Annotated in this window: 32 protein-coding genes and 12 pseudogenes; 24 read left to right on the top strand and 20 right to left on the bottom strand. The window is 59.4% G+C overall.

Annotation, left to right across the window (positions count from 1 at the left end; translation table 11 throughout):
* The 5 genes and pseudogenes from CLV89_RS23010 to CLV89_RS20275 form a co-directional block, all read right to left on the bottom strand.
* Window positions 1–132 (bottom strand): annotated as a pseudogene (locus CLV89_RS23010) (IS3 family transposase); the annotation flags it as partial.
* Entirely contained in the window at window positions 77–511 is a 435-nt protein-coding gene (locus CLV89_RS23255) for a transposase (RefSeq protein WP_106165436.1), read from the bottom strand. The pseudogene CLV89_RS23010 and the gene CLV89_RS23255, both read right to left, overlap by 56 nt.
* A gap of 8 nt (window positions 512–519) precedes the next feature.
* Window positions 520–1,794 (bottom strand): Vi polysaccharide biosynthesis UDP-N-acetylglucosamine C-6 dehydrogenase TviB, encoded by a 1,275-nt coding sequence (tviB, locus tag CLV89_RS20285; protein ID WP_106165435.1) that lies wholly within the window; start codon window positions 1,792–1,794, stop codon window positions 520–522.
* Window positions 1,795–1,955: 161 nt separating this feature from the next.
* Window positions 1,956–2,255, bottom strand: a pseudogene (locus tag CLV89_RS20280) (IS5/IS1182 family transposase); the annotation flags it as partial.
* 449 nt (window positions 2,256–2,704) lie between these two features.
* Window positions 2,705–3,582, bottom strand: a pseudogene (locus tag CLV89_RS20275) (IS110 family RNA-guided transposase).
* Between the two features lie 336 nt (window positions 3,583–3,918).
* Here CLV89_RS20275 and rfbC point away from each other — a divergent pair.
* The 9 genes and pseudogenes from rfbC to CLV89_RS20230 all read left to right on the top strand — a co-directional run bounded on the left by rfbC (window position 3,919) and on the right by CLV89_RS20230 (window position 11,585).
* Window positions 3,919–4,467, top strand: coding sequence for a dTDP-4-dehydrorhamnose 3,5-epimerase (gene rfbC / locus CLV89_RS20270; protein WP_106165434.1), 549 nt, complete (start codon window positions 3,919–3,921; stop codon window positions 4,465–4,467).
* 8 nt (window positions 4,468–4,475) lie between these two features.
* A complete protein-coding gene (locus CLV89_RS20265; protein WP_106165433.1) occupies window positions 4,476–5,669 on the top strand; it encodes an acyltransferase family protein in 1,194 nt (397 codons plus the stop codon).
* Window positions 5,666–6,718, top strand: coding sequence for a dTDP-glucose 4,6-dehydratase (gene rfbB / locus CLV89_RS20260; protein WP_106165432.1), 1,053 nt, complete (start codon window positions 5,666–5,668; stop codon window positions 6,716–6,718). Before CLV89_RS20265 ends, rfbB begins: the two co-directional genes overlap by 4 nt.
* 66 nt (window positions 6,719–6,784) lie before the next feature.
* Window positions 6,785–7,630: a dTDP-4-dehydrorhamnose reductase gene (gene rfbD, locus CLV89_RS20255; RefSeq protein WP_106165431.1), complete on the top strand. Its 846-nt coding sequence runs from the start codon at window positions 6,785–6,787 to the stop codon at window positions 7,628–7,630.
* Window positions 7,627–8,499 carry a glucose-1-phosphate thymidylyltransferase RfbA gene (gene rfbA, locus CLV89_RS20250; protein ID WP_106165430.1) on the top strand — a complete coding sequence of 291 codons (873 nt, stop codon included), beginning with the start codon at window positions 7,627–7,629 and terminating at the stop codon, window positions 8,497–8,499. The genes rfbD and rfbA overlap by 4 nt, the downstream gene beginning before the upstream one ends.
* Before the next feature lie 548 nt (window positions 8,500–9,047).
* A complete protein-coding gene (locus CLV89_RS20245; RefSeq protein WP_106165429.1) occupies window positions 9,048–9,917 on the top strand; it encodes an NAD-dependent epimerase/dehydratase family protein in 870 nt (289 codons plus the stop codon).
* The gene (locus tag CLV89_RS20240) at window positions 9,914–10,528 is read left to right on the top strand and encodes a sugar transferase (protein WP_106165428.1); all 615 of its coding nucleotides are present in this window, start codon (window positions 9,914–9,916) and stop codon (window positions 10,526–10,528) included. Before CLV89_RS20245 ends, CLV89_RS20240 begins: the two co-directional genes overlap by 4 nt.
* Window positions 10,529–10,680: 152 nt before the next feature.
* Window positions 10,681–10,851: pseudogene (locus CLV89_RS23005) on the top strand (helix-turn-helix domain-containing protein); the annotation flags it as partial.
* A pseudogene (locus CLV89_RS20230) lies at window positions 10,841–11,585 on the top strand (IS110 family transposase). The pseudogenes CLV89_RS23005 and CLV89_RS20230, both read left to right, overlap by 11 nt.
* A 394-nt stretch (window positions 11,586–11,979) precedes the next feature.
* Here the strand turns inward: CLV89_RS20230 and CLV89_RS20225 are convergent.
* The 3 genes from CLV89_RS20225 to CLV89_RS23165 form a co-directional block, all read right to left on the bottom strand.
* Window positions 11,980–12,633, bottom strand: coding sequence for an ABC transporter ATP-binding protein (locus tag CLV89_RS20225; protein ID WP_106165427.1), 654 nt, complete (start codon window positions 12,631–12,633; stop codon window positions 11,980–11,982).
* A 10-nt stretch (window positions 12,634–12,643) separates the two neighbouring features.
* Complete coding sequence (locus CLV89_RS20220; RefSeq protein ID WP_243395098.1) at window positions 12,644–13,804, bottom strand: KpsE/RkpR family capsule polysaccharide export protein; 1,161 nt, start codon at window positions 13,802–13,804, stop codon at window positions 12,644–12,646.
* 233 nt (window positions 13,805–14,037) lie between these two features.
* Entirely contained in the window at window positions 14,038–14,166 is a 129-nt protein-coding gene (locus CLV89_RS23165; RefSeq protein WP_279327915.1) for a hypothetical protein, read from the bottom strand.
* A 37-nt stretch (window positions 14,167–14,203) separates the two neighbouring features.
* Here CLV89_RS23165 and CLV89_RS20215 point away from each other — a divergent pair, with 37 nt between their 5' ends.
* Window positions 14,204–15,028, top strand: coding sequence for an ABC transporter permease (locus CLV89_RS20215; protein ID WP_106165426.1), 825 nt, complete (start codon window positions 14,204–14,206; stop codon window positions 15,026–15,028).
* Between the two features lie 256 nt (window positions 15,029–15,284).
* Window positions 15,285–16,397 (top strand): polysaccharide biosynthesis/export family protein, encoded by a 1,113-nt coding sequence (locus tag CLV89_RS20210; RefSeq protein ID WP_106165425.1) that lies wholly within the window; start codon window positions 15,285–15,287, stop codon window positions 16,395–16,397.
* Here the strand turns inward: CLV89_RS20210 and CLV89_RS22680 are convergent.
* From CLV89_RS22680 to CLV89_RS20175, 8 genes are all read right to left on the bottom strand, one after another.
* Window positions 16,394–16,600, bottom strand: a complete 207-nt coding sequence (locus CLV89_RS22680; protein ID WP_106165424.1) for a hypothetical protein — start codon at window positions 16,598–16,600, stop codon at window positions 16,394–16,396. The two genes, CLV89_RS20210 and CLV89_RS22680, sit on opposite strands and share 4 nt — an antisense overlap.
* A 67-nt stretch (window positions 16,601–16,667) precedes the next feature.
* Complete coding sequence (locus CLV89_RS22355; RefSeq protein WP_243395097.1) at window positions 16,668–16,916, bottom strand: DUF2793 domain-containing protein; 249 nt, start codon at window positions 16,914–16,916, stop codon at window positions 16,668–16,670.
* 214 nt (window positions 16,917–17,130) lie between these two features.
* On the bottom strand, window positions 17,131–17,412 hold the full coding sequence (locus tag CLV89_RS22465) for a hypothetical protein (protein WP_133166763.1): 282 nt from the start codon (window positions 17,410–17,412) through the stop codon (window positions 17,131–17,133).
* Window positions 17,413–17,564: 152 nt separating this feature from the next.
* The gene (locus CLV89_RS20195) at window positions 17,565–18,260 is read right to left on the bottom strand and encodes a YjbF family lipoprotein (protein WP_106165423.1); all 696 of its coding nucleotides are present in this window, start codon (window positions 18,258–18,260) and stop codon (window positions 17,565–17,567) included.
* The gene (locus CLV89_RS20190; protein WP_106165437.1) at window positions 18,257–20,395 is read right to left on the bottom strand and encodes a YjbH domain-containing protein; all 2,139 of its coding nucleotides are present in this window, start codon (window positions 20,393–20,395) and stop codon (window positions 18,257–18,259) included. Before CLV89_RS20190 ends, CLV89_RS20195 begins: the two co-directional genes overlap by 4 nt.
* A 193-nt stretch (window positions 20,396–20,588) precedes the next feature.
* Entirely contained in the window at window positions 20,589–22,481 is a 1,893-nt protein-coding gene (locus CLV89_RS20185; RefSeq protein WP_106165422.1) for a polysaccharide biosynthesis protein, read from the bottom strand.
* Window positions 22,482–22,993: 512 nt separating this feature from the next.
* Complete coding sequence (locus CLV89_RS20180; protein WP_106165421.1) at window positions 22,994–24,106, bottom strand: ParB/RepB/Spo0J family partition protein; 1,113 nt, start codon at window positions 24,104–24,106, stop codon at window positions 22,994–22,996.
* Between the two features lie 74 nt (window positions 24,107–24,180).
* Entirely contained in the window at window positions 24,181–25,590 is a 1,410-nt protein-coding gene (locus CLV89_RS20175; protein WP_106165420.1) for an AAA family ATPase, read from the bottom strand.
* A 493-nt stretch (window positions 25,591–26,083) separates the two neighbouring features.
* Here CLV89_RS20175 and CLV89_RS20170 point away from each other — a divergent pair, with 493 nt between their 5' ends.
* The 4 genes from CLV89_RS20170 to CLV89_RS22460 all read left to right on the top strand — a co-directional run bounded on the left by CLV89_RS20170 (window position 26,084) and on the right by CLV89_RS22460 (window position 29,568).
* Window positions 26,084–27,088 carry a replication initiator protein A gene (locus CLV89_RS20170; RefSeq protein WP_106165419.1) on the top strand — a complete coding sequence of 335 codons (1,005 nt, stop codon included), beginning with the start codon at window positions 26,084–26,086 and terminating at the stop codon, window positions 27,086–27,088.
* Window positions 27,089–27,326: 238 nt separating this feature from the next.
* Window positions 27,327–27,488 (top strand): hypothetical protein, encoded by a 162-nt coding sequence (locus CLV89_RS22675; protein ID WP_165798167.1) that lies wholly within the window; start codon window positions 27,327–27,329, stop codon window positions 27,486–27,488.
* 497 nt (window positions 27,489–27,985) lie between these two features.
* A complete protein-coding gene (locus tag CLV89_RS20165; RefSeq protein ID WP_106165418.1) occupies window positions 27,986–29,239 on the top strand; it encodes a glycosyltransferase family 4 protein in 1,254 nt (417 codons plus the stop codon).
* Between the two features lie 143 nt (window positions 29,240–29,382).
* Window positions 29,383–29,568, top strand: a complete 186-nt coding sequence (locus tag CLV89_RS22460; RefSeq protein WP_133166762.1) for a hypothetical protein — start codon at window positions 29,383–29,385, stop codon at window positions 29,566–29,568.
* Between the two features lie 393 nt (window positions 29,569–29,961).
* On the opposite strand, the pseudogene CLV89_RS20160 reads toward CLV89_RS22460, so the two are convergent.
* Window positions 29,962–30,066: pseudogene (locus tag CLV89_RS20160) on the bottom strand (IS481 family transposase); the annotation flags it as partial.
* A 551-nt stretch (window positions 30,067–30,617) separates the two neighbouring features.
* On the opposite strand from CLV89_RS20160, the gene CLV89_RS20155 reads away from it, so the two are divergent.
* From CLV89_RS20155 to tnpC (CLV89_RS20135), 5 genes and pseudogenes are all read left to right on the top strand, one after another.
* Window positions 30,618–31,652 carry an NAD-dependent epimerase/dehydratase family protein gene (locus CLV89_RS20155; RefSeq protein WP_106165417.1) on the top strand — a complete coding sequence of 345 codons (1,035 nt, stop codon included), beginning with the start codon at window positions 30,618–30,620 and terminating at the stop codon, window positions 31,650–31,652.
* A gap of 166 nt (window positions 31,653–31,818) precedes the next feature.
* Window positions 31,819–32,790: a KpsF/GutQ family sugar-phosphate isomerase gene (locus CLV89_RS20150; RefSeq protein WP_106165416.1), complete on the top strand. Its 972-nt coding sequence runs from the start codon at window positions 31,819–31,821 to the stop codon at window positions 32,788–32,790.
* A 258-nt stretch (window positions 32,791–33,048) separates the two neighbouring features.
* Window positions 33,049–33,204: pseudogene (locus CLV89_RS23000) on the top strand (IS66-like element accessory protein TnpA); the annotation flags it as partial.
* A gap of 264 nt (window positions 33,205–33,468) precedes the next feature.
* The gene (tnpB, locus tag CLV89_RS20140) at window positions 33,469–33,822 is read left to right on the top strand and encodes an IS66 family insertion sequence element accessory protein TnpB (RefSeq protein ID WP_106165415.1); all 354 of its coding nucleotides are present in this window, start codon (window positions 33,469–33,471) and stop codon (window positions 33,820–33,822) included.
* A 50-nt stretch (window positions 33,823–33,872) separates the two neighbouring features.
* Window positions 33,873–34,784: pseudogene (gene tnpC, locus CLV89_RS20135) on the top strand (IS66 family transposase); the annotation flags it as partial.
* Window positions 34,785–35,048: 264 nt separating this feature from the next.
* Here the strand turns inward: tnpC (CLV89_RS20135) and CLV89_RS20130 are convergent.
* Window positions 35,049–36,071, bottom strand: coding sequence for an IS110 family RNA-guided transposase (locus CLV89_RS20130; protein WP_106165413.1), 1,023 nt, complete (start codon window positions 36,069–36,071; stop codon window positions 35,049–35,051).
* Window positions 36,072–36,148: 77 nt separating this feature from the next.
* Between CLV89_RS20130 and tnpC (CLV89_RS20125) the strand changes: the two are divergent.
* The 3 genes and pseudogenes from tnpC (CLV89_RS20125) to CLV89_RS20115 all read left to right on the top strand — a co-directional run.
* Window positions 36,149–36,769, top strand: a pseudogene (tnpC, locus tag CLV89_RS20125) (IS66 family transposase); the annotation flags it as partial.
* Complete coding sequence (locus CLV89_RS20120; RefSeq protein ID WP_106165412.1) at window positions 36,766–37,035, top strand: hypothetical protein; 270 nt, start codon at window positions 36,766–36,768, stop codon at window positions 37,033–37,035. The pseudogene tnpC (CLV89_RS20125) and the gene CLV89_RS20120, both read left to right, overlap by 4 nt.
* Window positions 37,036–37,338: 303 nt before the next feature.
* Window positions 37,339–38,340, top strand: a pseudogene (locus CLV89_RS20115) (IS481 family transposase).
* Here CLV89_RS20115 and CLV89_RS20110 read toward each other — a convergent pair.
* Window positions 38,338–38,571, bottom strand: a pseudogene (locus tag CLV89_RS20110) (transposase); the annotation flags it as partial. The pseudogenes CLV89_RS20115 and CLV89_RS20110 overlap by 3 nt on opposite strands.
* Window positions 38,572–39,368: 797 nt before the next feature.
* Here CLV89_RS20110 and CLV89_RS20105 point away from each other — a divergent pair.
* Window positions 39,369–39,998: a recombinase family protein gene (locus CLV89_RS20105; RefSeq protein WP_106165411.1), complete on the top strand. Its 630-nt coding sequence runs from the start codon at window positions 39,369–39,371 to the stop codon at window positions 39,996–39,998.
* A 664-nt stretch (window positions 39,999–40,662) separates the two neighbouring features.
* Here CLV89_RS20105 and CLV89_RS20095 read toward each other — a convergent pair.
* Window positions 40,663–41,183, bottom strand: a pseudogene (locus CLV89_RS20095) (integrase core domain-containing protein); the annotation flags it as partial.

Raw genomic sequence — 41,183 nt, 5'->3', positions numbered from 1 at the left:
CCGGTAGTAAGTCTGAACCGTCAAACCGATTTGCCGAACGGCTTCCTGAACCGAGCTCCCTTGCCCTTGCAGCACCTCAACCTGTCGCAGCTTCAGCACGATGTCCTCGGGCTTCTCTCGTTTGCCTGCCATCTCGTCGTCCTCCTGAAAACGGGATATTCCTATCCCAAAAGGTGGACCACTTCGGTGGGGGCACTCCAACACCAATATCTTTGTTCTCCTTTGACAGGTGCTCGGATCTTCTGAGATATGGCTGCCCTTCTTTGGGTGGATGCCGGTAGGACAAGCCCGCTTTCACCAGCATCGTACGGGCAAGGGCGTTCCCGGCTTTTGTCAGGCGCCCGCGTCGCGTGGTTGTACCGTTGGAGTGCTCGCTTGGGAACAAACCGAGCCACGCCATCAGCTGACACGGATTTTCAAAGCGGGTGGTATCACCGATTTTCGCAACCACAGCCGCTGCGACAATCGTGTTCACGCCGCGTAATGCACGAAGGGGTGTTTTCAGTGACATTCAATACCTCAGAGCCTGAAATCGCTTTCATTGCCCGCAAAGACGCTCTTGATGTCGCAGAACACGTGGCTGTCGGTGCCATAGGCCCGCAAATGTTTTACCCCGTCTGTCCGATAGGAGTCATGGGCTACAAGCAGAACAACCCCGTCATATTTCCCTTTCTCGGGCATCGCAACCAGATCAATGTCGTATGCCGCGCGCGCCTCGGCGGCGTTAGCCCAAGGATCATGCACATCCACCTCGACCCCGTATTCCCGTAGTTCTCGGACCACATCGATGGCACGGGTGTTGCGCAAATCAGGGCAGTTCTCTTTGAAGGTCAGCCCCAGAGCTAGCACCCGGGCGCCATTCACCTGAATCCTGCGCTGCAGCATCTTCTTGACCATCTGGCCCGCCACATAGGCACCCATGCCGTCATTGATCCGTCGCCCCGCCAAGATCACTTGGCTGTGGTAACCAATCGCCTCAGCCTTATAAGTCAGGTAATAGGGGTCGACGCCGATACAGTGCCCCCCGACTAGGCCGGGGCGGAACGGCAGGAAGTTCCATTTTGTTCCTGCCGCCTGCAGCACCGCCTCAGTGTCGATTCCCATCCGGTTGAAAATGATGGACAACTCGTTGACCAAGGCAATGTTGAGGTCACGCTGTGTGTTCTCGATAACTTTTGCGGCTTCTGCCACCCGGATGCTTTCCGCCTTATAGGTGCCCGCTTCAATAATACTGGCATAAAGCGCATCTACCGTCTCCGCGGTTTCCGGGGTAGAGCCTGCAGTAACCTTACGGATGGCCGTCAGCCGGTGCTGCTTATCACCTGGATTGATCCGCTCAGGACTGTAGCCGCAGAAGAAATCCTGGTTGAAACGCAGCCCCGAAACTCGCTCCAGAACCGGCACGCAGTCCTCTTCGGTGGCACCGGGGTAGACAGTGCTTTCGTAAATAACTATGTCACCGGCCTTCAAAACCTTGCCAACAGTCTCCGATGCCTTGATCAGCGGCGTCAGATCCGGGCGCTTGTGACTGTCGATCGGGGTCGGCACCGTGACGATGTAAATCCGCGCTGCACGTAACGCCTCAAGATCACAACTGTAGGTCATAAACTCGGCTTTGGCCAGTTCAGCAGCGTCCAGCTCGCGGGTGTGATCATGCCCCCCTCGCAGCTCGGCGATCCGTTCCTCGTTGGTGTCAAAGCCGATGACAGGCCGCACTTTGCCGAATTCGACCGCCAGCGGCAGGCCAACATAGCCCAACCCGATGACCGCAACCTGAGTGTCGTGAAATTCCATAACACTTACCTTTCGTAGTAATCTCTGAAACAGTCCACAAACTGCACAATCCCGTGATTGTATATCCGTCTGCGGCAAACCCGTATCCGCCCAAGTTAAAGGCACATAGTTTTGTTGCACAAATCGGGTGTAGGACGTTCTTCCCCTTACCCCAGCCGGATTTAGGCTACGGTCTCGGTGACTGATATACCAAGCGCAGTATAGCGATTGAGCGCGGCGATACGAATTTGGACTTCCGCAACCTGCCTGTCGAAGTCCCGTGCCATGAGCGATTGACCCACTAGTTTCAGGCAGTGCATTTTGGTTTCGATGCGTCTTCGTCGGTGGTATCAGCCCCTGCGTCTCTACGCAGTGTGGCCCAGATATCATTGTGTGCTGACCGCGTCGTTCCGGGCTATGGCTCTGGCGCTGATCGGTTTCCAGGGTTTGGCCTTTTTGCATGGTCGGATCATCGCGTGAGCGTTTCAGGACCAAACCAAATAGACAGTGAGCCACGAGGCTTCAAACTGTCATTGTATGACGGCCAGTTTGTAGTCTTCTATCTTGTAGGGTACCCACTGCTCATAATTCCCAGCTATCATGCTGAGTTCATGAAGTGAATCCCTCACAGGATTTGTGCATGTGTGGATGTATACGGACCCCGCCTGATTGCAACGGTCTGTTTGACTCTGGATCGAAGGTCGCGATTGCTGATGTATATCCGGCTTCTTAGGGCGGCCTGATAGATCATCGCCGCGAGCCCCGATAGATTTCCGCTTGCTTCTCCCTCATCGCCCCTCAGGCATTGGTGCTGACCGTGCTGATCCACACATCAGGTCCAAGAAGCAACGGGCGTGACCCTTCTCCATCTCCTGGCAGATGTTGCAATGTTCCTTTCAGCCCTCCTTGGCTTGATCTTTCGTAATTTGTCTCAGACGGTATGTCGCGGGCGGTATTCTTGGTCAGTCGAAAGAAGCGACCAAACGATCAGCGCGTTCTTGTTTGCCATGGCGACGGTCGCGAGCCGGGCCGGTTTTCTCTGCAACAACATCGTCAGCCAGGGATCGGCACGCTCGGGATGATTGGTGACCTGCCGCACACGCGATGTCATGCCGACGACGATAAGCTGGCGCAAATACCGATCGCCCATCTTCATGATCTTTCCCAGCCGCTCCTTGCCACCGCTGGAGTGGTTGCGCGATGTCAGACCAAGCCACGCGGCAAAATCGCGACCGCGCTTGAAGGTGGTCAGGTCTGGGGCAAACGTCTCGATCGCAAGCGCCGTGACAGGACCCACGCCCGGCATCGTTGGTGCGCGGCGCACCAAGTCCGCTTTCTTGGCCGCAGATCTCATCTTCGCGTCAAGCTCTGCAACACGCGCATTCATTCCCTCGATCTGCTCGAGATACATCCGGCCAAGTTCACGAACCTCAATGTGCAGCGCCGTGTCATTAACTGCGAGTGCGTCGATAAGCTGCTTAAGATGGGCAGCCCCCCGCGCCGCAATCAGTCCGTGTTCGGCAAGGTGGCCCCGCAAAGCGTTGATCATCTGAGTGCGCTGACCAACAAACATCTGCCGGGTGCGAAACAGCATGGCGCGGGCCTGCTGATCTTCAGTCTTCACTGCCACAAAGCGCATGGTCGGACGCATCGCAGCCTCTACGATGGCTTCTGCATCGGCCATATCGTTTTTCTGGCGTTTGACGAACGGCTTTACATAGGAGGTGCAACCGCCCCGTCAGCGTGGGCACCGTGAAGCTGGAAAACGCGCTTTGCCAGATCGACACCGATTATAGTAACTTCGGACATGGATGCTCCTTCCTTTTATGATGGCTTTAACACTCACCACAATGGCACATTGCGATGCCGTCGGGAGGGGCATCCACGCCATCAACAAAGCCCCACGAAGGCTGTCACAGAGCTGAAAATTGAAAAAGGTGACCTGAACGTACAATCCACTTTCGTGATGGGCTAGGGGCTCATACCTGTCCGACATGAGGAGGGTTCATGAGATGCTCTAGAACCGATTAGTGCAAGAGTACCCCTTGCGAATACGGTTAACTCGTATCTGGTTTTCAGTCTGCAAAAGAGCGTATAGGATGCCCGCATCACCTCGGTGGTTGGCATTAGAGGGAGCATAAATAAGTGCAAATCAAAAATACAAAACTGTCTGGTGTGAAGATCCTGACGCCCGCTCGGTTTGGCGACGCCCGCGGCTTTTTAAGCGAAAGCTGGAACCGCAAGCAGATGGAAGAGCACGGAATCGATTTGGATTTCGTGCAGGACAATCATTCGATGTCCGCCGAGGTCGGCACCATTCGCGGGTTGCACTTTCAGGCTCCGCCCGCGGCACAGGACAAGCTGGTGCGCTGCGGGCAAGGCGCGCTGTTTGATGTCGCCGTGGACATCCGCAAGGGATCTCCCACCTATGGCGCATGGTTCGGCATCGAGCTGACGGCCGAGAACGGGCGCCAGCTTCTGGTGCCCAAAGGGTTCCTGCACGGGTTCATCACCCGGGCGCCGATGACCGAGATCATCTACAAATGCACCGATTATTATGCCCCCGATTGCGATGGGGCGGTGCGCTGGGACAGCTGTGGCATCGACTGGGGGTTTGACGGACAGCCCCTGTTGTCACAGAAGGACGCCGCCGCGCCTGCGCTGGCGGAGTTCGACAGCCCCTTCACCTTCTGATCGCTCCCATGTCCTCGCTCTCCGTGTCCCAAGCCCATCGCGCCTATCTGGAGCGGGTCCGCTTTGGGGCGCTGGATGGGCTCCGGGCACTGGCGATCATGGCCGTGCTGATCCACCACAGTGCGCTGGCGCGCGTCACCGGCCCGTGGTCGCGGGGCTTTTTGGGGGTGGATCTGTTCTTCGTGATCTCGGGGTTTCTGATCACCACGCTTCTGGTGCGCGAACGGGAGCGCGATGGGCGGATCTCGCTCAGGGGCTTTTACTGGCGACGGACCCTGCGGATCCTGCCGCTCTACTATCTGGTGGTGACCCTGGCGGGGGGGTACTTCGTGCTTTGGCAGGGCCATTGGGAGACGGCCCCCCTCTGGCCGGCCTATTATCTGTTCCTCGCCAACTTCCTGACCGATCACATTCCGACGCTCTATCCCACCTGGTCGCTGGCGATGGAGGAACAGTTCTACCTGATCTGGCCGCTGCTGATGGTCCTTTTGCCGCCGCGCGTCTGGGGGGGCGTGCTGGTCGTCGGGATCGGGCTCAACGTGGTGGCGGTCACGGGCGCCCTGGAGGGGATCGGGATCACGGCGTTTGATCTGGGTCCGCTGTGGGTGCATCTGCCGGATGTGACCTATGCGCCGCTTCTGCTGGGGGCGGGGCTGGCGCTGGTGTTGCATGACCGGCGCGGGTTCGGGCTGATGTGGCGGTGTTTCAGCCACCCTTGCATGCCGCTGCTGCTGCTTGGGTTGTTGCTGGCGCTGGTGTTTGGCCTTTTGCCGCAGGTGCTGGCGGGCTGGCCTTATCTGCTGGTGCATCTGGCGATGACCGGCTGGCTGGCCACGCTGGTGCTGCGCGAGGACAGCTGGCTGCACCCGCTGTTGCGCCTGACGCTGCTGGTGCGGGTGGGCATGGTCAGCTACGGCATCTACCTCTTGCATCTCCTGGTACTGCACGGGGTGAGCAGTCTGGCAAACCCGTTGGGACTGGCACAGGACAGCGTTGGTTTCCTCGTGTTGTACTGGGGCGGTACAGTTGTGTTGGCAGAGCTGAGCTTTCGCCATTATGAGCGGTTTTTTCTCGGCTTTCGCCATAAACCGCTTGGACGGGTTGCAACGGGTACACGCAAAGCGCAAAACAAACGCGATATTGGGACTTCAGCCACAGATGCTGCAGGGCTGGAACAGTTGGGTAAGGAGCAGGACCCATGAAGATACTGGTGACAGGCGGGGCGGGGTTCATTGGCTCTGCGGTGGTGCGGCAGGCGATTGCCGCTGGCCATGAGGTGGTGAACGTCGATGCGCTGACCTATGCGGCCTGCCTGGACAATGTGGCCAGCGTCGCGGACAGCCCGCGATATGCCTTTGAGCAGGCCGATATCCGCGACCGCGCCGCGCTGGACCGGGTCTTTGCCTATCATGCGCCGGATATGGTGATGCACCTGGCCGCCGAAAGCCATGTGGACCGCTCGATCGACGGGCCGGGCGATTTCATCGAGACCAATGTCACCGGCACGTTCAATATGCTGGAGGCGGCGCGCAAGTTCTGGGCCGCGGTGGGCAAGCCCGCCCGGTTCCGGTTTCACCATATCTCCACCGATGAGGTCTATGGCTCCCTGCCTGCCGACAAATCTGTGATGTTCACCGAAGACACCGCCTATGATCCGCGCTCGCCCTATTCGGCGTCGAAAGCCTCTTCGGATCATCTGGTGCGCGCCTGGCATGAGACCTACGGGCTGCCGGTGGTGCTCACGAATTGCTCCAACAACTACGGCCCCTATCATTTCCCGGAAAAACTGATCCCGGTGGTGATCCTCAATGCGCTCGCCGGTCAGGCTCTGCCGATCTATGGCGACGGGTCGAACATCCGCGACTGGCTTTATGTGGAGGATCACGCCGACGCCCTGCTCTGCGTGCTGCAGAAGGGCGAGAACGGGCGCAGCTACAATATCGGCGGCGAGAACGAGCGCAGCAACCTGGAGCTGGTGGAGACGCTTTGTGCGATCCTCGATGACAAGCGCCCGCGCGACGATGGCAAATCCTACAAGGAGCAGATCACCTTTGTGACGGATCGGCCGGGCCATGATGCCCGCTATGCCATCGACCCCAGCCGGATCCGGGACCAGCTGGGCTGGCGGCCTTCGGTCACCGTCGAAGAAGGGCTGGCAAAAACCGTGCAATGGTATCTCGACAATGAGGCCTGGTGGCGCGCGCTTCAGTCCCGCACCGGCGTCGGCGAGCGGCTGGGCGTGAAGGCATAAGAGCCTGCCCTTGCGGGCAGGGGCCTCCGGCGGAGGTATTTGGGAAAAGATGAAGAAGGGGCGGATATGAGCATCCTTGTGTTTGGGGCAACCGGTCAGGTAGCCCGCGAGTTGGCGGATCATGAGGGGGTGACCTGTCTGGGGCGTGCGGGCGCGGATCTGTCTGACCCCGGCGCCTGTGCGGCCGCGATCCGCGATCACGCGCCGCAGGCGGTGATCAATGCCGCCGCCTATACGGCCGTCGACAAGGCGGAAGAGGAAGAAGACCTCGCCACGATCATCAATGCCGCCGCCCCCGGCGCGATGGCGGCGGCCTGCGTCCAGGCGGGGATTCCGTTTGTTCAGATCTCCACCGATTATGTCTTTGCCGGCACCGGCGAGGCGCCGTGGCAGACGGGTGATCCGGTATCCCCCCCCAATGCCTATGGCCGCAGCAAGCGCGCAGGTGAAGAGGCGGTGATCGCAGCGGGCGGAACCTATGCGATCCTGCGCACCTCCTGGGTGGTTTCGGCGCATGGGCATAATTTTGTAAAGACCATGCTGCTGCTGGGAGCAGAGCGCGACCGGCTGACCATTGTGGGCGACCAGATCGGCGCCCCTACACCGGCCCGCGACATTGCAGCTGCCTGCCTAAAAATGGCGCGTCAGTTGATCGCTGATCCGACAAAATCCGGTGTCTACCATATTCAGGGCGCTCCCCATGTCAGCTGGGCCGGTGTTGCGCGCGAGATTTTCAACCAGGCCGGGCTGGCCTGTGACGTGACCGATATTCCCACCTCCGATTACCCGACACCGGCGGTGCGTCCGCTGAATTCCCGGCTTGATTGCACCACGTTAGAGACTGGTTTTGGCATTCCGCAGCCTGATTGGCACAGCGGTTTGCGCGATATTCTGAAGGAGCTCAAAGAATGACCGAGCGCAAGGGCATCATTCTCGCCGGAGGCTCCGGCACCCGGCTCTATCCGATCACCATGGCTGTGTCGAAGCAGCTGCTGCCACTCTATGACAAGCCGATGATCTACTACCCGATCTCGGTTCTGATGCTGGCGGGCATTCGCGAGATTTGCGTCATCACCACGCCGCAGGATGCTGATCAATTCAAACGCTTGCTCGGCGATGGCAGCCAATGGGGCGTCAGCCTGACCTATGTGGAACAGCCCAGCCCAGATGGTCTGGCGCAGGCATTCATCCTGGCGGAAGAGTTCCTGAATGGCGCCCCCTCGGCGCTGGTGTTGGGCGACAATGTCTTCTTTGGGCACGGGCTGCCGGAGCTCTTGGCGGCGGCGGATTCCAAACCGGTGGGCGGGACCGTTTTTGGCTATCACGTCTCCGATCCCGAGCGTTACGGTGTGGTCTCTTTTGATGGCGAAGGCCGCGCGCAACAGATTATCGAAAAGCCCGATGTACCGCCGTCGAATTACGCAGTGACGGGGCTGTATTTCCTGGATGGAACCGCGCCTGCACGCGCCAAGGAGGTTCAGCCCTCCGCACGGGGCGAGCTGGAGATCACCGACCTGTTGCAGATGTATCTCGACGCGGGTCAGCTGTCGGTGGAGACCATGGGCCGCGGCTATGCTTGGCTGGACACGGGCACCCACGGCAGCCTCTTGGAGGCGGGCAACTTCGTGCGCACCCTGCATGAACGTCAGGGGCTGCAGACCGGCTGTCTGGAAGAGATCGCCTATCACGCCGGCTGGATCAGCCGTGACGCGCTGGCCGAGCGGGCGGAACTGTTCAAGAAAAACAGCTATGGGACCTATCTGAAGCGGCTTTTGAACTAAGGCGGAGCAGGGCCGCCATGAATTGCTGTTCCGGAGTAAGCAGCCCTTGGCGAGCGAGCCCGGGCGCGGCTGATGCAGCACCATGTTTCCCTGAGCCGCTACCTGCCGGAGCATTTGCGCAAGATCAACCGGCTGATCACCGCCGCGCCGCCAGAATTTCACTATTCAGGCTTAGTTATGGGGCTGCCTCGGCTCAGTGCCGATGACAGAGCTGGTCGCAGGGATTCGGACCAAGTGTAAAGTTGTAGCACTTAATAAAGACTGAAAAGAAATGGTTACCGAAACCTGAGCAGCTGGGATAGGTGGAATTTCTGCGCAACCCCAGCATGATGCTGCGAGCGCGGCTTTGATGATTTGACCGCCCCCTGACGGCATCGATGTGCCAAGGTGGGTCTGCGATGATCCACAAAGGAGGACGGTCACATCATCAAAGCCCAGCAAAACAGATGTGCCAAACTTTAGATTCGGATGGCTAGTTAAGTCACCTTATTTCTAGTCAGGTCACAAGGAAAGATGAGTACATGAAGAGCAGGGTGAGACCATTATGGATGTCGAAGCAGGGCACTGAAATCTCGCGCCCGTTTGTTCTCGGGGCCACCGGCCGCATCGGGTGGGCGCTGCGGTACCGCTGGGGGGCGGAGGCGGCGCTCTGGCAGACGCGGCGCAGGCAACCGGGGGCCCAGTGGCGTCTGTGTGATCCGCTTGGACAGCCGGGTGTGCTTGTGTCCGCCGCACAGGCCGCCGGGCAGATCCTCTGCCTAGCCGGATCCGTGCCGGGGCGTGGGGGCGATCTGCAGGACAACATCCGGCTGGCGAAGGCCGCAGTGCAGGCCGGGGCGGCCGCGGGCGTGCGGGTGGTGCTCGTGTCATCGGCGGCGGTCTATGGCGCGGGGCGGGGGCCTTTGACGGAAGAGACACCGTTGACCCCGGCCAATCCCTATGGCCTGGCCAAGACCGAGATGGAGACGGGGGCCTGCACCCTGGCCACAGAGCTGGGGGTGGAGGTTGCTGTGCTGCGCATCGGCAATATTGCAGGCTTTGATGCGATCCTGGGCGGATGGCGACCGGGGTTCCGTCTGGATCGTTTCACGGACGGCCGCACCCCCCGGCGCAGCTACATCGGGGTGCTGACACTGGCCGATGTGATCGCCGCCGTCCTTGCCGCTCCCGCCCTGCCTAGGGTGCTGAACATCGCACAACCCGGCCTGATCGAGATGGGCGCGCTGTTGCAGGCAGCGGGGCGGGATTTTGCAACAGTGCCCGCCCCGCAGAGCGCGATCGCGGAGGTGGCGCTTGACCTCTCACGCCTCAGCGGATTTCTGGCACCATGGATGTCACTGCCGGGGGCCGACCCGGCGCGGATGGTGGCGGAAATGGCCTTGTTAGATCCACATATGAAGGAAGCCTCCCGCCCATGACCTGGGACAAACGCCTGTTCGATCTGTTTTTTGTGACGCTGCTGATCGTGATCCTCGGACCGATCATGCTGGGCCTTCTGGCCTGGCTGTTGCTGAAGGAAGGCCGTCCGGTCTTTTACGTGGCAGAGCGGATGAAATGCGTGAACCGCCCATTTAGACTCTGGAAGCTGCGCACCATGACCGTTGTGGACGAAGACAGCGGTGTCTCGGGCGGCGATAAGGCTGCCCGGGTCACCAAGACCGGCGCCTGGCTCCGCTCAAAGCGGCTGGATGAGTTTCCACAGCTTTGGAACATCCTCAAGGGGGACCTGAGCTTTGTCGGCCCGCGCCCGCCACTCCGGCAATATGTGGAGGCGCATCCGGAGATCTATGCCGAGGTGCTAAAGTCGCGCCCGGGGGTGACCGGGCTGGCCTCGATCACCTATCACAAGCATGAGGCGATGCTGCTGGAGCGCTGCGCCACGCGCGAGGAGACCGATGCGGTCTATTCCCGCACCTGCGTGCCGGCAAAGGCGCGGCTGGACCTGATTTACCAGCGCCACCGGAACATGTGCTACGACTTCGACTTGGTGTTCCAGACCATCGGCAACCTGTTCCGGCGCGGGCGCTGAACTGCCCCTGCTTCGTCTCCATAATGGCCCTACCCTGCTCTGCATTGTACTCACCTGCCCTTGTGATCTGACTAGAAATAGGATGACTTAACTAGGTGTTTGATCCCACGGTTTAATGGTGCGATCCTTTCTCAGGCTTGGAAGGAAGCATTATGGGACAAGTTCGTCACGGGAGCGCCACGACAACGCACGCCGTCAGAGCTGCAATACAGCGATCGCAAGCTTCGCTCGCGCAGTTGAGCAAGGAATTGGGCATCAATCCCAAGACTGTCGCGAAGTGGCGCAAGCGGGCGACGGTGGAGGACTTGAAGACTGGGCCGAGGGAGCTTCGAGTATGGCAAGATCATCAAGGAGGCGGAGGCTGAGAGCGAACCCGAGGTTCTGGCGCGATGGCTGAACGAGTTGGACGGCAGTATCGCGGCGATTGGCCTGGAGGCTGGGCCTCTGTCGCAATGGCTGCACCGAGGGCTAACCGAGGCTGGCCTTGATACGGTGCTTATGGAAACGCGTCAGGTGAAAGGTGCGCATTCAGGAACTGGCAGAAGGTAACCCCATGCTGGAAACAGAAACGGCACCAATGCTGCGCGCCAGAGCAACGTTGCGATCGAAACTGGCAGCCCTTGAGAAACAGGTGCGTCAGCTCGCTCAGAATGATCCAGTGTGCCACCGTTTGATGACAATGCCGGGGATCGGTGCCGTTGTCGCACTGACTTTCCGCGCGGCTGTCGATGATCCGACACGCTTTCGATCTTCAAAGCGGGTTGGCCCCTGGGTTAGCCCGCCACCCTCACGCAACCAGTCCGGTGAACGGGACGTGTCAGGCGGCATCACCAAAGCTGGTGACGTCAATCTGAGGCGCGCATTGTGCCAGGCGGCAAGCGTCATGATGAACCGTGGCCGATCGACATGGTTGAGAACGTGGGGAGCCCAGCTTGCGCAGCGGCGCGGTCGGAAAATTGCGATGGTCGCCCTCGCACGCCGCATTGCGGTGATCCTTCACCGGATTTGGATCGATAACACAACCTTCCAGCCAGATGCCGCGCCGAACCTTGCCTGACCGGATGGCCCTTCACCCGTTGCCTGCTTGATCGCAGGCTGTCGAGGTCCCGCAGGGACGTGGTTCCGATGATGCCGTGGTCAGGACTGTCGCCGACAGAAGTCGAGCACGCCTATGAGATGGGCACATCGGAATTACATCGAACCCGCATCATGTTGGCAGCCGCCGCGCTGACCACGAACCGAAGCATGTACCCGAAGGACCTCAGCCGAAGGCAGCCAGAAAGCAGAGACAGGCAAAACCGATCCGAGCGAACTGCCTTGGCGGATCAATCAGACTGCGTAAAAATGCTTGACTGAGATGACCCCGTTACCGAAGTCCTGACCCTAAGACGAGCCCGCATTTCATGTTCTAAACGTTCTGCGTCAACGCATAAATTGAGATCAAACGACGCTTATCGCAGAGCCTCTTCATGAACCGCGATAGCCTCTTCCAGATCCTCGTAGTATTCTGCCTTTCCACCTTCGAGCACGACGCCTGCATTGCAGAACTTACGCACCTCATTCATGGAATGGTTGACCAGAATAGCAGAAGCAGCGCGCACCCGTTCGGCAAACACCGCCTGGCTCTTACGCTTGAACGCCTGATCGCCAACGGCGGTGACCTCGTCGACCAGATAGGTGTCGAACTTTATCCCCATTGAGGCGCCGAAGGTTAGCCGTGATTTCATACCGCTAGAATAGGTACGCATTGGCATGTGGAAAGAGCGGCCCAATTCGGCGAACTGTTCTACAAAATATACCAACTCATCGGTGTCCACTCCGTAGATGCGGGCAATGAACCGGACGTTTTCCGCTCCTGTCAGGTCACTGTGAAAGGAGGCTGCCAATCCCACCGGCCAGGAAATGGTGCCATTGCTCAGCACCCGTCCACCATCAGCGGGCAGAGTGCCAGAGATGATCTCCAGCAAGGTGGATTTTCCGGCCCCGTTTCGGCCCAATAACGCCACCGCGCTTCCGCTGGGCAGGGTCAATGTCAAATCATCAATCACTAGCTTGCGCTCGCCTTTAATCCAAAACGTCTTGGTCAGGTTCTCCAGCCGGATCATAATTGTTGCCTTACCGCCGGTCGCGGATCGAATAGTATACCAGAATCAGAATGGCCCATCCCATCAACAGAAACAGTCCCGCCAAGGTGGGAATCAGGTAGCGGCGTGGATATTCGGAAGCCTCTGCTCTAGTCGGATTGATATAGGTCGCGAGGTAGCGGCTCTGTCTGGTCACCTCGTCGCGGGCCAACTCCATAGAGGTCAGAGCCACGCGATAGGACTCCTCGGCGAACTCCCGATCAACAGTCAACCGCTCGAACTCGGAAATCAGCGCCGGATATGTTTCACCCGCACCGCCAGCCTCGACGGTATCGGAAGAAGCAAAGCTGGTGCGTTCTTGGTCGATCCGCTCGCGGATCACGATGATGCGACGCTCTGCGGTGGCCAGACGCGGGTCATCACCGCTGACGGTGCCCCGCAGAAGGTCGTATTGCACCAGAGCCTCGGCCAGTTGCTGCTGGAGGTTGTTCATCACCCCCATGCGCCCCTGGATATCAGCCGCCGGGTCGACGATGCGAGTACGGGTGCGAAACTGAACCATCGCCTCGCGGGCTTCCTTCAGTCGCTCCAGCGCCTCGGTCAGATCAGCGCGGGCATGGCGCATAGCGTCCTCGCGCGCCTGTTCGTTGAGGATGTTGATACGCGCCTGCGAATGTGCCACTATCTCTTTGGTGATCGCCTGTGCCATTTCGCGATCATAGGCCACCACCTGGATTTCGATCAGCCCTGATCCGCTATCATAAGATACGCTGACAATGCGGTGCCAGAACCAGGTCAGGTCCTCCACCGTTGCATCTGGCCAGATCGAAAAAGCCCAGTCCTTCGGCCAATGGGCAGAATAATGATCAATCATCCCTAGTTCGACGTTGATCTCTTGAGCGAGTTCCTGGCTCTGGATGAACTCATATAGTATATCACTGTCCACCCCAGTTCCCGCACCCGCACCGGCAAATTGTGCCAGTCCACCCAGCAGATCGGTCGCCGAGGCACCCTCTTGGCTGCGTACAATGAAACCCGCTCGGGAGACGTACTGATCTTCCGCTACGACAAAAAGATAAACCGAGATTGCAACCAGCGGTACAACAACCACCGCCAAGAAGCTCGCCAACACGCCCCAGTGCCGTTTTTTCATCTGAGCAGGTTGCGCCAGCGCTGGCACCGGCTTTTCCAAGATTCCCTTTTTGAGGGCCCGAACCTTTTCTTCGGCCGCCTGCGCTCGCTTACGAAGGGCAGCAATTTCCTTTTTGGTCTCCGTTGAAGGCGCAGAGGAGGCGGGGCGCTTTTTCTTCGCTGGCGCTACCTTTTGTTTGACCTCGGGCGCAGTCTTCTTCCTTGACGCACCCTCCGAACCGGAAGCCTGTACTTGTACATCGCCCGCAGATTTGATGGGGGATACATTATCGCTCACAACAGCATCGCTTTTTCAAAAGGTACCTTGCGCAAGTTATCACGAAAAATATGCCGAAGTTCAATGGGCAGGCGCCATGCCGACACCGGAAAGAGCTGTTTGTCTCCACTGGCCCGTTCCGTCATACTATGCCTCAAAGTACATGAATTTCCTGAGGGTTTGATGGCCGACTCCCCGCTGCCGCCTGTTCCACCTGCACTCACTCCGGTGCGTAACAGCCCCCGACGACTTGCGACTGCCCGAACAATAATCGCCCTGATCCTGCGCGAGATGTCAACGCGCTACGGACGCACCCCCGGTGGATATCTCTGGACAGTATTAGAACCACTGGCGGCCATCCTGTTTCTCAGCATCGGGTTTTCGCTTATGGTACGCGGCCCGTCCCTCGGCAACAGTTTTATCTTGTTCTATGCCACTGGCTACATGCCATTTGAAATCTATATGTCTCTCTCTCGCACCTGTCGGCAAGCGATCAGTTTTTCCAGACCACTGCTGCGCTACCCAGCAGTCACTTGGGTGGACGCCATGCTTGCCAGACTATTCCTCAATGGGCTTACAGGCGTGTTTAACACCTTTCTCTTGCTTGGCGGCATCCTGATCATAGTAGAAACCCAGACCATCCTGGATCCTGTACCAATCTTCTTTGCACTTTCACTCGCCATTTTACTGGGATTGGGGGTCGGATCCGTCAATGCAGTGCTCACAGCCTTTTTTCCGATCTGGGGCATCGTCTGGAACGTTGTGAACCGTCCATTGTTTATCGCCTCCGGAATCTTCTACTTGTATGATGAAATGCCCCGCTTTGCACAGGACATTTTGTGGTATAATCCGCTCATTCATATCGTGGGGCTAATGCGCAAAGGCTTCTATGCGTCCTATGCTGCTCCCTATGTTAGCGAAATCTACGTGCTGAGTATCGGCTTGGGACTGACGGCCTTCGGCTTTCTGCTGCTCGCCCGCTTCAACCGCGAGATACTAAACCGCTAACGCTTGGAAACTGTATATAAGTCAGCAACTTGCCGCCCAGAGTCCGCCTCCAAGCACATGCCACAAAGGGTCTAAAACACACAAACATGCTCCACCGCACAATGCGGAACACATCTGAAACAGAACTGACCAGAATGCCACATTTCTTCCCCGCAAAAACTGCAGGCGACTGCAATATTGACGCTTCGAGCATCGGCGGTATGGTGCGATCAAATACGCACCACCACCATCGACTGCCACTGAAACAAGGGCCTTTATGCTGAAACACTCGCTTCTGGCTGTCACTCTTGGCCTCGCTCTTTTTCCTGCCGCCTGCTCTCGCCTGCCCGGCGGAGCCCCTGCCAGCGAGGAAATCCTGAAATCAGCGGCCGATGCAGATGCGGATTTCGCGCTCTACACGGTGAAGCGCGCCTTTCTGCCCACCGTTGCCCATTGGCCCCCGACTGGCAAACAGGAGACCCTCGGCTGGATCAGGGCCAGTCGCGGCCCCAAAACCCAGATCATCCAACCCGGCGACCAGCTGACTTTGCGAATCTGGGACAGCAATGAAAGTTCACTGCTGAGCTCCGTCGGTCAGAAAATGGTACAGTTGCAAGACGTGCGGGTCTCTGCCAACGGCAATGTCTTTCTGCCCTATGTCGGCGAAAAGAACGTCAACGGCATGACTCCGGAACTGGCACGCGAAGAGCTGCAGGCCGCTCTGGAGGGGATAGTGCCCTCCGCCCAACTGCAACTCGACATGAAAGAAGGCCGCAACAACTCAGTCGATCTGGTGTCCGGTGTGGCGCGTCCCGGCACCTACCCGATGCCGGATCGCAATTATTCGGTGATGGGGCTGATTGCCGCCGGTGGTGGCATTTCCTCCAGTCTGAACAATCCACAGATCCGCTTGATGCGGGGCGGGCGCCTGTTCGGCACGTCGGTGGACAGCCTGCTGAACCATCCGCAAAAGGACACGCTGCTGCGCGGCGGCGACCGTGTCTTTGTCGAAGAAGACGAACGCTATTTCCTGTCGTTTGGGGCCACCGGCACCGAGGACCTGCATACGTTCACCAAGGATGACGTCTCGGCGATGGATGCGCTGTCGATCTCCGGCGGGTTTCAGGACAGCAAGGCCGACCCCAAAGGCCTGCTGATCCTGCGGGAATACCCGGCCTCTGCCGTGGCACCGGGGGTGCGGGGACCACGGCAGACCCGGGTGGTCTTCACCCTTGATCTGACCACGGCGGACGGGCTGTTCTCAGCGCGGAACTTCCAGATCAACCCCGGCGACCTGGTCATGGCCACCGAAAGCCCGATCAATGACGCTCTGACGATCTCCAACCTGATCGGCAATATCTTCGGTGTCTTCAGCCGCGCGGGTCTCTAACCCCAACGCCCCACCGCCAGACAGGCGAGACCATCGCCCGTCTGCGCAACGCCTGCGCCATCATAGCTGAGCGGCATGACGCTGCTGGCGCTGAGCGCGGTGGCGGCGACCATGCGCGGTGCACTCTCGGTCGAGGTCAGGCTCACCACCGGCAGTGCATCAAACGGCTGTGGAAAGCTCCAGCTGCCTCCCTGACACACCACCAGTTGCGCGCTGTCACGGACCCAGGCCCGCCAGCCTGCTGCGGTGTCAAAGAACAGCTAGGCCCCATCACTCCAGGCGGCCAACCGCCCCCCTGCCCGGCCCATGCCGTGTTGGTGCTAGCGCCGTTGGCATAGATTTCGCCCGCGCCGGGATCGGCAGGGGGGGCGTATCGCGCTCCAGCTCTTCGAGCACCAGTTGCACCACGAGATCGAGGCGGTGCAACGCGTCATTATGGGTCACATGTTTCTGCGCCTGCGCTGGCATCAGATAGGGCAGATCAAGACGGTCGGAACGCTGAGGAGACCTCGGAGGCATAACGGCTGGGGGCCCTTCGGCTACTGGCAATCTGCCGCCATCCTACCCGATGCGGCTGAAAACAGCGCCAAGAGGGCGCGCGCCTCGTTAACCGGAGCTTTCGTTTGAGCTCTGCCGGACGCAAAACGGGCCCCTGCAAAGCAGGGGCCCGTCTAAAACTGTCCTCACACCGGATGTGGCCGCATCGTCACGCCGCCAGCCTCCCCGGCTGGAATTAGTTGGTGGTGGTGGTGGTAGTATCTTCGTCGTCGTTCACGACCACGCCAACCACAACTGCTGCGGCAACAGCGGCTGCTGCGACACCCGCGGCACCCAGACCGCCGACGCCCAGACCGAGGCCTGCACCGGCACCTGCGCCAGCACCTGCGCCAGCTGCTGCACCAGCACCGGCACCGCCGGCACCGCCGCCACCTGCGGCTGCTGCACCCTGCTGCTGTGCCATTGCGCCGCTTGCGGCCATTACTGCGATTGCAGAAACTGCGAGAAACTTCTTCATAATGTAAAACTCCTGTGGAGACTTAGGATCCTTGGAAGCACTCTATGAGAGGGCTCCGTGTATTTCAACGTCCCCCATATCAGCTAGATCCTTACATTTCAGTTTTTATTTCGCCGTTGCCGAAAAAACGCGCGCGCTTTTGCCAATTCAGATCAATCCACCACCTGACGTGTGCGAATATAGCCAATACTTGGCCCCGCCCATTGCCGGGACTGCCGCACCCGTCCCCCTCGCGCATCAATCCAGTAGTCGTTGACCACCTCGCTCCCCGAATCATCGCTGCACCGTTCCTGCAGATATCGGGTCGGGTAGCTCCGCCCCACGATGTCCAGAGCAACGGTCCCCTGATCATGCAAATCACAGGCCAGCCGAACGCGATAGGAACCGCTGTCATCACCGCGGAACTCATAGAGTCGCGCCCCGCCGGAGGCCGGTCCCATGGCCCCCTGCCCGTCTGCAGGCACCGCCGCGGACAGCATCCCGCCCCGCAACCCCCGGGTCGAGATCAACATGCCATCGCGGAACCCAAAGCTGATGTTGTCCACCGTACGCCATAGCTCAATTCGGCCCGGCAGATCGTCGCTGCGGGCCAGCTGCAGGGTCACGTAATCGCGCAGCTCTTCCGTCTCGATCACCACTTCGATATGCGGATCCTCGATGCTGTCCAGCAGCGCCCGCGTCAGGGTTGGCGGCTGTGGCTTGCTGCCGCCCCCGAACCGCTGCTTGATCTGATCGCGGATCACCTGCCCGACTTCGATCTCCAGCGATTGGTCTTCGGGGCCCTGGGCGCAGGCCACCAGAAGGCTCAGCGCCGCAACGCCACCAAGACTGCGAAACAGATGTCTCATTCCCAGAACCTCGCGCGCTGGTCTTCCAGGCTCTTGCGATGGGTCACCCGCACCTGTTCGTAAAGCCGCCCCGGGACGCTCACACGTTGGCCACCGTCACGCTGCACCGGCCGGATCGTCAACCCGTAGGCATTGCGCGACGGCTTGCCCAGCAACCAGTTCAACGGAATGCTCAGCCGGATGCCCTTGTCAAAGGAGCCCTCGCCAAAATCATCGGCCGAGACATCCGTTAGCGTGAAGAACCCGCCCAAACGCCAGCCGTTGTTAAAGGTCCGCGTCAAGGACACCGTCCCACCGACATCTCCGGCCAGGTAGCGGCCCGCATCCACCTGCAGCAGGTAGTTCTTCGGCAGTTCAAGATAGGCAGAGGCATGTCCGGTCAGCACGTCGTAATCGCGAAAGCCCAACCGCTGGTCAAAATCGCGCTGTCGCACATAGTTCAATTCAGCCCCGAGCCCCAGACGGCTGTCGACTGGCTTCCACAACAGCTCGCCCGAGAGGCCACCATACATGCTCTCGAGATAGCCCACCGTGGCGCGGGCATAGAGGTTGCGCCCCGGCCTCCAGCGCCGCTCCAGATAGAGACGGTCCAGCGTGGTGTCGGCCTGGGCATATTCCCGTACATTGGTCCGAACCTGCGGCAGACGCGATGTGCCGGGACGGCCATCGGCCACATTGCCCCAGATCCGTTGTCGTATCGCCCCTGCCAGCTTCCAGCCCGGAGCCGGACTGTAGCTTGCCGTCAGATCCACGCCGACATCCAGTCGGAAGGGGACAGAGGGGTCGAAATAGGATGGCGACGTATAGGGGCTGAACGCGTAGGAGAAAGCCGGGTAAAGCTCTTCGGATTGCAACGCATCGGGCGCCGCCTGTCCGGCATCCTGCACCGTGGCAACCGCCCAGATCGCATCGGGGGCCTCGGGCGAGAACTCCAGCGCTTCCAGATCGGAGCGGCGCAGCACCACTGCCGACAGCCCAAGCCCCCCTGCCGTTGGCACGATGCGGAAAGTCTCGACCGAGGGGGGCAGGCTGCGCGCCATCGCCCGTGCCGTGCGCCCCACCGCCAATGCCGCAGAACGATATCTGGTGTTGCGGATACGCACTTCGGCCTTGGTGCCCTCCAGGGTCACGCTCTCCAGGATGAGACCATCCTGCTTCAGAGATTCGGCCAGCAGGTCCCGGGTCTTCAGCTTGGCCGTGCGGCTGCCCGCCCAGCTCTGTGCCCACATCGCCTCATCCGGCGCCCAGCTGCTGCGGGGCGCAACCGGAGACGGCGCCGGCACCTGCATCTTGGTCGCGGGATGGCGCGGGTTCATCTGGATCTGTGCCGAAATGCCAAATTCGGACCCGTAGAGATAATAGGCCCCCAGACGCAGCTGGCGGCTGGCCTGATATTCGACCCCAAAGTTGAAATCCGACTTGCGCTCGAAGGCCCGCGCACGTTCGGTTTCCATCGTATAGGCATCCGAGGAATATTCCGCCTTCACGCCCCATTTTCCATAAGTCCATTCCACCCCGGCAAAGGGGGCTACATCACCGCGGAACCATTGATCGGTGGAAAATTCACCGCCGGTATCACCAGACGTAAAACGGCCCCTGTCGCCGAGGGTTGCGATCACACCGCTGGAGCCGAAGCGCCCCCAGCCAAGCCCCGCGGTGACCTTCAACCTCCCCGGTAAAGCAGCGGGGTCGAACCGCTTGGTAGCAACGATATATTCGCTGCTAAACAGGCCGGTGCCCGCAAGATCCTGCAGCCCTACGGCAACGGCGGGACGATAGTGCCCCTCGTCCCAGAGACGGACCCGCACATCAAAGTTGCGGTCATAATAGGTCGCGAAACCAAACAGCAACTCGTCGGGATTGTTGTTTCGGATACCCGTATAGCGGAACCCCACGGTAACCCAGGGCAATACCTGTGCCTGCAGGTTCATCCGCCCCTGCCCCGCAAAGTAACCAACCGAAGGTGCAAGTTGCGCATCCGGCAGCATCTCGGCACTGGGCATATCGATCAGCCCCGGCGCCCCATAGAAGTTGAGGCTCGGCGTCTCGGGCCAGGCAAATCCCTGCGGCATGTTTTCCTCAGCTTGCAGGGCCTGCGGCAGCAACCCGGCCAGAACAACGGAAGGCAGCCGCATCAAAAAACGCCCGGTCAGGCGTGGCAGGGGCAGGGTCGGGGAAGTCACGCGGGGCAATCCTTGCTCATTCATCTGTCTGGTCCCCCCGGCCTCTACTGTCACCCGGGGCGGGCACATGTCTGTTGTCTCGCTTACTGCCCTACCCTTTGACGCCGATCAACGGTCAAAGCCGGTTTGTTGTGGTCTGTGGCACTCAGGACGTTTTCCGATGCAGGTCGGATTGCACATAGCCTTCGACCCACCGCAGGATGACCTGACGTGCGCCCTCTTCATCCCCGACAGCCACCGCCTGCCGCAGCGCGCGCAAGAATGCCGCCACCTCGATTTCCGACAGCGTCGCCTCGCGGGCACAGAAGATCTTGGGGTGAGCTGTGTGGATCAGTTCGGTGGACAGCGTCAGTTCCTCTTCCAGCTTCTCCCCCGGACGCAGGCCGATGATGTCGATGGCAATATCGCCCTCCGGATGATCCGCATCACGCACGCTGTATCCCGCGCTCTCGATCACCTGCCGGGCCAGCTGCAGGATCGACACCGGCTCGCCCATGTCGAGGACAAAGACCTCGCCCCCGCCAGCCTCGGCTCCGGCCTGCAACACCAGTTGCACCGCTTCGCGGATGGTCATGAAATAGCGTTTGACCCGCGGATCGGTCACGGTGATCGGGCCGCCACGGCTGATCTGTTCCTGAAACAGCGGAATGACCGAGCCCGAAGAGCCCAGGACATTGCCGAACCTCACCATGGTGAACACCGTCTTTGCCCCCGGACTATGCGCAAGGGTGCGGGTGGCCATGTCCTGGATGATCAGCTCCGCCATGCGTTTGGAGGCCCCCATCACATTGGTCGGGCGCACCGCCTTGTCAGAGGAGATCAGGATAAAACGCTCCACCCCGAATTCCGCCGCCGCCCGTGCCAGCGTCTGGGTGCCAAAGACATTGTTGGCCAGCCCCGGCAGCGGGTTTGCCTCCACCAGGGGGACATGTTTATAGGCCGCCGCATGCAGCACCACCTGCACCCCGTGACGCTCCAGCACCCGGCGCACCTGACGGGGATCGGTGACCGACCCCAGCACCGGCACCAGCTCGATATCGGTGCCGCTCACCCGCTGCGACAGTTCCTGATGGATGGTGTAAAGCGCCAGTTCCGAAAGCTCGTACAGCACCAGCTTGGTCGGATGGCAGGCGAGGATTTGCCGGCTGAGTTCAGAGCCGATCGAGCCACCGGCCCCAGAGACCAGCACCACCCAGCCCGCATAGGACTCCGCACAGCCCTGCAACGACACATCGCAAGCATCGCGGCTGAGAAAGCTTTGCGGGGGCACCGGCGTCAGCTTGTCGACCAGCGCCTCTTCGCCGATAAGCTGAGCAAAGGAAGGCAGGGCCTGCACTTCCAGCCCCAACGCCTGCAACCGCTGAATGATCTGCGCCTGTTTTGGCTGACTGTGCGATGGCATCGCCAGCAGCACCCGTTTGACATTGCGGGCCTTCACCATCTCGGAAATGCGGGAGGGCGCATAAACCGGCAATCCCATCAGGGTCAGCCCCTGCAGGGATTTGTTGTCATCCACGAAGGCCACCGGATCGATTCCCTCATGAGAGCGCAGCGCCTGCGCCAGCTGGGTTCCGGTATTGCCCGCGCCATAGATCAGCACCCGTGCCCGAGGCCGTGCCCGGCGATAGAGGGCCAGAACCACCTGCAGCATCAGAGCGCGGGTGCCCACCATCAGCAGCAGATAGATAAGGCCAAAGACCACATGCACGCCTGGCGGGAGCTCGGGCCCAAAGACAGCGCAGAGCGCGGCCTCCGCCGAAGCCACCACGATGGCAAGGACGGCCGTCTGGCTGACCGCGTGGCGTTCATAGGCAATCAGTTGAACCTTCGGCAGCCCCAGCCAATAGGACACCCCCGCGGCCAACAGCAGGATATAGGGCAACACCGGCAGCATTTGCCCCAGCAGCGTTAGCGCAGAAATCGGCATGTCCTGCAGCAGAAAGGCAAACAGCAGTGCCAGCGGAAGCAACAGCAAATCCAGCGCTAGGAAAATCGTCGCCTTGCTCTGACGCGACAGCCGCTCCACAATTTTCAACATGCTTGCCACCTCACTGTCGGCGCTCTCCCCGGTGTCCCGTCGTTCTATGTAACCTGGGCTGCTCGAAAGGTCTGAACAAAATCCCAAGTGCCCGATGCCCATACTTAGCATCTGAAGTATCACACACCATAGGCTTCCCGCGACTGAACATAAAACTACGATATTTCCCTGCGCGTTGTCGTTAATCTGCACACGCATCGGCAGAGTCACGCCACTGAAGCCCAAGGATGCATCAAGAAAATGCCAACCACCCGCGAGTTTGATCATCTCTCGATCCACCGCACGATAGGTCAACCTTCCTGCCGCATTGTTTCGCGCGCGAAACAATAGGTCAGTACTACTTACCCAATGTTTCGCGCGCGAAACAATAGGTCACACATGCTGACCTATATTGCATCCCACTCACAGGCTCTTTCAGGAGCAGCTCACATCACCTGTCAGAGTCTCAAAACGAAGAAACGCGCCCCCGAAGGGACGCGCCTGACAAGTCGAAACCTCTGAGAAATGCGGGCTCAGCGGGTCGCGAGCCAGGCCTTCAAATCCGCCATCAGATCCGGCGTCACCCCGTCACCGCTCAACTCGATCTTCTGAGCCTCTTCCGCAAAGGCAAGCCGCACACCAGGCGCGGCTTGCAAGTTGACCCGCTGCCCTGAGACAACAGGAGTGCTGCGCGGCGGAGCAGGAGGGGTGGGAACGGTCAACGCAGCAGACGGAGCAGCAGGCGGAGGAGAAGAGGGGGGCAGGTCAGGCTCTAATACGGGCGGTAGACTCCCATTCCAGGCCTCCAGATGCATTTGCAACACGTAGATTTCCTCGGCCCCGTCTTTGCAGTGAGAGGTCCGCAGGTTTTCGGCCAGCTCCTCGCCGAGCTGTGGGTTTTCTTCGATCCTGCGGGCCAGCCCCAAGCCCAGCTTTTCAGGAATGGCGGTGGGGTAGCGCAACACCTCGTCCAGCGCTTCGACCAGGGTAACAAAGCTGGCGATTTTTGACCGCTTGGCGCGGGGCACGTTCTGGAACAAGCCCAGCAACGCCTTGCGCTGGTCTGGATAGATGCCCTCGGCCAGCGCCCGCATGGCGATGCGCGCGCGTTCATAATGGCTGAGATTGACCCGGATCTCGTTTTCCTCGACCATCGCCAGATAGGCATCGGCGGCGCTGTCGGGGCGCACCACCAGCGCCTTCACGCTGGCGAATTTAGAGTCTGAAGTCTCTTCATAGAGTCTGCGCAACGCGGTCAGACGACGCCAGCCGGAGATCAGCCCATGGGTCTTGCCCCCAGCCGCGCCGTCCCGTTTGACCACTTCGATCGGCGTCTGCTGGCCGCGGGCGCGGATCGAGTCCATCAGCGCCCGCATGTCCTCCTCGTCCTGCACGATGCGGTCGCGCACCAGATAGGTCTCGTCCACCGCTGCCAGCGGCAGCTCCTCGATCATCAACCCCTTGGCACGGGCGTTTTCCAGCACACCGGACAACTCCTCCAGCGCCGCGGCGGCAGAGGTGTCCGAGGCCACTTGGGCGATCGGCGCCGCGCCCACCGACAGCGGACCGGGCGAAAGGGCAGGGCCCGTCTCACTGGCGCTCAGATAGGTGGGCTGGGCCGGGGTCAGCCGTTTGCGTTTTGCCATTCTCGTCGTCCTTCCTCATGGGCCATGACCGGGGCGAGGCGCCTCCAGTATCGCAGCCGCATCCTAACCCGGCCTCAGAAGGCCGCGCGCTCCGCCTGCAACGCCAGTTCCTCACGCCGCCAGACGCCGTTGAGCAGCCGTTTGAAGGCAGCATAAGTCTCATCAAACGTCTCACGCCCGCGGGCATAGGTCTCGCGGTTGAAGTCGCGGTAATCCGCCTCGTAGATGCCATTGACCTGCTCGCCGGCCTGACCGATCAGCGCGGTGTAATCCTGCCGGTGCGGCGACAGGGTCGGGCCCATATAGGCCTGCACCAGCCCCGCCAGCTCGCCCTGCTGGGCGCCGTCATAGCGGGTGATCACCGCGCGCACCGCATCCCATTCAAAGCCGATCTCGGGTCGGCCAAGGGCACGGGCGGCGAGGTTCTCCCCCTCCTCGATCGAGGCGAAGGTGGAATGCAGCATGTCAAAGAACCGGCCTGTAGAATCGAACTCCAGAAACGACGCCCCCATCGGCACCAGCAGGATATCAGCGGCCGAAAGCCCGTTGATGGTCAGGTAGCCAAGCGCCGGCGGCGTGTCGATAAAGACCACATCGTATTGATCCAGCACCCCGTCTGCCTCCAGCCGGTCGGTGAGCGCATCCCACAATTTCCACGAGCGTGCCGCCATGCGCCAGACCGGGATCTGGAACTCCGCCCAATAGAGGTTCAGCTGGGCGCCAATGAGATCGATGTTGGGCCAGTGGGTCGGCTGGATCACATCCGCCGCCGTCATCTCCATCGCAGCGGTCAGGCTTTCGTCCAGCGGCTGGGGGGCATCGCCGCGATCAAGACGGCGCTGGTTTTCCAGCCGCAGATGTTCGCCGTAGTGGCGGGCCAGCAGCGGAAAGGCTGTCTTCCATTCGTCCTCGACCTTGCCGCCAAAGATCGAGGTCATGGAGCCTTGAGAATCCAGATCCACCACCAGCACCTTGTAGCCGTCCAGCGCCGCCGACATCGCCAGATGCGCCGCGGTTGAGGTCTTGCCGACGCCGCCCTTGAAGTTGGCCACGGCGACGAGTTTTGCCGGCAAGCCTTCGGGGCGGTAGGGCAGGTAGTTCTTGGCCTTGGACCCTTGCGCGGCAAAAAACGCACGCAGCCGCAACACCTCGTCGAGGGTGAACCACTTGGCGCCGCCTTCGGTTTCGGACCGGCCCTGCGGCAGTTCCGGGTTGGCTTTCAGCACCCGGCGGAAATGGGCCTGCGCCACCGGGATCAGGTAGCGGGTGATCTCCCAGGTGGAGAACAGGCGCAGGGATTTGGCGCCTTCCTCATTGAGACCCCGGCTGGCCAGATCGGCGCGACCGCGGGTGCAGCCTTCGGCGATCTCGGCAAAGCGCGCGGTGTCGGTCGGCTGGTCCAGATCTGCCATCGCAGCGTCGGGATCAATGTTGAAATAGGGGGGCAGGGCGCTGCCTGCCTTGCTGTGGATATCTTTGGCCATCCTGCCTTTGCCTCATGCTGGAAGGAAGCGGCTTGTCCTGCCCGGTTCTCCTTCCGAGCTTGGGCACAGCCGCCTCATGTATCGCCTTTTCCTCAAGATAGCAGAAAAGGTGGCAGGTGGAAGCATTATGATGACATGGCTGTATTTTTCTAAGCAAATCCGTGTCTTGCGACGGGCCGGGGCGGCGGATTTTGGGCACATTTGGCAGGCCTGAAAAAAACCTAGCTTGTTATTAATGTGTTATTTCTAGTTAAGGCAGGACATGGCGTTCTGCAAAGCCCTTTTTTCATTGGCTCATTGCATGATTTTGACGGATCACGTGACTCTGAAACCCCGATAAAGTGACTCCGAACCCCCGACGTGCTGACTCTGAACCCCCGTTGTGCGGGGCTGTGGATAACCATAGGGTGGGTGTAATCAAAACCACGAACCCGAATCCGGTGATACAGCGGATCGGCAACCGTGGAACAGGCAGAGCAGTGAGACCGATATCATGACCAGCGCGGTGAGCGAGACCGGAGGCTATCCGCCGGAGGGGCAGGGGGCTTATTTCCTCTGTGATATCTTTGATGCGATGCCCAAGAACGACCTCGCCTCGATGGAGCATCCGCTGTTCAGCCTGGGCACACGGCCCGACCGGCGCATCCTGAATTATGAACACAATGGCGCCGAGATTACCGTGACCCCTTCGGTCAAGGGGTTGGCGACGATCCATGACAAGGACATCCTGATCTTCTGTGTCAGCCAGCTGATGGCGGCGCTGAACGCGGGGCGTCAGGTGAGCCGCACTCTGCATCTGACCGCGCATGATCTCCTGGTGGCCTGCAACCGGGAGACCTCGGGCGATGCTTATCGCCGCCTGCGCGAGGCGTTTGAGCGGCTGGCGGGCACCCGCATCACCACCAATATCACCACCGGCGGGCAGGAGGTCACCTCGGGCTTTGGCCTGATCGACAGCTGGGAGATCGTGCGCAAGGCGCGTGGTGGTCGCATGGTCTCGGTGGCGGTGACGCTCTCGGACTGGCTCTACCGGGCGGTGCTGTCGAAATCGGTGCTGACGCTGAGCCGGGAGTATTTCCGCCTGCGCAAACCCCTGGAGCGGCGAATCTACGAGTTGGCGCGCAAGCACTGTGGCCGTCAGGACAGCTGGCAGATTTCGGTGGAAACCCTGCTGAAGAAATCCGGCTCCGCCAGTCCGCGCCGGGTGTTCCGCAAGATGATCCGCGACATGATCGAGGCCCAGCCGTTGCCGGATTACAAGATGACGGAGCTGGAAGGTGACATCATCCGCTTTGCCCAGAAGGCGGCCGTGGTCGAGGGCCCGCCGCCGGTGGTGTCGGAGGCCGCCCGCGACGAGGCCCGCCGCCTGATCCCCGGTGTCGATGTGCATGGGCTGGAGGCCGACTGGCGCGCGGTCTGGGCCAAATCTGGCGGCCCGCGCCTGCGCAAACCCGATGCGGCGTTTCTGGGCTGGGTACGCAAGCGGGCAGATGCTTGATACCATAGGTGCAACACTAAGAATTTTCCGATTTAATTTCTCACTTAGCATGTGCGCATGTCGGCGTGAGCAATATTTCTAGAGGTCCCCAGCCCGGGCCTCGTGCATTTGCAACTTGCGGAAAAAACCGGACGGGCGGGAGACAGGATGTCAGACCTGCGAGCCAAGGCCAGCTACCCATAGCTCAAGGGTGGCGAATACTCCAACAGCCTTAGCATCAAAGTGAGGACCCTCTGACATGTCATTCTGGCAAGAGCTGCGAACATGGGGCCATCTGAATGCGCACTCTATTGGCGCAGATTTGAACCTAGATGCATTGCAGTATTCGCTGCGCATGGTCGACGAGGACACGCTGGAGGTACCGCGGTTTCACAATGGCTGGTTGCGGCTTGGAGCCTGATTCTATTTCTTCCTGATGATGTTCTTTGTGGTGCTGTCTTGGTGGGAGCAGAAAAATCTGTGGGGAAACATTCAGATCTAGCAGAACTCTGAGAATTACTTCGAGGGGCAATATGAGACATGGAGGGGGCATGGTGCAAGATACAAGCTTTCCAGAATTCTACTCTGACATGATGGAAGGTCATGGTGACCGCTGGATCGGCGATACGCTTGCAAATCCGCCTTCATCCCTCTCATGACCGCACTGATTGGCGATGTTGGTCCAGAATTTTCAGTCTGCCCGCTTGGTGGTCAAGCCGCACGGAGAAAATGCTCCAGTGTCATCGCGTGGCCGAGGAGGCCCAGGTCAGCGAAGCCTTGCGGCGCAAGGCAAACGGAATGGACTGATCGCGGCATGTCCCAGTGTGGCATGTGGTTTCCGGCTGTTTGTTGTGCATGTAAGGTGCAAGCGCCGCGCAGCGGCCAATCGCGTCGAGAGAGAGCAGGGGAGCAACGGCAATGAAACTGCTGTTCGTGCATCAGAACATGCCGGGTCAGTATCGCGAGCTGGTGAAATGGCTTGTCGCGCAGGGCGGGTATGAACTGGTTTTCCTGAGCCAGCGGAGCGATGTGAAGATCGCGGGCGTGCGCACGGTGGTCTATGCCCCCTTCCACACGCCGGCGAAGGAGGCCTTTGGCCTAGCCCGGGACTGGGAAGCGGCAGCGGGGGCGGGCTTTGGCGCCGTGCAGGCGATGCAGAAATACGAGGCCGAGACCGGCTTTCGCCCCGACATCATCCTCGGCCATACCGGCTGGGGGGAATTGTCCTTCTTCAAGGATCTCTGGCCGGATGTGCCGATCCTTGGCTTCTTTGAATATTACTACAATATGCAAGGCGGCATGGTCGGCTTCGACTCCGAACAGCCCGCCGGTGCCCATGCGCCCTATTTCAACCGCGCCCGCAACGTGGTGCCCTGCCTCAACCGCGAGGTGGTAGATCTGGGCCATGTGCCGACCTACTGGCAGCGCGACCGCTTTCCGGCCTCGTTCCATGACATGATGTATGTCTGCCACGATGGCATCCGGGCGGACCGGTTGCAGGCCAACCCGAATGCGCAGATCGCGCTGGGGCGGCTGGGCCATCCGCTGTCGCGCGGCGATGAGGTGGTGACCTATGTGGCCCGCAACATGGAACGGGCGCGCGGGTTTCACATCATGATGCGGGCGCTGCCGGCGATTCAGGCCGCACGCCCCAATGCGCGCATTCTGATGATCGGCGGCAACGAGGTCTCCTACGGGCGCGAGAGCGAACACCCCGGCGGCCTGCGCGGCGAGATGGAGGCCGAGGTCGGCGACTGCGTCGACTGGAGCCGGGTGCATTTCCTGGGCCGGGTGCCCTATGCGGACCTGTGCCGCATCATCCAGCTGTCGCGCTGCCACGTCTATCTGACCATGCCCTTTGTTCTCAGCTGGTCGCTTCTGGAGGCGATGGCGATGGAGGCCACCATCGTGGCCGCCGATGTGGCACCGGTGCGCGAGGCGATCACCCATGGGGACACCGGCCTGCTGGTGGATTTCTTCGATCCGGAGGCGCTGGCCGCGCAGGTGGTGGAGGTGCTGGCCCGCCCGGCGGAGCATGCGGAGCTGGGCGCGCGGGCCCGGGCGCGGGTGATGCGGGACTATGATTTTCTGACCTGCTGCCTGCCGGAGCATCTGGCGCGAATCAACCGGCTGGTCAGCACCACGTCGCCGATCAGGATCGACGCGGGCTGAACGGGCGGGGCCTACCAGATACAGGTGCCCGAATTCGGGCGATGGGTTGATGGTCGTGCATGCGTAAGAATAAGTTTGTATATCTACATCGGAATGAAAGGTACCGTGGAGGCGGTCACACCATCAGATGCCATACATCAGCCATGATCAGCGTCGTCGATGCGCAGGATGATCGCGTCCTGGGTGGCACCATCGACCAAGGCCCACGTGGTCTGGCCGGTGGGGCGATAGACCACAAAAGCTTCCTCGCCCTCGGCGGTGTTATAGCCTTGGATCCACTCGAAGCCGTGATTGGCCGCCCCGAGGTGAAAAATGGGTCGTCGCCATAGACCCGGTCACGGCCAAAGTCGCCGATCATCGTGTTCGAAACAAAACCGCCATCGATGGAAACATTGCCCGTATGACTGCGCAGTTCGCCATCGTTGTTGAGGGGGGCGGCGAGGCTTGCGCAGCGCAAAGATCGAGCAGTCCCCGTCGCTGCCTAGCGGAACCACCAAGAGCCAGTCACCGCTTCGGGTGACGTCGATTTCGCTGAAATTCTGGAAACGGCTGTCGCTGCTGTCGAGGATATGATCTACTGGTGGCAGGCTGTCATTGCCGCCAAATGCAGCACGCTCAAGTTGGCGGTGATCCAGCCGACCGATGCCTCGAGAAGTCCTCTGTGAAATTCAGGCCCTGATGTCCGCCGGGCTGCCCGCCCGACGGTGGCGGCATGGATAGCCCTAGGTGTTTGGTCCCGGTGTGTGGTGGGTTGGGTTTAGAATGAATCGGTCTGGTTCGTTTGTCCAGATTTTGCAGATGTATTCGAATGGCGTGAGGCCATTGAGCCTTGCCATGATGGCTACTCTCTGCATTTACGTTCATGAGAGTGACCTTGTTCTTGCGGGCGGGTAGGAAGCGGGGCATAAATGTAGCCGTATAGGGGACGGATATGTAGTATCATTTTCCTCATCTGAGTGTAAATCTTGGGAAGGTTGACTCAATATGCACTTCGGCTAAACAATACTGATGCTCCTAAAAACATGATCATTGGCTTTCTTGTGCTGTGCGCCCTACAGTTTCCCAGTCTGCGACTAGACTTTTCGCTCGTTTGCCGTGGCTGGGCAAGGAGGGGATTACGATGAAAGCATCTTAATTCACCGACGCGCCGAAAGAGTTCATCATCATGCAGAGCGCAGAAGGTACAGTGGTTGCGCAGATCTTGCCTGCAAGGCTGAGCCTTGTGCTGGTCAGCCGGGCCTGTGGGCCAGAAGAAAACCGCAACAGCGTCGTCTCATCGCCCCCTCTCCAATACATCCGAATATGATACGCTTCCTGATGCTTTTCCTATTCTGCGAGGGTATAGCTAACCACCGGCACAATCGAGAGAGATAGCTCCATGAAACAGCCCCAAAGCGCGCCGCGCCGCGTTCTGGTTACCGGCACTGCCGGATTTATCGGCTTTCACTTGGCTAGGCTGCTACTGGCAGAAGGGGATTGGGTGCATGGCTTTGATGGCATGACGGATTATTACGATGTAAACTTGAAGCAGCGGCGTCACGGGGTACTGTTGCAGAGTCCGAGCTTCACCCGCACAGAGGGCATGCTGCAGGACCAGGCGCTGTTTGACCGTATGGTGGACAACTTTCGTCCGGATGTGATGGTTCACCTCGCCGGACAGGCGGGCGTGCGATACAGTCTGGAAAATCCGCGGGCCTATATCGACAGCAACGTTGTAGGCACCTTCAACGTAATGGAAGCGGCTCGACGGCTCAAGGTAGAGCATCTTTTAATTGCCTCCACCTCCTCAGTTTATGGTGCCAATGAGGACATGCCCTTTGCGGAAACTGACAAGGCCGACACACCGCTCACCATTTATGCTGCTACGAAGAAGGCCAATGAGGCAATGGCGCATTCCTATGCGCATCTGTGGGGGCTGCCAACGACAATGTTTCGTTTTTTTACTGTTTATGGTCCTTGGGGGCGTCCGGACCTTGCCTTGTATAAATTCGTCGATGCGATCCTGAAGGGCCGTCCGATCGACATCTATAACCATGGCGATATGTACCGGGATTTCACTTATGTTGATGACTTGGTGCGCGGCATCCGCCTGCTTATTGACACGCCACCGGTACTCCCTGAATCAAGGGATGACATCCTAAAAGGCGACAGCTTGTCGCCAGTAGCGCCCTACCGGGTGGTTAATATCGGCAATTCTGACAAGGTACGGCTATTGGATTTCATTGAGGCCATTGAAGAGGCTCTGGGTCAGAAGGCCATTCGCAACTACATGGAGATGCAAAAGGGTGATGTGCCCGCGACCTGGGCCAATGCCAATCTGTTGAAGGACCTGACGGGGTATCGTCCTCAGACCGATTTCAGAGAAGGGATTACCCGCTTCGTGACGTGGTTCCGGGAGTACTATGGCCGCTGATGCTGACAATGTGGGTGATGGGCAGGCCTAGGATCACCTTCGGGGGGCTAGCTCCGTTCTAAGTATACCGTACAGAGATTTTCGTTCTAGTGGGACAGCTCTGGTCATTTGCCGCCGCGCTGCCTAGACACAATAACAGCAGAGCCTGTTGCCCGGAGACCGCCACATGCCCCCCAGACAGATGACCCTCGACGAGACTCTGGTTGAAATGGCCCGCGTGCTGAAGGTGGAGGCGGCAGCGCTGACCCGGATGGCTGGAGAGGTAGGTGATGCACAGCTCAAGGCCATCGATATCCTCGAGGCGATGGAGGGGCGCGTCATTGTCTCCGGCGTCGGCAAATCCGGCCATATCGGCAATAAGATCGCCGCCACCCTGGCCTCTACCGGGACGCCGGCGCAATTTGTACATGCCACCGAGGCCAGCCATGGCGACCTTGGCATGGTGACGCCGCGCGATGTCTGCCTGGTGATTTCTAATTCCGGCGAGACGTCTGAACTGGCCGATATCGTCACCTACAGCCGCCGCTTTGCGATCCCGCTGATTGCCATCACCCGCATGGCCGAGAGCACCTTGGCCACCCAGGCCGATGTGGTGCTGCTGCTGCCCGATGCGCCGGAGGCCTGCGGCATCGGCATGGCGCCCACCACCTCGACCACGGCGACGCTGGCGATGGGCGATGCGCTGGCGGTGGCGTTGATGAAGCGGCGCGGCTTTGAGCGCGAGGATTTCAAGGTCTTCCACCCCGGCGGCAAGCTCGGCGCACAGCTGATGCTGGTGGATGGGCTGATGCACACGGGCGACGCCCTGTCCCTCGTGGCACCGGAAACCCCGATGTCTGAGGCGCTTTTGACCATGACCGCCAAGGGCTTTGGCCTTGCGGGGCTGGTCGAGGGTGGTCGGCTCACGGGCATCATCACCGACGGCGATTTGCGCCGCAATATGGACGGGCTGATGGCGCGTTCTGCGGGCGAAGTGGCCACCCGCGGCCCCAAGGTGATCCGACGCGGCTCGCTTGCTTCCGAGGCGCTGCACGAGATGAACAGCCGCAAGATCTCGGCCTTGTTCGTACTGGATGACGCGGACAGGGTGGCGGGGCTGCTGCACATCCACGACTGCCTGCGCGCGGGCCTGGGCTGAGCGGCGGGGCGCAATCAGCGCCTGATCACTGCTACTAGATCTTCTATATCGGTGCATGTGTTTGTGGTGGCAAACGCCAATGTGGTGGCCCCAGAATGCAGACACGGCAAAGACGCGAAACATGTCAACAACTGGTTGAACAGGCGATCATAAGAATGCGCCATGTGTTTGACTGATTTGTAAGCGCCGCGTTACCGCCCTCGTAGACGTTTGAAGTTTGTCATCTGAGAAGAGCCCATCCGAACAAGCAGGGTTCCGATGGATGATACAGTGCAAGTTTACGTAACTTCTCACAGTGTCGAAGAAGGATACGCAGGGCGTATCGATGTTGTGACTGGGCCGAGTGGTCGGCGTCGATGGCCGGAACAAGTGAAGGCTGAGATTGTTCTGGAAAGCTACCACGACGGTGTCTCGGTGGCGGATGTTGCGCGCAAGCATGGGGTCTCAGCGCCTCAGCTTCATTCTTGGCGGCGCGGGACGGTGTTCTTGCGATGCGGGATGACGACATGCTGGGTCTGGTACCGGTCGTCGTTGAGGCGGGCGGAGAGGATGGCGGGCACATGCCGCCTGACGCGCCCGGGACGATTGTTCTGGAGATCGATTGTGTTCGGGTGCTGGTTCCGACCGGTTTCGATCCCGAGCCCTTGGCCGCGTCATTGCCGCGCTCAGGGCGGCGTCATGATCCTGCCCGGCGGCAAGTATCACGTTTATCTGGCGACGCGGCTGGTAGGTTTTCGCAAGGGGAATGCGGGTCTGACGCTCGTGATCCAGACGGTTCTCGGGTGTGATCCCTACAGCGGGGTGGTGTTTGTCTTCAGATCAAAGCGGGGTGACAGGATCAAAATCCTTGTTTGGGATCAGACTGGTTTGGTATTGATCTACAAGCACCTTGAGGGCGGCCAATTCCAGTGGCCCCGGCCAACGGATGGGGTGATCAAGCTTACCCCGGGGCAGTTCTCGGCGCTGTTTGAAGGGCTGGACTGGAAGGCGGTTCGGGCCGAGCGGCGGCGGCAACCCAGGCTGGCAGGATAGCCTGCGGCATGTCTTCTGCTGCCGCCATCGACCCTGAATAGGTTGCCGAGCTGGAGCGCCAACTTGCCACCGCAAGGGTGCTCTTGGCAGCGTCTGAAGAATCCAACGCGCGCCTGGAACGTATGCTTGCTCAGGCGAGGCACGCGCGGTTTGGAGCAAGTTCCGAAAGGGGTGCCCCGGATCAACGCAACCTCTTCACGGAAAACATCGAGGTCGCCGAGGGGCAGTTGGCGGCGGCGGCCGGTGCTGCCGACAAGGCACTGGGCAAGGCCCCCCGGAAACGCGCGCCAGCCAAACGCAACAAAGGGGATTTGCCAGACCATCTCGAACGCGTCGAAGAGGTGATCGAACCAGAGAGCACGGCTTGCCCGTGTGGTTGCGGTGAAATGGTCAAGGTCGGGGAAGACCGCACCCAACGCCTCGACGTCGTGCCCGCCCAGTTCCGCGTCCTTGTCACCGTGCGCCCCAAGTACATGTGCCGCACATGCGATGGGAAATCCCACGCGCAGGCACCGGCACCGGCACCGGAGTTTCTGGTCCCGCGCGGTCTGGGCACGAACCGGTTCGCCGTCCATTCCGTGGTTGCGAAGCTTTGCGATCATCTTCCGTTTTATCGCCAAGCCGAAATCTGGCGACGCGACGGCATCGAAATCGACCGCACCATGCTTGCCAACTGGGCAGGCCGTATCGCCTTCCAGTTGGCCCCCATCACCGACGCCATGATTGACGAACTGAAAGCCAGTGACCGCCTCTTCGCGGACGAAACCACGGTACCTGTCTTGGCTCCGCGCACCGGCAAAACCCGCAAGGACTATCTTTGGGCGGTGGTTCGCGACCAGCGCGGGTGGGGCGGCGGCGACCCACCCATCGTGGTGTTCCAGCACTCGAGAAGTCGCAGCGCAGAGACTGCGAAGAAGATATTCACCGGCTTCAAGGTCGGCTCTCTAACCGTGGATGGCTATGCCGTGTGTGGACGCCCCAGTGAATGCAAGAAGTTTTTGGCAGGTATGAACATGTGGTCAGGTGCTGTCGTATGTTCGGCCTCTGAATGTGGCTTTGACACGCCACGGGCCCGTATGGAGATGCGCGGATCAGTTCCAACTCGGATACGCGCGCTCTAAGGCGCACGGCCCAGTGCCTGGTTTTCCTGATCCCGTCTCATTGACCGTTTGTCCTTACTTCACCTCCGACCTTCTCACATGACCGGCAAAAGCCACCCTACTGGGTTAGGCCAAAGCCGGGTTCCTGTAGTTCTCATTCTTCGTCATCAGAGCCCATGCAGTGCGCGCCATCTTGTTGGCCAGTGCGACGGTCACGAGCATCCTTGGTTTACGTGCCAGCATCTGCCCGAGCCAACCACCCTGATCCGCACCCCGTCGAATGGCCCATCGCACGACAGACGCCGCACCGATGATAAGAAGGCGGCGCAGGTCGCGTTGGCCCATTTTCGACGTGCGCCCGATACGCTCTTTGCCGCCCGATGAGAATTGCTTGGGCGTGAGCCCGGTCCAGGCGGCGAAGTCCCGCCCTTTGCGGAAAGTGCTTGGGTCTGGAGAGAGAGCGGTAAGGGCCATGGCCGTGATCGGCCCGATACCTGGGATCGTCATCAAGCGCTTTGCCGCTGGATCCTGCCGGGCACCAGCACGTAGCTCGGCACCCAATTTGCCGATCTTGCATGCAAGCATCGCGATATGATCCAAAAGCAGTTGAGCATGGTCAATGACTGCGGCTGGCAGTTCTGTTTCTGGATCACTGATCGCGGCCTGTAACCGATTGAGGTGAACTGTGCCAGAAGGTGCTACTAGCCCGTATTCTGCCAGATGCCCACGCAGCGCGTTAATCGTTTGGGTCTTCTGTCTTACGAGCAGGTCACGGGTTCGCAACGCCATGCCTGATGCCTGTTTCTCCGCACTCTTCACGGTGACAAAACGCATTGTGGGACGAGATGCCGCCTCAGCGATCGCTTCCGCATCATTGGCATCGTTCTTCTGTCGCTTGACGTAAGGTTTCACGTAGATCGGAGGGATCATCTTAACGGTATGCCCGAGCTTTCCGATCTCGCGCCCCCAATGATGAGAACTGGCACACGCCTCCATGGCCACGGTGCAGGTCGGAATGCCAGCCAGTAGAGATAGCAGCTTTGACCGCCGTACCTTCTTGCTGAATACCGGTCTGCCATCGGCTGTCGCTCCGTGAACCTGGAATATGTTTTTGGCCAAATCTACGCCGACTATGCTAATCTTTTCCATGGACGTCTCCTCTTCAACATGGTGATCACACCACCAGTTTGGCACATCGATGCCGTCGGAGGGGCGTCCACCCCATCGGATACGATGCCCTGGGTGATCCGAAGAAGACAAACCAGCCATGGGGCATCACCTACTGCTGGACCCATTGGCGACGCCGGTTCGTGGAATACAGCCGCACGACCTCTTCTCCAATTTGCACCGAGATGAAGGAACGTATCGGTCAGCTCTACCGGATCGAGGCCGAGATCCGCGGCAAAGCCCCCGAAGTCCGGCGCGCCATCAGGCAAAAGCTCTCCAAGCCCATCGTAGACGCCTTGCGTCCGTGGCTGGAGGCGCAACTTGACATGCTATCGTCAAGCTCAGACCTCACGCGTCACATCAGATACGGCCTCAAACGATGGGACGGGCTGACCCGGTTCCTGGACGATGGACGCCTCGAAATGGATACGAACGCTGTCGAGAATGCGATCAGACCGATTCCTCTCACGAGGAAAAATGCACTCTTCGCAGGCAATGACGACGGCGCGGTCACTTGGGCCCGCATGGCATCGCTGGTCGGAACCTGCAAACTGAACGGCATCAACCCGCAGGCCTATCTCGAACACGTCCTGGAAAAGATACTGAATGGACATATGCAGGAAGATATCCAAGACCTCCTGCCATGGAACTTCAAACCAGACGAGGCGCGGCACTCATGAGCAAGATCAAGGACGTCGAGCGCAGCATCGAGGTGATCGCGGGACAGGTCGCGGCGCAGCAGATGCTTATGGAAACCATCATCGTCGAAGCAATGCGCATGAACGCCATCGGTGAAGCACAAAGCATGGCGCTCCTAACCCAAGGCATGGACGTATTCGAGCGCAACGAAAACATGACAAAGCACGAAACTTTCGGCGCAATCGGTACCCTTAAAAGCGTCTTGGGCACGAACAAACGCGCGGAAGACGCAAAGCTGATAGACTGACTACCATCCAAACGCAGTCAAGCCGCCAACCGATGGGTGATCAGCCCGCGCTTATACTGATTTCCTACTCATTGCGGCTGATATATGTACATAATATACATTACACAACCATTTGAGATGTGCAATCAAACCTAACCCTGAGATGCGCTTATGTTGGAATTCGGCGGGTTATTTAATGGAGATATGTGAACAAGCCAGTGGAATTTGAAGCGCCACTTGGAATAAGTGGTACATGGGGTCGCTTAGGTGTTTGATCCCACGGTTTAATAGTGCGGTCCTTTCTCAGGCTTGGAAGGAAGCATTATGGGACAAGTTCGTCACGGGAGCGCCACGACAACGCACGCTGTCAGAGCTGCAATACAGCGATCGCAAGCTTCGCTCGCGCAGTTGAGCAAGGAATTGGGCATCAATCCCAAGACTGTCGCGAAGTGGCGCAAGCGGGCGACCGGTGGAGGACTTGAAGACTGGGCCGAGGGAGCCGCGTTCGACCGTTCTCACTGAAGCTGAGGAGGCGATGATCGTCGCATTCCGACGGCACACGCTGCTGCCGCTGGATGATTACCTCTACGCTCTTCAGCCATCGATTCCGCAACTGACGCGATCAGCATTGCACCGCTGCCTGCAGCGGCATGATATTTCTCGGCTACCTGAAATCGAAGGCGACAAGCCGAAGCGCCAGAAGTTCAAGCGCTATCCCATTGGCTTTTTTCATATCGACATCGCCGAGGTTCAGACAGCGGAGGGCAAGCTCTACCTCTTCGTGGGGATTGACCGCACCAGCAAGTTCGCAGTCGCACAATTCGTGGATAAGGCAGACCGCAAGACCGCCTGGGAGTTCCTCGAACACCTGCTCAAGGCATTCGTCGGGGAAACGCCCCACCGGGGCCCCTCCTGATCCTCCTCATCCTATCGCATCCACACGATCCTCACCGACAACGGCATCCAGTTCGCGGAGCAGCCTCGCAACCGGAACACAGCCTATTCCCGGCAGATGCGCTTCGACATGATCTGCAAGGCAAATGAGATTGAGCATCGGCTTACCAAGCCCAACCACCCCTGGACCAATGGCAGGTCGAGCGGATGAACCGCACGATCAAGGAGGCGACCGTCAAACGATACCACTACGGCAGTCACGACCAGTTGCACACGCACCTCGCGGACTTCATGGCAGCCTACAACTTCGCACGCCGCCTCAAGACGCTCAATGGCCTCACACCTTACGAATACATCTGCAAAATCTGGACTTCAGAGCCAGATCGATTCATCCTAAATCCGATCCACCAAATGCCGGGACTAAACACCTAAGATATCGCGCTCCTCCGTCACCCGTGCCAGCTCCCGCTTCATACGCCGGATCTCTGCATCGCTCGCGGCGTCGCCCGGGGCGGCCTTCGAGAACTTCTTCTTCCAAGCATAGAGAGAATACGCGCTGACGCCGAGGTGATCGGAAACCTCCCTGACCGGGTCGCCCCGTTCGGTGATCTGCGCGACCGCATCCCGCTTGAAATTGTCACTGTAAGTGTTGCTGCCCATCATGGCCTCCTTGCTTCAAATTTAGCTAAGAAGACGTCCACAATACACGGGGCTATTCAGACGGGATCAAGCAGCCTGATCAGACCGTCACCAACTTTCCTTTCGGGCATAGCTCTGTTCATCGAGGTCATATCGCCATGTGAGACCGATGAACGCTTCGATAACCAAGAAACAAGGGTTGGGTGCTCCCCCTACACACCCTTGCTCCAGAACCAACAAAGGACTCTTGTATCGGCTCAGGCGATGGCGGCTTCAAAAAACAAGGCATCGAGGCAAGCGGTATCAGTCCGTAAGGATTTACCAAGGAGGCGCTAGGATATGAGACCTTGAACAGAAGCCAAGTTCAGTTCTCGCTTTTGAAAATACCGAAACGCCAGCTTAGGACACAGACCGAAAGCCGTTTCGGCCAAACCCAGAGACGCCCTGCGCCTTCCTCAATCGGGCTTTTAGCCTAGTATTAGTCTAGGCGCTGGCCCGGTTGTGGCCCAGATCGGCCTTTGGCCTCATGCCATCTTCCACACATAACGCAGCAAGCTGCAAGGTGACTATATGCTACTGATATTATTAAAATAATGACGTCCGATAGCCTTTACGGACCGTCAGCAACTTGATTTTTTTAAAAAAACAACGCCTTACAATTTGAAGTCCCGAGTGTGGCACAGCCGTACCACACTGAGTGCCACGCGTGGCGCGTTGTCCTAAAACAGTTTCGGACAGTGCGTACTGTCTGTGATATACGTAAAAAACAAACGTTGGCTCCGCTGAGATTACGGCACAGGGGTACCAACGCGATTTGCCCAATGACAGGAGGTGCTCGGCCATTGGATCCCCGGGACTACGTATATATTCGCCTTGATACTAAGGAGGGTTGTAACGGCAAATCTTCTGACCATGCCACCATCCGCACTCACACGCAGGCTGCGCGTCTCGACGGGTTTGTCGTGCATAGTCGCTGGGCTGTGAGCGAACGGGTGGGCGCATCGGTTGCCGCGTCAGGGCGATCAAAATTGCAGCAACTGATCCGTCAGCTCCAACCTAGCGACGCCGTTATCGTCTATACGCTTGACGGGTTTGGGCGCGATGCATCTGACGTCCTGAAGACGATCCGGCACATAGACGAGATGCAGGCCGAAGCGTTTTGCGTGTCCCTTACAAGAGACAATCTGTATTCCGATACAAAGTTCATGACGATGATGGAGACCGTGGCGGCGCTGGAGCGCTTGACGGAGAGCGAGCGCAAACAGGCTAGGGCAACAGGGCGTGGTGTTGCAGGGGGGCGGATCGGACGACCACCCTCGCTGGATGATGCAACACAGGCGGCTGTGCTGGCGGACCTTGAGACTGGGATGACCATTTCCGCCGTGGCGCGGCGTTACAACACATCCCATCAGACCATTCTGCGCATACGGGGCGCAAGGACGCGATCCTGATCCTCTTTTGTCGCTGAACAGGCCGCAGTTCCGCCAGCCGTGCTGAAAGAACGCCGCCGCAGGGCAAAAACGCGTCTGCGCCCCAGTTCGAAAAGCCTGCGCGACCGCAGACGCTGTTCGGGCCGGAAATTGCTTGTTCGGCGGGCAAATTCAGGTGGTTTTGGCATCAGACAGCACGCCACTTAGGGAATGCCGGTTGAGAATCATTGTATCAGTCACCCCCGGTTCGCGACAAACTGCGCATATGGAGCGTTATAAAACTCAATGACTGTTCCCCAGGGATCCTGACAATAGATCAGGTTGAGTTTTTCACCATGGAGTGCGGTTACGGGCGTGACGCAGAGCAGGATCGCGGCCATGAGAAGGAAAACACGCGCGCAATCGACAGAGATATAGATCGTGTTCCAGGCCTCAGTCATTCACCTATGAGTGTATTTTGCCGGTGTCGCGCTTTGTAGAGTTGTGATTATCCAGTTGGTGAGCTATCGAAATGACTGAATTCTGACGTTTGCAGATTATGGATGTTCCTCATGCAAATCATCTCGCGCTTGTCGTTACTTCTCGGATTTTCTGTGTTGAGCTATAGCTTTAGCTGATATTCCAGCAGGTGTTACCGCGCTTGAGCAGGGCTGATCAGCCCCACCTGAGTGGTCCAATTTGATTGTTAGTGCATGATCGGCCTTGGGTCCATCTGTACGATGGTTTCGGGGGCCGGAGGGCGGTAGCCCAATGCGCTGTGTGGTCGTTTCGTGTTGTAGTGTTTCCTCCATTCTTCGATCAGGATTTTCGCCTCACGCAGGCTGTAGAAGATTTCGCCATTCAAGAACTCATCCCTGAACCGGGCGTTGAAGCTCTCGCAGTATCCGTTCTCCCACGGTGACCCGGGTTCGATGTATGCTGTCTTTGCTCCCACGGCTTTGATCCAATCCTGCACGGCCTGCGCAACGAACTCCGGGCCGTAACACCCTCGGAATGACGTTTATTAGGAGGCTATGACTGCCTGCGCAGCCCTCAAATAGCGCAGCAGGTGGTCATAGCCTGACGCACGACCCGTCATTCAGCCAGAGCCGCCCCTTCTTTGGTTGTTTCATTGGCACTTTCAGCCCCTCTCGTCGCCACAGCCTTTCGACCCGCTTGTCATTCACATGCCAACCCGCATCTCTCAGCAGCGCCGCGATCCGACGA

Source organism: Tritonibacter scottomollicae (assembly GCF_003003215.1).
GTDB classification, from domain to species: Bacteria; Pseudomonadota; Alphaproteobacteria; order Rhodobacterales; family Rhodobacteraceae; genus Epibacterium; species Epibacterium scottomollicae.
This window is presented reverse-complemented; position numbering and strand designations above follow the sequence as displayed.

Bases quoted from the DNA above. Each gene is read 5' to 3' on its own strand.
- CLV89_RS20130 (WP_106165413.1), bottom strand. From the start codon at position 36,071: ATGGAAAAGATTAGCATAGTCGGCGTAGATTTGGCCAAAAACATATTC.
- CLV89_RS20120 (WP_106165412.1), top strand. From the start codon at position 36,766: ATGAGCAAGATCAAGGACGTCGAGCGCAGCATCGAGGTGATCGCGGGA.
- CLV89_RS23165 (WP_279327915.1), bottom strand. From the start codon at position 14,166: ATGACGGAACGGGCCAGTGGAGACAAACAGCTCTTTCCGGTGTCGGCA.
- tnpB (WP_106165415.1), top strand. From the start codon at position 33,469: ATGATCCTGCCCGGCGGCAAGTATCACGTTTATCTGGCGACGCGGCTG.
- CLV89_RS23255 (WP_106165436.1), bottom strand. From the start codon at position 511: ATGTCACTGAAAACACCCCTTCGTGCATTACGCGGCGTGAACACGATT.
- CLV89_RS20165 (WP_106165418.1), top strand. From the start codon at position 27,986: ATGAAACTGCTGTTCGTGCATCAGAACATGCCGGGTCAGTATCGCGAG.
- CLV89_RS20240 (WP_106165428.1), top strand. From the start codon at position 9,914: ATGACCTGGGACAAACGCCTGTTCGATCTGTTTTTTGTGACGCTGCTG.
- CLV89_RS20185 (WP_106165422.1), bottom strand. From the start codon at position 22,481: ATGTTGAAAATTGTGGAGCGGCTGTCGCGTCAGAGCAAGGCGACGATT.
- CLV89_RS20245 (WP_106165429.1), top strand. From the start codon at position 9,048: ATGTCGAAGCAGGGCACTGAAATCTCGCGCCCGTTTGTTCTCGGGGCC.
- CLV89_RS20170 (WP_106165419.1), top strand. From the start codon at position 26,084: ATGACCAGCGCGGTGAGCGAGACCGGAGGCTATCCGCCGGAGGGGCAG.
- CLV89_RS20265 (WP_106165433.1), top strand. From the start codon at position 4,476: ATGTCCTCGCTCTCCGTGTCCCAAGCCCATCGCGCCTATCTGGAGCGG.
- CLV89_RS20190 (WP_106165437.1), bottom strand. From the start codon at position 20,395: ATGCGGCTGCCTTCCGTTGTTCTGGCCGGGTTGCTGCCGCAGGCCCTG.
- CLV89_RS20195 (WP_106165423.1), bottom strand. From the start codon at position 18,260: ATGAGACATCTGTTTCGCAGTCTTGGTGGCGTTGCGGCGCTGAGCCTT.
- CLV89_RS20215 (WP_106165426.1), top strand. From the start codon at position 14,204: ATGGCCGACTCCCCGCTGCCGCCTGTTCCACCTGCACTCACTCCGGTG.
- CLV89_RS20175 (WP_106165420.1), bottom strand. From the start codon at position 25,590: ATGGCCAAAGATATCCACAGCAAGGCAGGCAGCGCCCTGCCCCCCTAT.
- CLV89_RS20105 (WP_106165411.1), top strand. From the start codon at position 39,369: ATGACAGGAGGTGCTCGGCCATTGGATCCCCGGGACTACGTATATATT.
- rfbA (WP_106165430.1), top strand. From the start codon at position 7,627: ATGACCGAGCGCAAGGGCATCATTCTCGCCGGAGGCTCCGGCACCCGG.
- CLV89_RS20210 (WP_106165425.1), top strand. From the start codon at position 15,285: ATGCTGAAACACTCGCTTCTGGCTGTCACTCTTGGCCTCGCTCTTTTT.
- CLV89_RS20180 (WP_106165421.1), bottom strand. From the start codon at position 24,106: ATGGCAAAACGCAAACGGCTGACCCCGGCCCAGCCCACCTATCTGAGC.
- CLV89_RS22465 (WP_133166763.1), bottom strand. From the start codon at position 17,412: ATGAAGAAGTTTCTCGCAGTTTCTGCAATCGCAGTAATGGCCGCAAGC.
- rfbB (WP_106165432.1), top strand. From the start codon at position 5,666: ATGAAGATACTGGTGACAGGCGGGGCGGGGTTCATTGGCTCTGCGGTG.
- CLV89_RS22460 (WP_133166762.1), top strand. From the start codon at position 29,383: ATGATCAGCGTCGTCGATGCGCAGGATGATCGCGTCCTGGGTGGCACC.
- rfbD (WP_106165431.1), top strand. From the start codon at position 6,785: ATGAGCATCCTTGTGTTTGGGGCAACCGGTCAGGTAGCCCGCGAGTTG.
- CLV89_RS20150 (WP_106165416.1), top strand. From the start codon at position 31,819: ATGCCCCCCAGACAGATGACCCTCGACGAGACTCTGGTTGAAATGGCC.
- CLV89_RS22675 (WP_165798167.1), top strand. From the start codon at position 27,327: ATGTCATTCTGGCAAGAGCTGCGAACATGGGGCCATCTGAATGCGCAC.
- CLV89_RS22355 (WP_243395097.1), bottom strand. From the start codon at position 16,916: ATGCCTCCGAGGTCTCCTCAGCGTTCCGACCGTCTTGATCTGCCCTAT.
- CLV89_RS20225 (WP_106165427.1), bottom strand. From the start codon at position 12,633: ATGATCCGGCTGGAGAACCTGACCAAGACGTTTTGGATTAAAGGCGAG.
- tviB (WP_106165435.1), bottom strand. From the start codon at position 1,794: ATGGAATTTCACGACACTCAGGTTGCGGTCATCGGGTTGGGCTATGTT.
- CLV89_RS20155 (WP_106165417.1), top strand. From the start codon at position 30,618: ATGAAACAGCCCCAAAGCGCGCCGCGCCGCGTTCTGGTTACCGGCACT.